At 26.8% G+C, this 57,671-nt stretch carries 58 protein-coding genes, 1 pseudogene and 1 riboswitch (2 of these 60 cut by a window edge); of the genes and pseudogenes, 55 read left to right on the plus strand and 4 right to left on the minus strand.

Annotated elements, in window-relative coordinates:
• The 8 genes from BGI42_RS03940 to BGI42_RS03975 form a co-directional block, all read left to right on the plus strand.
• Positions 1–149: the 3' end of a GNAT family N-acetyltransferase gene (locus BGI42_RS03940; RefSeq protein WP_069679072.1), read on the plus strand. It extends 304 nt beyond the left edge of the window; only the last 149 of its 453 coding nucleotides appear in the window; the start codon falls outside the window, past its left edge; it ends in the stop codon at positions 147–149.
• 33 nt (positions 150–182) lie between these two features.
• The gene (pseI, locus tag BGI42_RS03945) at positions 183–1,232 is read left to right on the plus strand and encodes a pseudaminic acid synthase (protein ID WP_069681023.1); all 1,050 of its coding nucleotides are present in this window, start codon (positions 183–185) and stop codon (positions 1,230–1,232) included.
• A gap of 1 nt (position 1,233) precedes the next feature.
• Positions 1,234–1,914: a formyl transferase gene (locus BGI42_RS03950; protein WP_069679073.1), complete on the plus strand. Its 681-nt coding sequence runs from the start codon at positions 1,234–1,236 to the stop codon at positions 1,912–1,914.
• Between the two features lie 2 nt (positions 1,915–1,916).
• Positions 1,917–2,597, plus strand: a complete 681-nt coding sequence (locus BGI42_RS03955; protein ID WP_069679074.1) for a PIG-L deacetylase family protein — start codon at positions 1,917–1,919, stop codon at positions 2,595–2,597.
• Between the two features lie 9 nt (positions 2,598–2,606).
• Positions 2,607–3,620 carry a UDP-2,4-diacetamido-2,4,6-trideoxy-beta-L-altropyranose hydrolase gene (gene pseG / locus BGI42_RS03960; protein WP_069679075.1) on the plus strand — a complete coding sequence of 338 codons (1,014 nt, stop codon included), beginning with the start codon at positions 2,607–2,609 and terminating at the stop codon, positions 3,618–3,620.
• 13 nt (positions 3,621–3,633) lie between these two features.
• A complete protein-coding gene (locus tag BGI42_RS03965) occupies positions 3,634–3,981 on the plus strand; it encodes a DUF8042 domain-containing protein (RefSeq protein ID WP_069679076.1) in 348 nt (115 codons plus the stop codon).
• 14 nt (positions 3,982–3,995) lie between these two features.
• Positions 3,996–5,045, plus strand: coding sequence for a glycosyltransferase (locus BGI42_RS03970; protein WP_069679077.1), 1,050 nt, complete (start codon positions 3,996–3,998; stop codon positions 5,043–5,045).
• Between the two features lie 77 nt (positions 5,046–5,122).
• Positions 5,123–5,977 carry a flagellin gene (locus BGI42_RS03975; protein ID WP_069679078.1) on the plus strand — a complete coding sequence of 285 codons (855 nt, stop codon included), beginning with the start codon at positions 5,123–5,125 and terminating at the stop codon, positions 5,975–5,977.
• Positions 5,978–6,069: 92 nt separating this feature from the next.
• Here BGI42_RS03975 and BGI42_RS03980 read toward each other — a convergent pair whose 3' ends face one another.
• Positions 6,070–7,272, minus strand: a complete 1,203-nt coding sequence (locus tag BGI42_RS03980; RefSeq protein WP_069678787.1) for an IS701 family transposase — start codon at positions 7,270–7,272, stop codon at positions 6,070–6,072.
• A 503-nt stretch (positions 7,273–7,775) separates the two neighbouring features.
• A riboswitch (cyclic di-GMP riboswitch) is annotated at positions 7,776–7,858 on the plus strand.
• Between the two features lie 533 nt (positions 7,859–8,391).
• Here BGI42_RS03980 and flgB point away from each other — a divergent pair.
• The 30 genes and pseudogenes from flgB (at position 8,392) to BGI42_RS04125 (ending at position 33,784) form a co-directional block, all read left to right on the plus strand.
• Positions 8,392–8,792: pseudogene (gene flgB / locus BGI42_RS03985) on the plus strand (flagellar basal body rod protein FlgB).
• 14 nt (positions 8,793–8,806) lie between these two features.
• A complete protein-coding gene (gene flgC, locus BGI42_RS03990; protein WP_069679080.1) occupies positions 8,807–9,214 on the plus strand; it encodes a flagellar basal body rod protein FlgC in 408 nt (135 codons plus the stop codon).
• Between the two features lie 13 nt (positions 9,215–9,227).
• On the plus strand, positions 9,228–9,551 hold the full coding sequence (gene fliE / locus BGI42_RS03995) for a flagellar hook-basal body complex protein FliE (protein ID WP_069679081.1): 324 nt from the start codon (positions 9,228–9,230) through the stop codon (positions 9,549–9,551).
• 24 nt (positions 9,552–9,575) lie between these two features.
• The gene (gene fliF / locus BGI42_RS04000) at positions 9,576–11,141 is read left to right on the plus strand and encodes a flagellar basal-body MS-ring/collar protein FliF (protein WP_069679082.1); all 1,566 of its coding nucleotides are present in this window, start codon (positions 9,576–9,578) and stop codon (positions 11,139–11,141) included.
• Positions 11,142–11,146: 5 nt separating this feature from the next.
• Positions 11,147–12,163, plus strand: a complete 1,017-nt coding sequence (gene fliG / locus BGI42_RS04005) for a flagellar motor switch protein FliG (RefSeq protein WP_069679083.1) — start codon at positions 11,147–11,149, stop codon at positions 12,161–12,163.
• The gene (locus BGI42_RS04010) at positions 12,147–12,935 is read left to right on the plus strand and encodes a FliH/SctL family protein (protein WP_069679084.1); all 789 of its coding nucleotides are present in this window, start codon (positions 12,147–12,149) and stop codon (positions 12,933–12,935) included. Before fliG ends, BGI42_RS04010 begins: the two co-directional genes overlap by 17 nt.
• A gap of 11 nt (positions 12,936–12,946) precedes the next feature.
• A complete protein-coding gene (gene fliI, locus BGI42_RS04015; RefSeq protein ID WP_069679085.1) occupies positions 12,947–14,254 on the plus strand; it encodes a flagellar protein export ATPase FliI in 1,308 nt (435 codons plus the stop codon).
• 34 nt (positions 14,255–14,288) lie between these two features.
• The gene (gene fliJ / locus BGI42_RS04020; RefSeq protein ID WP_069679086.1) at positions 14,289–14,732 is read left to right on the plus strand and encodes a flagellar export protein FliJ; all 444 of its coding nucleotides are present in this window, start codon (positions 14,289–14,291) and stop codon (positions 14,730–14,732) included.
• Positions 14,733–14,738: 6 nt separating this feature from the next.
• Positions 14,739–16,037 carry a flagellar hook-length control protein FliK gene (locus BGI42_RS04025; RefSeq protein WP_069679087.1) on the plus strand — a complete coding sequence of 433 codons (1,299 nt, stop codon included), beginning with the start codon at positions 14,739–14,741 and terminating at the stop codon, positions 16,035–16,037.
• Positions 16,038–16,048: 11 nt separating this feature from the next.
• Positions 16,049–16,996, plus strand: coding sequence for a flagellar hook assembly protein FlgD (locus BGI42_RS04030; RefSeq protein WP_069679088.1), 948 nt, complete (start codon positions 16,049–16,051; stop codon positions 16,994–16,996).
• Positions 16,997–16,999: 3 nt separating this feature from the next.
• Positions 17,000–17,389, plus strand: coding sequence for a TIGR02530 family flagellar biosynthesis protein (locus BGI42_RS04035; protein ID WP_069679089.1), 390 nt, complete (start codon positions 17,000–17,002; stop codon positions 17,387–17,389).
• Between the two features lie 148 nt (positions 17,390–17,537).
• Entirely contained in the window at positions 17,538–18,635 is a 1,098-nt protein-coding gene (locus BGI42_RS04040; protein WP_069679090.1) for a flagellar hook-basal body complex protein, read from the plus strand.
• A gap of 193 nt (positions 18,636–18,828) precedes the next feature.
• On the plus strand, positions 18,829–19,947 hold the full coding sequence (locus BGI42_RS04045) for a flagellar hook-basal body complex protein (RefSeq protein ID WP_069679091.1): 1,119 nt from the start codon (positions 18,829–18,831) through the stop codon (positions 19,945–19,947).
• Positions 19,948–20,034: 87 nt separating this feature from the next.
• Positions 20,035–20,226: a flagellar FlbD family protein gene (locus tag BGI42_RS04050; RefSeq protein WP_069679092.1), complete on the plus strand. Its 192-nt coding sequence runs from the start codon at positions 20,035–20,037 to the stop codon at positions 20,224–20,226.
• Between the two features lie 15 nt (positions 20,227–20,241).
• Entirely contained in the window at positions 20,242–21,045 is an 804-nt protein-coding gene (locus BGI42_RS04055) for a motility protein A (protein WP_069679093.1), read from the plus strand.
• Between the two features lie 2 nt (positions 21,046–21,047).
• Positions 21,048–21,791, plus strand: coding sequence for an OmpA family protein (locus BGI42_RS04060; RefSeq protein WP_069679094.1), 744 nt, complete (start codon positions 21,048–21,050; stop codon positions 21,789–21,791).
• 5 nt (positions 21,792–21,796) lie between these two features.
• Complete coding sequence (locus BGI42_RS04065) at positions 21,797–22,270, plus strand: flagellar basal body-associated FliL family protein (RefSeq protein ID WP_069679095.1); 474 nt, start codon at positions 21,797–21,799, stop codon at positions 22,268–22,270.
• 15 nt (positions 22,271–22,285) lie between these two features.
• Complete coding sequence (locus tag BGI42_RS04070; RefSeq protein ID WP_069679096.1) at positions 22,286–22,687, plus strand: flagellar biosynthetic protein FliO; 402 nt, start codon at positions 22,286–22,288, stop codon at positions 22,685–22,687.
• Positions 22,674–23,459 carry a flagellar type III secretion system pore protein FliP gene (fliP, locus tag BGI42_RS04075; RefSeq protein ID WP_069679097.1) on the plus strand — a complete coding sequence of 262 codons (786 nt, stop codon included), beginning with the start codon at positions 22,674–22,676 and terminating at the stop codon, positions 23,457–23,459. The genes BGI42_RS04070 and fliP overlap by 14 nt, the downstream gene beginning before the upstream one ends.
• An 11-nt stretch (positions 23,460–23,470) precedes the next feature.
• Positions 23,471–23,740 carry a flagellar biosynthesis protein FliQ gene (gene fliQ / locus BGI42_RS04080; protein ID WP_069679098.1) on the plus strand — a complete coding sequence of 90 codons (270 nt, stop codon included), beginning with the start codon at positions 23,471–23,473 and terminating at the stop codon, positions 23,738–23,740.
• 16 nt (positions 23,741–23,756) lie between these two features.
• The gene (locus tag BGI42_RS04085) at positions 23,757–25,598 is read left to right on the plus strand and encodes a fused FliR family export protein/FlhB family type III secretion system protein (RefSeq protein WP_069679099.1); all 1,842 of its coding nucleotides are present in this window, start codon (positions 23,757–23,759) and stop codon (positions 25,596–25,598) included.
• Positions 25,599–25,627: 29 nt separating this feature from the next.
• Positions 25,628–27,694, plus strand: a complete 2,067-nt coding sequence (gene flhA / locus BGI42_RS04090; RefSeq protein WP_069679100.1) for a flagellar biosynthesis protein FlhA — start codon at positions 25,628–25,630, stop codon at positions 27,692–27,694.
• Positions 27,694–28,995, plus strand: a complete 1,302-nt coding sequence (gene flhF / locus BGI42_RS04095; protein WP_069679101.1) for a flagellar biosynthesis GTPase FlhF — start codon at positions 27,694–27,696, stop codon at positions 28,993–28,995. The genes flhA and flhF overlap by 1 nt, the downstream gene beginning before the upstream one ends.
• On the plus strand, positions 28,989–29,849 hold the full coding sequence (locus tag BGI42_RS04100) for a MinD/ParA family protein (RefSeq protein ID WP_069679102.1): 861 nt from the start codon (positions 28,989–28,991) through the stop codon (positions 29,847–29,849). The genes flhF and BGI42_RS04100 overlap by 7 nt, the downstream gene beginning before the upstream one ends.
• Before the next feature lie 9 nt (positions 29,850–29,858).
• On the plus strand, positions 29,859–30,494 hold the full coding sequence (locus tag BGI42_RS04105; RefSeq protein WP_069679103.1) for a flagellar brake protein: 636 nt from the start codon (positions 29,859–29,861) through the stop codon (positions 30,492–30,494).
• Positions 30,495–30,598: 104 nt separating this feature from the next.
• Complete coding sequence (locus BGI42_RS04110) at positions 30,599–31,327, plus strand: FliA/WhiG family RNA polymerase sigma factor (RefSeq protein ID WP_069679104.1); 729 nt, start codon at positions 30,599–30,601, stop codon at positions 31,325–31,327.
• Between the two features lie 12 nt (positions 31,328–31,339).
• Positions 31,340–32,026: a DUF6115 domain-containing protein gene (locus BGI42_RS04115; RefSeq protein WP_069679105.1), complete on the plus strand. Its 687-nt coding sequence runs from the start codon at positions 31,340–31,342 to the stop codon at positions 32,024–32,026.
• A gap of 77 nt (positions 32,027–32,103) precedes the next feature.
• Positions 32,104–32,226, plus strand: a complete 123-nt coding sequence (locus BGI42_RS16515) for a hypothetical protein (RefSeq protein WP_275542704.1) — start codon at positions 32,104–32,106, stop codon at positions 32,224–32,226.
• On the plus strand, positions 32,226–32,999 hold the full coding sequence (locus BGI42_RS04120) for a flagellar hook-basal body complex protein (protein WP_069679106.1): 774 nt from the start codon (positions 32,226–32,228) through the stop codon (positions 32,997–32,999). The genes BGI42_RS16515 and BGI42_RS04120 overlap by 1 nt, the downstream gene beginning before the upstream one ends.
• A 14-nt stretch (positions 33,000–33,013) precedes the next feature.
• On the plus strand, positions 33,014–33,784 hold the full coding sequence (locus tag BGI42_RS04125) for a flagellar basal-body rod protein FlgG (RefSeq protein ID WP_069679107.1): 771 nt from the start codon (positions 33,014–33,016) through the stop codon (positions 33,782–33,784).
• Between the two features lie 92 nt (positions 33,785–33,876).
• On the opposite strand, the gene BGI42_RS04130 is transcribed toward BGI42_RS04125, so the two are convergent.
• Positions 33,877–35,517: a putative manganese-dependent inorganic diphosphatase gene (locus tag BGI42_RS04130; RefSeq protein ID WP_069679108.1), complete on the minus strand. Its 1,641-nt coding sequence runs from the start codon at positions 35,515–35,517 to the stop codon at positions 33,877–33,879.
• Positions 35,518–35,661: 144 nt separating this feature from the next.
• On the opposite strand from BGI42_RS04130, the gene BGI42_RS04135 reads away from it, so the two are divergent.
• Complete coding sequence (locus BGI42_RS04135; protein WP_069679109.1) at positions 35,662–38,202, plus strand: calcium-translocating P-type ATPase, PMCA-type; 2,541 nt, start codon at positions 35,662–35,664, stop codon at positions 38,200–38,202.
• Positions 38,203–38,372: 170 nt separating this feature from the next.
• Here the strand turns inward: BGI42_RS04135 and BGI42_RS04140 are convergent, their stop codons facing one another.
• Both BGI42_RS04140 and BGI42_RS04145 read right to left on the minus strand, forming a co-directional pair.
• Positions 38,373–39,599 carry an IS256 family transposase gene (locus BGI42_RS04140; RefSeq protein ID WP_069678411.1) on the minus strand — a complete coding sequence of 409 codons (1,227 nt, stop codon included), beginning with the start codon at positions 39,597–39,599 and terminating at the stop codon, positions 38,373–38,375.
• Between the two features lie 181 nt (positions 39,600–39,780).
• A complete protein-coding gene (locus BGI42_RS04145; RefSeq protein ID WP_069679110.1) occupies positions 39,781–40,212 on the minus strand; it encodes a hypothetical protein in 432 nt (143 codons plus the stop codon).
• Between the two features lie 350 nt (positions 40,213–40,562).
• Between BGI42_RS04145 and BGI42_RS04150 the strand changes: the two genes are divergently transcribed.
• From BGI42_RS04150 to holA, 16 genes are all read left to right on the plus strand, one after another.
• On the plus strand, positions 40,563–41,222 hold the full coding sequence (locus BGI42_RS04150; RefSeq protein WP_105165896.1) for a phospholipase A2 family protein: 660 nt from the start codon (positions 40,563–40,565) through the stop codon (positions 41,220–41,222).
• Between the two features lie 66 nt (positions 41,223–41,288).
• The gene (locus BGI42_RS04155) at positions 41,289–42,443 is read left to right on the plus strand and encodes a cysteine desulfurase family protein (RefSeq protein WP_069679111.1); all 1,155 of its coding nucleotides are present in this window, start codon (positions 41,289–41,291) and stop codon (positions 42,441–42,443) included.
• The gene (locus BGI42_RS04160; protein ID WP_069679112.1) at positions 42,427–43,329 is read left to right on the plus strand and encodes a S8 family peptidase; all 903 of its coding nucleotides are present in this window, start codon (positions 42,427–42,429) and stop codon (positions 43,327–43,329) included. Before BGI42_RS04155 ends, BGI42_RS04160 begins: the two co-directional genes overlap by 17 nt.
• Before the next feature lie 296 nt (positions 43,330–43,625).
• Positions 43,626–44,171 (plus strand): RNA polymerase sigma factor, encoded by a 546-nt coding sequence (locus tag BGI42_RS04165; RefSeq protein ID WP_069679113.1) that lies wholly within the window; start codon positions 43,626–43,628, stop codon positions 44,169–44,171.
• Positions 44,164–44,385 carry a BhlA/UviB family holin-like peptide gene (locus BGI42_RS04170; RefSeq protein ID WP_069679114.1) on the plus strand — a complete coding sequence of 74 codons (222 nt, stop codon included), beginning with the start codon at positions 44,164–44,166 and terminating at the stop codon, positions 44,383–44,385. Before BGI42_RS04165 ends, BGI42_RS04170 begins: the two co-directional genes overlap by 8 nt.
• Before the next feature lie 331 nt (positions 44,386–44,716).
• Complete coding sequence (locus BGI42_RS04175) at positions 44,717–45,628, plus strand: DUF4003 family protein (protein ID WP_275542706.1); 912 nt, start codon at positions 44,717–44,719, stop codon at positions 45,626–45,628.
• Positions 45,629–45,956: 328 nt separating this feature from the next.
• Positions 45,957–48,266: an AAA family ATPase gene (locus BGI42_RS04180; RefSeq protein ID WP_069679116.1), complete on the plus strand. Its 2,310-nt coding sequence runs from the start codon at positions 45,957–45,959 to the stop codon at positions 48,264–48,266.
• Positions 48,267–48,434: 168 nt separating this feature from the next.
• The gene (spoIIAA, locus tag BGI42_RS04185) at positions 48,435–48,770 is read left to right on the plus strand and encodes an anti-sigma F factor antagonist (RefSeq protein WP_069679117.1); all 336 of its coding nucleotides are present in this window, start codon (positions 48,435–48,437) and stop codon (positions 48,768–48,770) included.
• A gap of 16 nt (positions 48,771–48,786) precedes the next feature.
• Positions 48,787–49,218, plus strand: a complete 432-nt coding sequence (gene spoIIAB, locus BGI42_RS04190) for an anti-sigma F factor (RefSeq protein ID WP_069679118.1) — start codon at positions 48,787–48,789, stop codon at positions 49,216–49,218.
• A gap of 9 nt (positions 49,219–49,227) precedes the next feature.
• Positions 49,228–49,986, plus strand: coding sequence for an RNA polymerase sporulation sigma factor SigF (sigF, locus tag BGI42_RS04195; protein WP_069679119.1), 759 nt, complete (start codon positions 49,228–49,230; stop codon positions 49,984–49,986).
• A 432-nt stretch (positions 49,987–50,418) separates the two neighbouring features.
• Entirely contained in the window at positions 50,419–50,877 is a 459-nt protein-coding gene (spoVAC, locus tag BGI42_RS04200) for a stage V sporulation protein AC (protein WP_084023837.1), read from the plus strand.
• A gap of 118 nt (positions 50,878–50,995) precedes the next feature.
• Positions 50,996–52,015 (plus strand): stage V sporulation protein AD, encoded by a 1,020-nt coding sequence (spoVAD, locus tag BGI42_RS04205; RefSeq protein ID WP_069679120.1) that lies wholly within the window; start codon positions 50,996–50,998, stop codon positions 52,013–52,015.
• 25 nt (positions 52,016–52,040) lie between these two features.
• A complete protein-coding gene (gene spoVAE / locus BGI42_RS04210) occupies positions 52,041–52,397 on the plus strand; it encodes a stage V sporulation protein AE (protein WP_069679121.1) in 357 nt (118 codons plus the stop codon).
• A 112-nt stretch (positions 52,398–52,509) separates the two neighbouring features.
• The gene (locus BGI42_RS04215; RefSeq protein WP_069679122.1) at positions 52,510–55,023 is read left to right on the plus strand and encodes a P-type ATPase actuator domain-containing protein; all 2,514 of its coding nucleotides are present in this window, start codon (positions 52,510–52,512) and stop codon (positions 55,021–55,023) included.
• A 5-nt stretch (positions 55,024–55,028) separates the two neighbouring features.
• Positions 55,029–56,723, plus strand: coding sequence for a ComEC/Rec2 family competence protein (locus BGI42_RS04220; protein WP_105165897.1), 1,695 nt, complete (start codon positions 55,029–55,031; stop codon positions 56,721–56,723).
• 29 nt (positions 56,724–56,752) lie between these two features.
• A protein-coding gene (gene holA, locus BGI42_RS04225; RefSeq protein WP_069679124.1) for a DNA polymerase III subunit delta crosses the window boundary here: on the plus strand, positions 56,753–57,671 show its 5' portion. The gene runs 116 nt beyond the window's last position; 919 of the gene's 1,035 nt are visible here — the first part of the coding sequence; the start codon lies at positions 56,753–56,755; its stop codon lies beyond the right edge, outside the window.

The raw sequence follows: 57,671 nt of genomic DNA on the forward strand, positions 1-57,671 counted from the left end.
AAGAAATTAAAAAAAAATTGCCACAAATAAGCACATTAGAAGCAATTGTCAAATTAAACAATATCATATCTCAAAGATGTTTTGAAAAAAATAATTACAATAAGTATCTTGAGAATAAATATGTTCTATATAAAAAAGAAATAAGTTAAGTATTTATTAAATGCAAATGGAGGGTTTAGATGATGAATAATCAAATTAATATTAATGATAAGATTATTGGAGAGAATCATCCTTGTTATATAATTGCTGAAATGTCAGCCAATCATGCAGGAAGTTATGAAAGAGCAATAGAAATAATAGAAGCAGCAAAAAGTGCTGGTGCAGATTGTATAAAAATACAAACATATACAGCAGATACTATGACTATTGATTGTGATAATAATTATTTTAGTATAAAAGACGGTACTTGGAAAGGAGAAAATTTATATAAACTTTATGAAAAAGCGTATACGCCATGGGAATGGCAAGAAGGTTTAAAAAATAAAGCAGAAGAGTTGGGAATTGATTTTTTATCAACACCATTTGATAAGACTTCTGTAGATTTCTTAGAAAGTATAAATGTGGATTTTTATAAAATAGCCTCATTTGAATTGATAGATATTCCCCTTATTAAATATATTGCATCTAAAAATAAACCTATAATAATGTCTACTGGCATGGGAACTTTAGGTGAAATAGAAGAGGCTGTAAATGCAATTAAATCTATGGGAAACGAAAAAATATGCTTATTAAAATGTTCTAGTGCATATCCAGCTATACCAGATGATATGAATTTAATAACTATGAAAAATCTAAAAGACATTTTTCAAGTTAATGTAGGTTTATCAGATCATTCATTAGGTTCAATTGCGTCAGTTACTGCTGTTGCAATGGGTGCTAAAATAATAGAAAAACATTTTTGTTTAAATAGAGAGATCCAAAATCCGGATGCTTCTTTTTCTATGGAACCACAAGAATTCAAAAATATGGTAGATAATATTAGATTAGCTGAAAGAGCTATGGGACGAATAAGTTATGAACTTTCAGATAATGAAAAGCAAAGTAGAAAGTTTAGAAGATCAATTTTTGTGATAAAAGATATTAAGGAAGGTGAACAATTTACAGAAGAAAATATAAGAATAATAAGGCCGGGAAATGGTTTGAAGCCTAAGTATTACGAGGACGTTTTAGGGAAAATAGCAATTTGTGATATAAAAAGAGGCACTCCGCTTTCATGGAATCAGGTTAAATAATATGAAAATTATAATAGCTACTATAAAATCATGGAATATAAAAAAAGCATATAATTTTAAGAATAATAATGCTAATGATATTTATATATTTACAGACAAAAATGAGCTGACTTACGAGAAAGTAAATCATATAAATCCACAATATATTTTCTTTCCTCATTGGTCATGGATTATTTCAAAAGAAATATATGAAAAATTTAATTGTGTAGTTTTTCATATAACAGATTTACCTTTCGGCAGAGGTGGAAGTCCGTTGCAGAATTTGATAGATATAGGAATAGAAAATACCAAAATATCTGCATTAAAAGTATGCAATGGAATTGACTCAGGTGATATTTATTTAAAGGAAAATTTAAATTTAAATGGGAGTGCAGATGAAATTTTTATGAGAGCTTCTGAAATCATTTTTAAAGATATGATACCTAAGATAATTAATGAAAATATTGTACCGACTAAGCAAAAGGGAGAAATTGTAGAATTTAAAAGAAGGAATTTTTCTCAAAGTGAAATATTATTAGATTTTAATTTAAAAAAAATATATGATTATATAAGAATGCTTGATGGAGAAGGATATCCTAAGGCTTTTATTAGATTTGGTAAATACAAACTTGAATTTTCAAGAGCAAGTTTAAAAAACAACAAAATAATTGCAGATGTTGAAATTATAGATGAGGATGATTAAATATGAAAAAAGTATTAGTAATAGCTGCACATCCAGATGATGAAATTTTAGGTGTAGGTGGAACAATTTTAAAACATAATAGAAATAATGATGTTTGTTTTGGACTTATATTAGGTGAAGGAATGACTTCCAGATATGAAAAAAGAGAGTTTGCAGATAATATAAGTTTAGAAAAACTTCATAAAGATACTTATGAAGCGGCAAAAATAATAGGATATAAAGACGTGTATATGGAAAATTTACCTGATAATAGATTTGATTCAATATCTTTATTAGATATAATAAAGATTATAGAAAAATATGTAAATAAAATAAAACCAGATATAATATATACTCATTTTGGAGGAGATTTAAATATAGATCACAAAATAACTTTTGAAGCTGTATTAACAGCTACAAGACCAATTGGAAAAGAATGTGTAAAAGAAATATATTCTTTTGAAACTGTTTCTTCAACAGAATGGAATTTTAATAATACTAATAATTTTAAACCTAATTACTTTATTGATGTAACGGAAACATTAAATGAAAAAGTGGAAGCTATGAAATGTTATAAAAGTGAGCTAAAAGAGTTTCCGCATCCGAGATCGATTAAAAATTTAAAATCTTCTGCTTTAAAATGGGGGAGTGTAATAAGTAAAGAATATGCAGAGGCATTTGAAGTTGTAAGAATAATAAGATAAGGTGATTGTATGAAAATAGCAATAAGAGCTGATGGCGGTTTACAAATTGGAATGGGTCATATAATGAGAAGTTTAGTATTAGCAAAAGAATTAAAAAAAAATAATAATGATGTATTCTATGTATGTAAACAAAGTAGTTTATTACCTGAGAAATATGAAGCTGGTATAAATAAAGTTAAAGAGCAAGGGTTTGATGTAATTATTATAAATGAAGGCGATATATTTGCAGAGTTATCTAAAATACAAGCTGATTGTTTAATTACAGATAGTTATGATGTTAATGAAGAATATTTTAATATAATTAAAAAGTATTTTAAATTTACTGGATACATAGATGATATGAATTTATATTATTTTAATGTAGATTTTATAATTAATCAAAATATTGGTGCAGAAGAATGGAAATATAAAGTTAATAAAGGTACAAAGCTGTTGTTAGGAACTGATTATACTATGTTAAGAGAAGAATTTAGAAGAGTTAAAGATAAATTTATTGATGAAAGAATTCATAATATAATGATAACAGTAGGTGCATCGGATTTTAATGGAATAACTAATAAAATATGTGATTATTTAAAAGAACTACATTTTAAATTTCATGTAATAGTAGGCCCTTGTTTTACAAAAGAAAATATATATGAATTAATGAAATTATCTGAAAAGAATAAAAATATAGAACTTCATTTTCATGCTGATATGATTAAAATAATGAATGAATGTGATATATGTATATCTGCATGTGGAAGCACATTATATGAGCTTGCTTCTTGTGGAATACCAACAATAGGTTTAATAGTAGCAGATAATCAGAAGAAAATAGGTGAAAAATTAAATCAACTTAAAGTGATAAAAAATTTAGGTTTTTACCAAAAAATTAGTAAGAAAAAGTTATGTGAAACTATTAAGGACTTAGATAGAAATATAGAAAAAAGGCAAGAAATGAGCAAGAAGTCCATGGAAATAGTAGATGGAAAAGGTGTAAATAGAATAGTTTCATATTTAGAATATATAAATAATAACTAACAGGAGAAAAATAATGGAAAGTAAAATAGAAGTTTTAAAAACAACAAGTGAATATATATTGCAATTGGAAAAAGACATAATAAAAGTTTCTAAAGTTTTACAAGGAACTGAATATAAAGAAGGATTAAAATTGATAAATCCAATTACAGAAGGTATTAGTTGGGTTGCTATAGCAGTAGAAAATACAAGAGAGATTCATAAAGAAAAAATTTTGTTAGATGAATTAAATAAAAAATTAAAAGAAATTATTCAAGCTTTAGAGAATGATGATAATATATTAGTTGCTGATTTATTTGAGTATGAAATATTACCAATAATAAAGCATATTAAAGAAATAATAGATTTATCTGTATTAAATTAAAGGAAGATAAAAATATGTTAACTTTATGTATGATAGTTAAAAATGAAAAATTTACACTAGAAAAATGTCTAAAAAAAGCATCTAAATTTGTGGATGAAATAATAATAGTTGATACAGGCTCGTCTGATAATACTAAAGAAATAGCATTAAGGTATACGGATAAAGTATATGATTTTAAATGGTGCGATGATTTTTCAAAAGCAAGAAATTTTTCCATAGAAAAGGCATCTAATGATTGGATATTGGTTTTAGATGCTGATGAAATTATAGAGAGTTTTAATATAGAAGAGATTAAAGAATTCTGTATAAATTCTTATAATAAAGTAGGTCGTATTAAATGTATAAATGAATATGAAGATATATATGGAACAAAAAAATATATAGAAAGAGTTAATAGATTATTTAATAAGTGTTATTTTGAATACGAAGGAATTATACATGAACAAATAGTAATGAAAAATAAATCTACATATAAAACTAATGAAATAGATGTATGTGTAAAACACATTGGATATTCTAAAGAAGTGGTAGAGAGAACAAATAAAATTCAACGTAATATAGAATTATTGCAAAAATCTATTAAAGTAAATAATAAGGATTCATATTTATATTATCAATTAGGAAAATCATATTTTATGAAAAAGGAATATAAAAATGCTATAATACAATTTGAAAAAGCAATACAATTTATAGATGATTTTTATTATGAGTATGCAGAAGATTTGATTGAAAGTTATGGATATAGTTTAATCAATTTAAATTCATTTAATAAATCTCTATGTTTATATGATTATGAAAAATATTATAGTAATAGTGCTGATTTTATGTTTCTTTTAGGAATTATAGAAATGAATAATGGTAATTTTCAAAAATCTGCGGAAACATTTCTAAAATGTACTGAATTTAAAGAGGGAAAAATAGAGGGAGTTACTACATTTTTACCTTTGTATAATATTGGAGTAATATTTGAATGTTTAGGAATGGTTGAACAAGCAATACAATATTATAGTCAATGTGGAGATTATTCTTTAGCTGTAAATAGAATAAATAATATTAATAGTTAAAAACGATAAAGTTTTTATTATTAAAAACGATAAATAAATTATTGCTTTAATATAAAATGGAAAATGGTGGTGATAAAATGAGATTAACTCATAATATGTTTTCAGCAAACATATTTAATAATTATAAGAAACATTTAGTTAAAAATTCTTCTGCTATTAATAATATAAGTTCAGGTTTAAAACTTAGTTCAGCTAAAGATAATCCTAATAAGATAACTCAAAGTCAAATGCTTAAAATACAAGTTTTGAGTAATTCAGCTGCAAGAAGAAATATTGAAGATACTAATTCTATGATTCAAACATTTGATGGAGCTATGCAAGAAATGAATGATAGCTTATGTAGAATTAAAGAATTAACTGTTCAAGCTGGTGGTGGAACTTTAACTGATGACGATAGACACGTAATTCAAAATGAAATTGATCAATTAACAAAACATTTAGATTATATGGCTAACAATACAGATTTTAATGGTGTTAAGCTTATAAATGAGAATAAAAATACTGTGGAAGATGGAGCTGTAACATCTATGATAGGTGGTTTACAGGGTGAATTAACAGTACTTCCTAAATTTGATCTTACTTCCGAAGGATTAAAATTTAAAGATAATTTGGGGAATAATATTTTAGATGTAACTACTCAAGAAAATGCTGATAAATCACTAGATATTGTAAATGAAGCCATATTATCTGTATCTAGTGCTAGAAGTAAATATGGTGCGATACAATTAAGGCTTGAAGGAACGGAAGATATTGTATCTGAGAATAATTTAGCATTAGAAAGATCTCAAAGCAATATTGCTGATGCTGATATAGCATTTGAAATGCTTAAATTTTCAGAAAGTCAGATATTAGTACAATCTTCTATTTCTTTAATTGCTCAAAGTAATAATTTCCCTCAAGATGCATTGAATGTTTTGAAAAATATTAGATAATTAGATATCTAAAATAAGTAAAAATTTAAATTTATGCTATGATAGTGCATTTTTACTTGAATAATTTTACAGTTGAATAACCAAATAGATTTCTAAGCTATTTTTAATGTTTTAAAAATTTCGTCTAACGGCTTTCCGTTAGCGGCAGCCTTATAGATATATATAATTTTAGATTTTTCTAAATCTTTCTTAGCACAGTTATATCCAGTATTAAAGTGGTATGAGCTATTAGAATACAATTTACAATAGGTATAATTTATTATCATTATTGTAAGATATCTGTTGATGCTCTTTTCACTTCTTACTTGATATCCATTAAGACCTAAATAAGATTTACAATCTCTAAAAAATGGCTCAATCGCCCATCGGTCAGTATATTGAGTTAAGATATCTAAAGGATTTAGTGATGTATCTAAAGAAATAAATGTTTTTAATGCTCCTTCTTTTTGAAATGAATCTTTAGGGTAGCTAAGAACAATTGAAACATTTTTTCTATCTTTTAAATCACCAACATAGTTGTAAATATAGTATTGTTTATCTTTAACGGTGACAAGGTTAAAATCATCTATATTTAAAGTTGTTGCAAATTTGTGAAGTTTGATTCCTAATCTTTTATGTCCTTCGGGATAAATAACTCTATTAGTTTTTAAAGCTCCTATATAGCTGTAACCAGCTTTTATGGAACTATTAAAAATAGCTTTACAACTATACCAGCTATCGCACAAAACATAACCTTTATTTTCAGGTTTAGGTAGTGATTCAACTAAATTTTGAGTTAATTCTATTTTACTCATAGAATCTTTATCATAGATATCTATTGAGTAAGGAAGTACTAACCCATCACAAGAAAGCAATGAAACTAAAATTTGATGACCATATACTGTTTTACCTTTTAAATGAGAATTATGAAATGAACACTTTTCAATAATATTTTTAGCCTTTGACGAGGGCTTAGTTTTCTCTGAAATAGTGTCATCAATAATAAAATATATAGGTTTTTTAGTTTCTTTTGATTTATTCCATATTAGTTGTAAAACTAGGGACTTCAATGATTTGCTTAAAAGTGTTTCATTCCAAGTACTCTTTGATAAAAATCTTGTGATACTTGTTCGATGCGTATGCGAAGCAAGCTCCGCTATATCAGACACTTTACCATTGTAACCTCTTGAAATCATTGCATTCATGATACTTTCTAGATGATTTAATTGTGGCTTAGTTAGATATAAATCAAAATTTAGTTGTTTAAAAAAATTGTGTATTGATAGTTCATCTGATATAATTGTGTTCTGAAACATTTATGTATAGCTCCTTGCTGTCGTTGTTGTGTGGGAACTCAATTATAACAAGGATTTATCATAAATGTTTTTTTATTTTATTCAGTTGTAAAATTATTCAAGCATTTTTGCACTATTATAGATTTATGCTTTACTTAATAATAAAGTTGATTATGTATTAATTTAGTGTTGAGTAAAGCGTTTTTTTATTATTTAGGAAATTGTATCGTTTGAACATCTAAGGATAACTCATAAAACATTGTATTTTAAAGATATTATGAGTATCCAATAAATAATAAAAAATAATTATATGTCGCACCATTATTCCTGCACTACGTTTGGAAAGGGTGCATGGCTAAAAAAATCAACATTCAAAAGTTATTTAGTGATTTTTTTATATAATTCACAATTAAAAATTAAAAAGAAAAATGTATTAAAAAAATTGTCAAAAATTTTTTTGAAAAAAATTTGTTTTATTTTGAAAAAACATGAAAAATAGGTTATAATGTAGTTATAATATGTAACAATTGAATAGGCAAAACTAATTAAAGTTAGTGACGCAAAGCTATAGGGGCTAAGGAGAAATCTATGCCAGCCAGTTGCCGAAGAGTATAATATGCTTTTTGTTTTAATTAATTATTCAAAAAATAAGTTGATTAAATTAATATGTTTTTTAACATATCTTTTTTGAGTGCAATTAATTTGATTATATAACTACTCTTTAGGGGGTAGTTTTTTTATTTTTAAATAATTGTTGAAATATAAAAAATAAATATATAAATCATGTTAACTTGAAATATATACCACTAATACGACAAAATAACTGTTAAAATTTATATTTTAATCAAAAAAATATAATATAATCAAAAAAATAATATAAAAATTTTTCAAAAAGATTAATTGTTTTTAAAAAAGTAATCAAAAATAACAAAAAATATAGTATAATAAAACATAGAATTTGTTTTATAGAGAATATATTTAGTATTTAGTGTAATATATTAAAATAAATGTAAAAAAATGGTTTAAAAGTTAAAAAAGATGTAGCGCAAATATAGTTATTATTTTATAATTATATTTATGAATAAATTAAAGAAAATATTTATTATTTAATAAAAATCATTAATTATGGGAGGAAATCATATGCCTATAAATTCAATTCAATCATACAATACATATAATTTGATTAAGGATGGATTAAAAGCATCAAATGCAAGAGCTAAAGCCATAGCTAACAATATGGCAAATATTAATACAAAAGGGTATAAAAAATTCAATGTAATTTTTGAAGAAAATTTAAAAAAACATCAGATATAAAGGATTTATCGCTAAGAGTTACTGATTCTAGACATTTAAGATCTAATAATGATTTAAATGGAAACATAGAAGTTTTAAGAGAACGAAATACTAGTATGAGAACAGATGATAATAATGTAGATTTAGAGCTTGAAAAAGTTAATCAAGCCGCTAATACATTAAAATATAATGCTTTAATCACTAAATTAAATGTGAAATTTAATGATTTAAAAACTGTTATAAAGTAGAGGAGGGATAATTTATGAATGCATTTACATCTATGCAAATAAGTGCTACAGGTATTTCAGCAGAAAGATTAAGGATGGATACAATAACATCTAACATGACTAATGCAAATACAACAAGAAAAGCTGATGGAAGTGGTCCTTATGTTAGAAAAATAGCAGTTTTTCAAGAGGCACTTGATAAAAATAGAAGAATGGCAGGAATTAAGCCAGTAAAAATTGTAGAAGATAAATCACCTCTTAGAAAGGTTTATAATCCAAATCATCCAGATGCAGATGAAACAGGATATGTGACAATGCCTAATGTTAATGTATTAAATGAAATGGCTGATATGATGGTTTCAACAAGATCATATGAAGCTAATGTAGAAACATTAAATGCATTAAAGGGGATGTTTTCAAAAGCTTTAGAAATTGGTAAATAAGGAGTAAATAAAAATGAAGATTATTAATGGGTTTGATCAAAAACAAGTATTATTTAATAATAAATTTGATATGTTAAATAATAAAGTTGGACAAGATACTTCATCTGTCAAAGAGAATAAAAGCTTTGGCGAAACACTAAAGAATTGTATAAATGATGTAAATGAAAAGCAAATAGATGCTGATGCTTCTACAAATGCTTTTGTTAAAGGTGATGATGTAAATATTGATGAAGTTATGATAAAAGGCGAAGAAGCAAGTTTAGCATTACAATTCTTAGTTAAAACTAGAGACAATTTAGTGGAATCATATAAAGAATTAATAAAAATGCAGTTGTAACTGAAGTGAGGAGTGCTATTATAAATGAACAAACTTTTAGAAAAGGTGAAAGGGCTGTGGGAAAAGTTTAAAACTCAAAGCAAAAAAATAAAAATTGCTATTTTTGTATGTTGTGTTGCAGTATTAATTGCAATTATAAGTACAATGATTTATGCCTCATCTAATAAATACCAAGTTTTGTTTTCAAATCTTGATCCAAAAGATGCACAAACTATACTTGCTAAGTTAAATGAACAAAAAGTTACAACTAAAATACAAGGAGATACTATTTTAGTACCGAATGACCAGGTAGATCAATTAAGATTAGAATTAGCTCCTGAATTAAAATCAGGAAGCAGTGGTTATGAATTAATGGATAGTGGAAGTTCCTTTGGAATGACCGATGAGGAGTTTAAAGTTAAAAAATTAAGAATGCAAGAAGGAGAACTTGAAAAAACAATAAAGAGTTTTTCACAAGTAGAAAGTGCAAGGGTTCATATTACACCATCTACTGATTCAGTTTTTGTTAAAGAGAGTAGTCCAGGGAAGGCAGCGGTTTATTTAAAGCTTAAAACAGGAAGTGAAATTACAAAAGATCAAGTCAAATCAATAGTTGCCCTAGTGTCTGGAAGTACAGAAAATGTTCCTAAAGAAAATATTGAAGTCATAGATGATAAAATGAATTTACTTACTGCTAACTTAAGTGATGATGAAAATCAATTGATGAGTTCAGAAACATTAAACAAGCAGTATGCTTTAGAAAAAAATTATGAAAGTAAATTACAAAAAGAAATAATAAATTTATTAGAACCTGTTATAGGAAAAGATAAGATTAGAGCTAATGTAAATGTAGACTTGGATTTTGATTCTAAACAACAAACGCAAACAGTACTTGATCCTAATAAAGTAGTTGTAAGTCAACAAACTATTAAGGAAATTAATAATACTGGAGCTGATGGTAATATTAGTGAAAGTCCAGTTGATAATAATATAAGCAATACTATAGATGATACACAAAATACAAAGTCTAATTCTTCAAGAGAAGAACAAAAAAATAATTATGAAATTGGAAAAACTGAGACTAAGGTTATTAGTGCGCCAGGTGAAGTTAAGAGAATGACAGCTTCAGTGGTAGTAGATGGTAACTTAGATGCAGCAACTCAGCAAGCTATTGAAAATGCAGTATCTAATGCAATTGGATTCAATTCTGTTAGAGGAGATCAAATTTCAGTATTAGGTATGAACTTTGATCCAAGCTTAAAAGAAGATACTCAAAATCAGGTTGATACATTTAATGCTGAAGCTAAGCAAAAAGAAATGGAAAAATATATAATTGCTGGAGCAGCAGGATTGCTAGTTTTAATTATATTAATAATTATTTTAATTATAAAGAAGAGAAGAAAGAAATCTAAAAATGAGTATGATGATGAAGCTCAATTATTAGATGCAGTAATTGGTGATGAAAAAGAACCAGAAATATTTGAACCAATAGAATTTGAAACTAATAATGAAAAGATTCATATGGAAAATGAAATTAAGAAATATGCCACAGAAAAGCCAGAGCAAGTAGTTGAAATTATCAAAGCTTGGCTTTCAGAAGATGAGAGGTGATAGCTGTGGGTAAGGAACCTAAAAAATTAACAGGAGTTCAAAAAGCAGCAATACTTTTTATAACACTTGGACCAGAAGCTTCATCAGGAATATTAAAGAAGCTTCCGGAACAAGAAATTCAAAAAATATCATATGAAATTGCGAATATAACTTCTGTAACATCAGAACAAAGAGAAGAGATTTTAAATGAATTTTTAGAAATAAATAAAGCAAGGGATTACATTGTTGAAGGTGGAATGGATTATGCTAAAGTTTTATTATCAAAAGCTTTAGGAGCACAAAGAGCAAGTGAAATTTTAGAAAAAGTTTCAGAAGCTACAGCACAATATAGACCATTTGCTATTGCTAGAAAAGCTGATGCTCATCAGCTTCTAAATGCAATAACTTATGAACATCCTCAAACAATAGCTTTAATTTTATGTTATTTACAAGCAGATAAAGCAGCACAAGTTATGGCAGAACTTCCAGAAGAAACACAGTCAGAAGTTTCATATAGAATAGCAACCATGAGTACTACATCTCCAATGGTTATAAAAGAAATAGAAGCAGTTCTTGAAAGCAAGTTATCTTCAGTAGTTAAGACAGAAATGACAAGCTTAGGTGGAGTTCAAACATTAGTTGATATTTTAAATCAGGTTGATAGAACAACTGAAAAGAATATTACTGAAAGTCTTGAGAGAGAAGATGCAGAACTTGCTGATAAGATTAAGAGTTCTATGTTTGTATTTGAAGATATTATTACTCTTGATGATGTATCTATCCAAAGAATTCTTAGAGAAGTTGAAGTTAGTGATTTATCACTTGCACTTAAAGGATGTTCAGAAGATGTTGCAAATGCAATTTATAGAAATCAATCCAAGAGAGCTGCTGCTTCTTTAAAGGAAGATATGGAATTCTTAGGACCAGTAAGACTTATGGATGTTGAAAAAGCACAACAAAAGATTGTTTCTATTATCAGAAGATTGGATGAATCAAATGAAATAATAATTTCAAGAGGTGGAGAAGATGCAATCATCGTATAGTATTATAAAAAAGAACTGTGCTTTGGATGCAGAAAAAAAGAGAATTTCTACTGAATATGTATATAGAAAAAATAAAACAGAACTTGATAGTGAAGATGATGAACTAATTGAAGAAGAGGTTTATTCAAAAGAAGAAGTTGAAGCTTTAATTGAAAAGTATGAGGAAATAGGAAAAAGAATAATACAAGATGCTAATAATGAAAAACAAGCTATTATTTTAAAAGGAACCATGGAAGCTGAAAAGTTAGAAAAAGAAGGTTATGAAAAAGGATATGCAGAAGGACTTCAAAATGGCTATGATGATGGATATAAAAAAGTTTATGATGAAAATATAGATTTAGCAAAAGCTAAGGCACAAGAGATTGTTGATAAAGCAGAAAATATTTTAAAATCCGCTAATGAGAATTACGGAAAATATATGGAAGAAAAGAAAAGTGACATTATAAAGTTATCCTTAGAGATTGCTAAAAATATTTTGAAAAAAGAATTAAGTTATGAAGAGTCAATGAACTCCTTAGTTGAAGAGGCCATAGAATTATCTAAAGGTGAAGAAAACTTAATAATAAAATGTAATTCAATTCATATTGAAGAACTTAAATCACAAGTTAATAGATGGAAAATATCTTATTCAATACAAGATGAGATTTTTGTGCTAAATGATGATTTTATGGAACCAGGGAATGCTGTTATAGAAAAGCCTAATGGAAAAGTCGTTGTAGGGCTTGAAATAGGAATGGAAGCAATAAGAAAAGAAATATTAGGAGAAGATTAGGAGTATTAAATATGGTAAATATTGATTTTAATAACTTAATCAAAAAAGTTGATAATACTAATTCTATTTATACTGAAGGGGTAGTTAATAAAGTAATTGGTCTTACAGTTGAAGTAAAAGGTATAAAAGGATTTGTTGGAGAGTTATGTATTATATACAATGAAAAAAATGAACCTATTAATTGTGAAGTAGTTGGTTTTAAAGATGATTTTGTAGTTTTAATGCCTTTAGATGAATTAATAGGTATCTCTCCTGGATGTAGAGTTGTACCAATGCGAAAGCCTTTAAGTGTTAAATGTTCTGATGAATTATTAGGTGAAATTCTTGATGGGTTAGGTAATCCATTAAAAGGTAAACTACTTACTGATGGAGAAGAGTATCCATTAGAAAATAATCCACCAGATCCTCTAAAAAGAATTAGAATTAAAGATATAATGCCAACTGGTATTAGAGCTATAGATGGTTTTTTAACTTGTGGAGATGGTCAAAGAATAGGTATTTTTGCAGGTAGTGGTGTTGGTAAGAGTACTACTCTTGGAATGATAGCAAGAGAAGCAAAAGCAGATGTTAATGTGATTGCTTTGATTGGAGAAAGAGGTAGGGAGGTCTTAGAATTTATAGAAAAAGATTTAGGACCAGAAGGTATGAAAAAATCAGTTGTAGTTTGTGCTACATCTGATAAACCAGCCCTAATAAGATTAAAAGGTGCTCTTACGGCTACTGCTATAGCAGAATACTTTAGAGATGAAGGAAAAAAAGTAATTTTAATGATGGATTCAGTTACTAGATTTGCAATGGCTCAAAGAGAGGTAGGTCTTGCCATTGGAGAACCACCTGCAACAAAGGGGTATACACCATCAGTATTTGCAAAGTTGCCTAAACTTATGGAGAGATCAGGAACATCAGAAAATGGTTCAATTACTGCTTTTTATACTGTTTTAGTTGATGGTGATGATTTTAATGAACCTATAGCAGATGCTGTAAGAGGTATTTTAGATGGACATATTGTATTATCTAGATCTCTTGCTCATAAGAATCATTATCCTGCAATTGATATATTAAATAGTGTAAGTAGACTTATGAATTCAATAGCTCCACCTGAACATATAAAAGCAGCTTCTATTGCTAGAGATCTTTTAGCAACATATAAAGAATCGGAAGATCTAATTAATATAGGAGCATATGTAAAGGGAAGTAATAAAAAAATAGATTTAGCAATTTCTTATCATGATAAATTAGAAGAGTTTCTACGTCAAACTGTTCATGAAAAATCAAATTTTGAAGAAAGTATAAGTAGTTTAGTTTCAATGTTTGAATAATTAATATCACACATATTATAGTGGAGGTATATAAGTGGCAGAAGGGTTTAAATTTAGTTTAGGAAAGCTTCTTGAAATAAGAGAAGATAAAGAAGAAGAGAGCAAAAGAATTTTTACTGAAACACAAAGGAAGAAACAGCTTACAGAGCAAAAATTAAGTCAATTAAAAGCTAGCTATGATAAATATAATGGTATTGTTCCAGGAGAAGATGTTGTATACCAAAAGTTAAAAAGGTATTATTTACAAGGTCTTGAAAGTGGGATAAAAGAAACAGAAAAAGATTTAATTGTAAAAGATCAAAAAGTTAATGAAGCTAGAAATGATTTAGTGTCTAAGCAAGTTGATAGAAAAACTGTTGAAATATTAAAAGAAAAGAAACTTTTAGAATATATAAAAGAGGAAAAAAGAGTAGAACAAGTTAACCTTGATGAAATAGCTCTTTATTCTTATATTAGGAATATCAATGAAGGGAGGTGAGAATAAATGAAAATGAAAATAAGTTCTAATTTAAATTTAACATCTTTGAATTCAGAACCTAAAAATATAAAGTCTAAATTTAATAGCCAATCATTTGATGATAAAAAAGATTATTCTACAACAAGTAAAAAAGATACAAGCTTTAAAAGTGCATTAAATGAAAAATCTAATAAAAAAGTTGATGATAGTTCAAAGTCTTATGATAAAGATTTAGACAAAAAGATTCAAGAAAAAGATAAAGATGTTGATATTAAAAAGAAAATTAACGAGATAAAAGAAAAAAGCGATAATTTATCTAAAGATGAACTTGTTGAACTGTTAAATTCAATTTTTAATATGTTATCTTCTGCTAAGGATCAAAATATTGATTTAAAAGAATTGAATTCAGATTTATTAAATTCAATAATTGATAAGTTGGGAAAAGAAGGAAGTGATTTATCTAAATTACTTGATAATTTATTGAATGCTTCAAAAAATTCTTTGACTGAATTATTAAGTTCTGACACTAAAGAATTATTAAAAAATTTATTAACAAAATTAGAACAAAAACTTGATAAAGATACAGACTTGTCAAATAAGGTTAAAGATTTAATGAGTCAAATATCAAATAATTTAGAAAGTAAAGAAAATAAAACTTCTGATTTCAACACTTCATTTAAGAATTTTCAACAAAATGCTAATTCTAGCATGAGTGAAAAGAATACTGGTGAAGAAAAAGTTGGTAAAAATAATGCTTCAGATGAAGATGCTTTCTTAAATAAACTTTTAAATAATGATAAAGAAGATAATACATTAAATAAGATTAATTTAGTTGCTACAAGAAATGAAATTAATGCAAATAATGTTGAAACTACAAGTGAAACAATGACAATTAATAAAGCAACTATGGGAGAAGATTTAATAAGAAGTGTTAAATTTATGATGACAAATGCAATGAAAGAATTAACAGTAAAAATAGCTCCTAAACATTTAGGTGAACTTACTATTAGTTTAATTCAGGAAAATGGCATTATGAAAGCTAATATAAAAGCACATAGTAAAGAAACACTAGAACTTCTTTCTCAAAATTTAGTTGAAATGAAAAAAGCTATAACTGATCAGAATATAAAGGTTGCTGATGTAAATGTAGAATTATATCAAGAAGATACTACATTCTTTAAAGATGAAGGTTTTGGAAGTGGATTAGCTAAAGATAATGAAAAACAAAATAGTAGTAATAATAAACGAACATCTCATATTGATGCTATTGATATTGAAGATGATGCTACAGAAATTTTAAATAGTAATTTAGACTTTTTGGCTTAGGAGGTGAAAAGATGACTTATTCAATGGTTGATGTAAATAAAGCATTGGGTAAAACTGATGCTAGTAATGCAGTAAATAGCAAGAAAAATTCTACTCAAGGTAAGGTGACTACAGATAGAGGAACTAAGATAACTGAATCAGGTCAAGAGTTTGATAAAAATTCATTTTTAAAACTTTTATCAGCCCAATTATCTAATTTAGACCCAACATCTGATCAAGATTCAACAGCATATGTTACTCAAATGGCACAATTTGCAGCAATGGAACAAATGTATAACTTAAATGATACAATGACTACATTTTCTCATCAACAATTAGTTGGTAAAGGTGCAACTATGAATGTTGTAAATACTGATGGAGAATATTATACAGGTGTTATAAGAGGAGTATCTAAAGATAAATATGGTACCCATGTTTCAATGGAAGTTAATGAGAATGGTAAAAATAAATTCAAAGTATTTGATGTAAAAGATATACAAACAATATTAAACATACCAGATCAAGATGGTAATATGTCTGTTAATTCAGATTTTCTAGCAGCATCTGCCTTGAAAGATCAGAAAGTAGTTCTTTCTACTTATGATAAAGATGGTAAAAATATTATAACAAAAGGTACTGTAAAAAGTTCTTTTATAGATATGGGTGTTGTTAAAATAAGAGTTGAAACTGATAAATTAGATGAAAGTGGAAAGCCAATTATAGAAGATTTTCAGTATTCAAATATAATCAAGGCAGGAGATTTAACAGAAGAAGATATGGATGTTAAACCAGAAGAAAAACCTGAGGAAAAGTCTGAAGAAGCTTCTAAAGTAGAAGACACAGATAAAATTAATTCACAAAATTTATCAGAAGAAGAAAAAACAAGTCAAGTTTTAGGAATGGTAGATAATAAGGAAAAGGTAGGATATACAGAAGATTATACAAATGAACTTGAGAAATTAAAATCAATATTAGGTTAATAATTGAGTTATAGAATAATTAATGGTCAAGTGTATCCAGTTGGTACCTTTGAACCTATTAAAAATACCAATCCAAAATTTATAACAAATACAGAAGAAAAAAATAGTTTTAAAGATGTATTAAATAATGTTATCAATAAGAATGAAGGTTTTATTGTATCCAAACATGCAGCTGAAAGACTATCTGAAATTAATTTTACAGATAAAGATATGCAACAAATAGAAAAAGGATTCCAAATCGCAAAAGAAAAAAACTCAAAAAAATCTGTTATTTTATATAAAGATACTGCATTAATTGCAAGTATAGAAAATAGAACATTAATAACAGCAGTTGAGAAGGAAAGAGCAAAAGATAATATATTTACCAATATAGATAGTGTGGTAATTTTATAGGCTGGACCTAAGGCAATTAACAATTAATTAATAAATAATTTTATAATGATAAATTATTTATTGTAAATTGAACATTGTCAGCATGGAAGCCTAAGCTTGTTGAATGATAGAGGCAAGTTAGCAAATTATGATTTGGAGGCAATAAAATATGTTAAGATCAATGTATTCTGGAATAAGTGGAATGAAAACTAATCAAGTTAAGTTAGATGTTACAGGTAATAATATAGCTAACGTAAGTACAACAGGATTTAAATCATCAAGTGCAAGATTTTCTGATATGATTTATCAAAATATGTCATCGGCAACAGCACCAACTGGGCAAAAAGGTGGTACAAATGCCAAACAAGTAGGACTTGGAGCACAACTTGCAAGTATAAATAAGGTTATGGGACAAGGTAATGCATTATCAACAGGAAGAAGCTTAGATGTATGCGTTGATGGTGATGGATATATTATGGTAAGTAAAGGACCAGAGGTTTATAAAGGTGGAACAAGTGAAGGTACTGGGATTATTGGAGTAGAGACTTCTGGAAAACTATCAGGTGGTAGTGAAAATGAAGTTTTATATACAAGAGATGGTAATTTTACTCTTGATTATGAAGGAAATCTTTTAACAGCAGATGGATATAGAGTAATGGGATACTTACTTCAAAATGGTACAGATGGGGATGTTAAATCTAGTATAGAATGGGAAGAAAAAGACGGTAAAAAATCAGCAATAGCAAATTATGTAGATGCTGATTCTAAGAGTTTACAAGCAGTAGGTGAAGGAAAAGAACTTCATACTTTAAAGATACCAGATAAAGTTTTAGCACCTAAAAGAGATGAAAATGGAGATCCAACGACTGAGTTTGTTGAAGTACCAGTAAAAAGTTTTTCAATAGGAAAAGATGGAGTTATTACAGCAGTTCTTGGAGATGGATCTAGAACAGCACTTGGTCAAATAGCTATGGCTACATTTAAAAATCCGGAAGGTTTAACAGCAATAGGAGCAAACAAATTACAGACATCTCCTAATTCAGGACCTGAAATAATAAAGACACCTGTAGGAAATTTAGCAGATGATTATACTGACAATAGCAAAGGGTTTGGAGATTTTATTCAAGGTACACTTGAATCATCAAATGTAGATTTAACAGAACAATTTACAGATATGATAACAGCAACAAGAGCATTTCAAGCTTCATCAAAGATGATAACTACAGGGGATGAAATACTTCAAACAATTACAAGTTTAATGAGATAGTATTAATATAAAAACTTATATTCAGAATTTTACACTCTGAAAAATATTAGCTTTAATGTTAAAAGGATAATCAAGGTTATATGCTAAATATTAAATAATTAAATTGATTATTAACAGTTTGCGATAAAATAAAATTTTAATGATTATTGATAACAAAAGATAAAATTTGAGAATAAACGGAGGAGAATTAAATATGTTAAGATCGATGTACTCAGGAATAAGTGGTATGAAAGCTAACCAGGTAAAATTAGATGTTATAGGTAATAACATAGCCAACGTAAGTACAACAGGATTTAAATCATCAAGTGCAAGATTTTCTGATATGCTTTATCAAAATATGTCATCGGCAACAGCCCCAACATCAACAAAGGGTGGTACAAATGCTAAACAAGTAGGACTTGGAGCACAACTTGCAAGCATAAATAAGGTTATGGGACAAGGTAATGCATTATCAACAGGAAGAAGCTTAGATGTATGTGTTGATGGTGACGGATATATTATGGTAAGTAAAGGTCCAGAGGTTTATAAAGGTGGAACAAGTGATGGTACTGGAACTATTGGAATAGAGAACTCTGGAAAATTATCAGGTGGTAGTGAAAATGAAGTTTTATATACAAGAGATGGTAATTTTACTCTTGATTATGAAGGGAATCTTTTAACAGCAGATGGATATAGAGTAATGGGATATTTACTTCAAGATGGTACAGAGGGGGATGCTAAATCTAGTATAGAATGGACTACACCAGATGGAAGTACAAATCAAGTTGCAACAGCAAACTATGTAGATGCTGATTCTAAGAATTTACAAGCAGTAGGTGAAGGAAAAGAACTTCATACTTTAAAAATACCAGATAAAGTTTTAGCACCTAAAAGAGATGAAAATGGAGATCCAATAGATGAGTTTGTTGAAGTACCAGTAAAAAGTTTTTCAATAGGAAAAGATGGGGTTATTACAGCAGTCCTTGGAGATGGATCTAGAACAGCACTTGGTCAAATAGCTATGGCTACTTTTAAAAACCCAGAAGGTTTAACTGCAATAGGAGCAAATAAAGTACAGACATCTCCTAATTCAGGACCTGAAATAATAAAAACACCTTTAGGCGGAATGAAAAATGATGGTGGAGATCCAGAAAAAATAGATAATAGTAAGGGATTTGGAGATTTTATTCAAGGCACACTTGAATCATCAAATGTAGATTTAACAGAACAATTTACAGATATGATAACAGCAACAAGAGCATTCCAAGCTTCATCAAAAATGATATCAACAGGAGATGAAATACTTCAAACAATTACAGGTCTTATGAGATAGTATAATTTAATAATTAGGGAGTAATTTTTGCTCTCTAGTTATTTAATAATATAAGTATTTAGATTTATATTTTATGGGAGGGAATCAATGATTGAATTAACAGGAATGAATAATAAACCATTTATATTAAATGATGATCATATTGAAAAAATGGAAGAAGTTCCAGAAACTTTAATAACGTTAAGTAATGGAAAAAAATATATAGTCATTGAGAGTATAGATGAAGTTAGGTTCAAAATTAAAAAGTATAAAAGAGAAATTTTTACTCACGGAAGATAGAGGGGGCATTTAGTAATGAAAAAAACTGATATAATGACAGCGGTAGGATTACTTCTGGGGTCAGGTTTATTATTTTATGGTATAGTTAGTGGAGGACCATTATCAATATTTGTTGATTTACCATCATTCGCTATAACATTTGGAGGATCAATTGCCACAGTATTAATAGTGTATCCAATGGATGGAATAAAAAAAGCAGGTAAATTATTCATGGAGTCATTTAAAGAGCCAAAATCTTCTATAATGGAAACAATAGCTCAATTTACAGAACTATCAAGAAAAGCAAGAAGAGATGGATTGTTATCTTTAGAAGATACAATATCTCAATTAGAAGATCAATTCTTAAAAAAAGGCTTACAAATGGTTGTTGATGGAATAGAACCAGAATCTATAAAGGAAATATTAGAACTTGATATATCGGAAATGGAAATGAGGCATAAATCTGGATCAGGTATTTTTTCAACTTGGGGAGCTTTTGCACCAGGATTTGGTATGCTTGGAACTCTTATTGGATTAATTCAAATGCTTCAAAATCTTTCAGATGTAAGTACAATAGCAACCGGTATGGGTAAAGCACTTATAACTACATTTTATGGTTCACTTATAGCTAATTTATTAGCTTCACCAATAGCTCAAAATTTAATGGCCAAAAGTCAAAAAGAAGTTGCAATGAAAGAAATGATGCTTGAGGGTATACTTTCAATTCAATCAGGAGTAAATCCTAGAATTGTTGAAGATAAATTAGTAGCTTATTTATCACCACAAGAAAGAATCGTTTATGCTCAAAATAATTCAGAAAATAATGAAGGAGTTGCATAAAAATGGCTAGAAGAAAGAAGTCAGATGATGGAGGCGGATTAAGAGGTGATGAATGGCTTGGTACTTATTCAGATTGTGTTACCTTACTTTTAACATTTTTTATTTTGCTATATTCTATGTCAAGTGTTGATGTTCAAAAGTTAAAATCTATATCAGACGCTTTTGTATCAGTTATGACAGGTGAATCAGCTGATTCTTTTGTAGAATATAATATGTATAATGGCAAAGTTCCTGTAATTGGAGGAGAATCTGATGTTGAAGGGGTAGTTGATGCAGAATCTTTAGGTAAGGAAAGTATGTATCAAGATATAAAAAATTATGTTGAAAAAAATAATTTATCTGGTGCTATGGACATCATTCAAGATGAACGTGGAATTATATTAGAATTAAAAGACTCTGTTTTATTTAAATCAGGACAAGCAGATTTGATTCCTGAAAGTAAAGAAGTTTTAGACAAAGTAAATACTTTAATTTCAGCATTGCCTAATTCAGTAATAGTAGAAGGTCATACAGATAATGTACCTATACATAATTATAAGTATGCAAGTAACTGGGAACTATCTACCCAAAGAGCTGTAAATGTAGTAAAGTATTTTGTTGAAACAAAAAATAACGATCCAATGAAGTTTAGTGCAGCAGGTTATGGTGAATATAGACCTATAGTCTATAATAATTCAGAAGAAAATAGGGCTAAGAATAGAAGAGTTAATATATTAATAGTTAATGAGAAAGAAAATGAGGAGTGATAATAATGGCTGATAAGGGAAAAGATAAAGATATAAAAGGTAAATCAGGCAAGATGAAGACTATAATAATATTTGTAATAGCTTTACTACTTGTTGGGGGCGGAGTATTTGCTGGAACTTATATGTTTATGCAAAAAAACAATGTTAAAGTTGTAAAAGAACAAGCTATTGATATGGCTTATATTGATATAGGAGAAATTACTGCAAATTTAGCTGATGAAGGTGGAAAAAGATATTTTAAAGGCAAAATATCAATAGGATATGACAAAACAGATAAAGATGCTGAAGTTGAATTAGAAGAAAAGAAAGTTGTAGTAAGAGATTCAGTAATATTTTATTTAAAGTCTTTAAAATTAGATTATATTAATGATACTAATAATGAAAAAGCAATAAAAGATGAAATCATGGATAAAATAAATAAGCAGTTAAGAAAGAGTAAAATAGTTGATGTTAGATTCGATAGCATAATAACACAATAGAAAGAAGAAAAATAAATGGAATTTAGTTTTTTAAAAATGATTCTAAATTTGATAATGTCATTATTAGTTGTTTTTGGACTTATGTTCTTAACATTTAAGATATTAGGAAGCAAAGTAAAGGCAGTTAATGATAATAAATATGTGAAAGTTATAGATAGAACTCAAATAACAAAGGAAAACTCTATAGTAGTAATAAAAGTAGGGAAAAAAGGTTATTTGCTTACAAATACACAAACAAGTATGGAAAAGTTACAAGATTTATCTGAAGAAGAAATTAATAAAATCGAAGAAGATAAAAGAAACAATATGTATCGTATTAATGAGTCATATATTAAAAAATCCGAAAATATAAAAGAAAAATTTCTAAGTATATTTAAGAATTACATATCAAAGGAAGATAAAGATGAGAAAAAATAAAGAGAAGATTATGTTTGTGTTAATTTTAGCTTTTGCTATTATAACATTTTGTGGGATTAAAGCTTATGCAGCTCCTGAAAGCATAGATTTACCAAAAGTAAATTTAGCTATTGGTGATGGAGAAGGTACTCCTAGTGATTATGTTAGCAATATAAAAATATTAATATTTTTTACTGTTCTTGCAGTATTGCCATCTATAGTTATAATGTTAACTTCTTTTACAAGAATAGTAGTTGTATTTTCTTTTGTTAAAAGTGCAATGGGAGTGCAACAAGCAATACCTAATCAGATTTTAACAGGATTGGCATTATTTCTTACTATATTTATTATGTCACCAGTGTATAGTGAAATTAATACAAAGGCATTTCAGCCTTATATGGAGCAAAGTATAACACAAGAAGAAGCTATTGAAATAGGTTCAAAACCGTTAAAAGATTTTATGTTGAAGCAAACTAGGCAAAAAGATCTAGCTTTATTTGTTGAAATAAATAATATTGATACTAACAAAGAAGAATTAAGTAGAGAAAATATCCCATTTACAACTTTGATTCCTGCTTTTGCAATAAGTGAATTAAAGACAGCATTTGAGATAGGGTTTTTAATATATTTACCATTTATAGTAATTGATATGGTAGTAGCTAGTTTACTTATGTCCATGGGTATGATGATGTTACCACCAGTTATGGTATCATTGCCGTTTAAGTTATTATTATTTGTAATGGTAGATGGATGGTATTTACTCGTAAAATCGTTAATTATGAGTTTTTCGTGAGGTGGAAATTTATGAGTCAAACTTTATTAAATGGAGTTGTTAAAGATACTATTATAGTGGCAGCAAAATTATCAGCTCCTATATTACTGGTAGTGTTAATTGTTGGATTACTTATAAGTATTTTACAAGCAACAACACAAATTCAAGAACAAACCTTAACTTTTGTTCCAAAATTAATTGCTGGAGCTATTGTTGGGATATTTTTAGGAAGCTGGATGCTTCAAACGTTGATGTCATTTACAACAAGAATATTTGAATTAATTACAAAAATTACAGCATAAAAGGAGGTAGTGCATTGTGATTGAAACGGCCTACTTTCTTGGATTATTTTATATATTTTTAAGATTAACAACTTATTTTGTTATAGTTAACGTATTTTTCCCCAAAGGTACTCCACATATATTAAAAGGAGTTTTAAGTTTACTGGTTTCTATTGCAGTATTAGCTGGAGTAGATTATTCAACAATTAATGAAATAAATAATACATATTATTTGGTAATTTATGGATTAAATGAAATTATGACTGGTTTAGTCCTAGGCTTCATAACTAATATGATTTTTGAAGTAGTAAAATTTGCAGGAGGTTGGATGGATGTTCATGCAGGTTTTTCTATGGTATCAATATTAGATCCAACTTCACAATCTCAAACTACTTTAATTGGTAATTTTGCTTATATGATATCTATGGTGATTTTTTTCATTGTAGATGGGCATCATATAATAATAAAATTATTAATTGAAAGCTTTAAAATAGTTCCTATTGGTGAAACATTAGTTTATCAAGAAACTATGATGGCTGTAATATCTACGATTATTGAATATTTTGTAATAGGAGTGAAAATAGCAGTACCAATTGTACTTATAATTGTCATAACTGATTTATGTTTGGGATTAATATCAAGAACTGTACCTACAATTCCAATAATGATATTTGGTTTGCCAATTAAGAATATATTAGGTCTTGTTACATTTACAATTTTATTACCACTTATTTTTAAAGTAGTGAGTAGTGCAGTTTATAATTTATCAAGTGTCTTTGAAAATATTTTTAAAGCAATTCCTGCATTGCCTTTGGTTTTAATATTTGCAGATGAAAAAACAGAAGAAGCAACTCCTAAGAAAAAGTCAGATGCCAAGAAAAAAGGACAAGTAGCTAGAAGTAAAGATGTTGGTGTTGCAATTACTATGTTGGCATGTACATTAGCAGTTTCTATGCTTTGGGGAAGCTTGGTAAAAACATTTAAAGGGGTATTAATTTATTTTTTATCACTTCCAAATTTAAAAGATTTTAATGAATTAACAGCTACAAATTTTATTGTATTTAGTTTTTTGAAATCAGCAATGATATTTTTACCATTTGCATTAGCCGTAATGGTAGCTGGAATAGCAGCAAGTATAATTCAAACAGGTTTTCTTATTACAGGAGAACCGCTTAAACCTTCACTTGGAAAATTAAATCCAATAAAAGGTTTAAAAAATATGTTTTCTAAAAGAAGTTTAGCTGGATTAATTAAAAATTTAGTAGTAGTAACAATAATATCTATCTTAGCTTATAAATATGTTAAGAATAATTATAATGATATAATAAATATTTCGAGCTTATATCTTCCTTCTTTAGGGGATGAGATAAAAAATTTAGTCGTAGGAATATTTATGCAAATAACATTGGCTCTAATTATTATTGGTGCAACAGATTATTTTGTACAATTTAGATTACATAATAAAGAGCTAAAAATGAGTAAACAAGAAATTAAAGATGAATATAAACAAGCAGAAGGAGATCCACAATTAAAAGCGAAAATAAAGCAAAAGCAAAGGGAAGTAGGTATGAGAAGAATGATGCAATCTGTTTCTGATGCTACAGTTGTAATTACAAATCCTACTCACTTAGCTATTGCGTTAAAATATGAAGACGGTGGAAACATGGAAGCACCAAAAGTTGTTGCAAAAGGTGCAGATCATGTTGCCTTAAAATTAAAAACAATTGCTAAAGACAATGATGTTCCTATTGTGGAAAATAAACCGTTAGCAAGACTTATGTATGACAGAGTAGAAATAGACCAAGAAATACCTCAAGATTTGTACCAAGGGGTAGCAGAAATACTAGCAGTAGTATTAAAGATAAAAAAGAACTCTTAGTTTTAGATTGAATAAAGGATGGGATAAGGTTGGGACTTGAAAATAAAAGACTCGATATAAAAAATAACTTAGATGTATTTGTAGCAGCTGCTGTTATATGTATAGTACTTATGATGATAATACCATTACCAAAAGCATTATTAGATGTAATGTTAGCATTTAATATAACATTATCTGTTGTTATTATAATCATAACAATGTTTACTACAAATGTATTACAACTTTCTATATTTCCAACATTATTATTAATTACTACATTATTTAGATTAGGTCTTAATATATCGTCAACTAGACTTATATTAAGTGAAGGTGATGCAGGAAAGATAATTCAAGCATTTGGTAACTTTGTTATTGGGGGAAATTATGTAGTTGGTATAATTATATTCTTAATTATAATTATTATACAATTTATGGTTATTACAGCTGGTGCAGGTAGAGTTTCAGAAGTATCAGCTAGATTTACACTTGATGCAATGCCAGGAAAACAAATGAGTATAGATGCTGATTTGAATTCAGGTCTTATAGATGAAACAATGGCTAAACAAAGAAGACAAGATTTACAATCTGAAGCAGATTTTTATGGTTCTATGGATGGTGCTTCTAAATTCGTAAAAGGTGATGCTATAGCAGGTATAATAATTACTGTAATAAATATAATAGCAGGTATAATAATTGGAGTTATGCAAAAAGATTTAACTGTTGGAGAAGCAGCACTTAAATATGTTCAACTTACCGTAGGTGATGGTCTTGTAAGTCAGGTACCAGCATTATTAATATCAACTGCATCAGGTATTTTGGTTACGCGTTCAGGAAATAATGAAAACTTTGGTAAGTCATTATCAAAGCAATTAACAGGATTTCCTATTGCAACATCTATTGCAAGTGCAGCAATGTTATTTTTAGCAGTAGTTCCTAATATGCCTAAAGTTCCATTCTTAATTGCATCAGTTTCAATGGCAGTACTTTCTTATATGCTTTACAAAGAAGAAAGTAAGCAATTACAACAAGAAATTGTTTCAGAAGAAGAAGAGATTATTGAAGCAGAACGTAAAGAACCTGAAAATGTAATGAATTTAATTTCAGTAGAACCTATGGAAGTTGAAATTGGTTATGGATTAATTCCACTTGCAGATGAAAGTACAGGGGGAGATTTGCTTCAAAGAATTGCTTCTGTTAGAAGACAATGTGCAATTGAAATGGGAATCGTGGTACAGCCTATAAGAATTAGAGATAATCTACAATTAAAAACAAATGAATATGTAATAAAAATAAGAGGAACAACAATTGCCTCATCTGAGCTTATGCCGAGTATGTTACTTTGCATGGATCCAACAGGAGATGGATTAGAAATACCAGGTATAAAGACTTTAGAACCAACTTTTAAGTTACCAGCTGTATGGATTAATAAAGATCAAAGAGAAGAAGCTGAAATAAAGGGATTTACAGTAGTAGATCCAACTACTGTTATGGTAACTCATTTAACAGAGACTATAAAATCTCATTCTTATGAATTACTTGGACGACAAGAGGTTAAACTTATTATTGATAACTTAAGAGATAAATATAGTGCTGTTATAGAAGAACTTATACCAGATTTATTAACAATAGGTGAACTTCAAAAAGTATTACAAAATCTTCTAAGAGAAAAAGTTCCTATAAAAGATATGGTAACCATAATGGAATCTTTAGCTGATAATTCAAGAAACACAAGAGATATTGAAGTACTTACTGAATATGTTAGATTTGCTTTATCAAGAACAATTTGTAATCAGATAATAAATGAAGATAGAGCAATTACAGTAGTAACATTAGATCCTAGTGTAGAAGGAACAGTTGGATCAAGCATTCAAAAAACAATGCAAGGATCTTTCCCAACGGTAGATCCAGATACAACAACTAGATTACTTGGAAGTATAAAAAATATACTAGAAACAACTTATTTTAATAATAATCAACCAGTTATATTAGTATCTCCTAATATAAGAGCAGTGTTTAGAAAATTAATAGAAATGGTATTTCCACATGTTATGGTAATTTCATTAAATGAAGTACCAAATGATATAGAAATTAATAGTGGAGGAGTTGTAACTATTTAATGATTATAAAAAGATATCTTGTGAGCAATATGAATGAAGCATTAACTAGAATTAGATATGAATTAGGAAAAGATGCTATCATAATAAGCCAAAGAAAAGTAAGAAAACCAGGTTTTAAGGGTTTTTTTTCAGGAAAATTAATAGAAGTTACAGCTGCTGTTGAAAATTCAAACAATAGTAATAAAGGAAATGACAAAAAAAATGAAAAAAATGAAAAAATAGAAGATTCATTAGGTAATATAAAAAAATTATTAGAGTCTTCTGATAAAAATAACATAATAGAAAAAGATATAAACAAAGCTTTTACTTCTTCTAAGTTGGAAAATGATTTAAATTTAGAACGTGATTTAAAAAAAGATAAAAGCAAAGATTTAACGTCAAAATCAAATGAAGATTCTGTCTATAAAGAAGTTACTGAAATGAAGGAACTTTTAAATAGAGTTGTAGAAAATACTTCAAAAGAAGAAGATTGGCAAATTAGTGCTATAAAGAAAAAACTTACTGAAATAGATGTAGATGAAGAGTTTCATGAAGAAATACTTAATAAAGTAAATAGTATTGATGAGGAAAATGAATCAAATCATGAACAACTTTTAAGAAACTTTTTTGAAGGAAAAGGAGAAGTAGAAAGTGATAGTGATTCATATAAATATGAACTTTTAAGAAATATTTTTGAGGGAACATTTTTAGAGTGCAGTAAAGATATTTCTGGAAAGGTAGCATTAGTTGGTCCAACAGGCGTAGGGAAAACAACTACAATAGCAAAACTTGCAGGAAAACTTTCTCTTATAGATAAAAAAAATGTTGGCTTAATAACTGTTGATACATATAGAATAGGTGCAATAGAACAATTAAAAACTTATGCAGAAATAATGAATATACCCTTTGAAGTTGTAATAACTATAAAAGAAATGGAAGAGGCTATAGAATCCATGAAAGACTGTGATGTTATTCTTATTGATACTACAGGTAGAAGTAGCAAAAATACAATGCAGATATCAGAGCTTAGAGCATTTATTGAAAAAGCTAATCCAGATTATATAAGTATGGTTATTAGTGCAACAACGAAAAACAAAGATATAGTAAGTATATTAAATGGTTATTCGGAGCTTAATTATGATAATGTAATAATTACTAAATTAGATGAAACAACAGTATATGGATCATTATATAATATAATTAAGAGATCTAATAAACCTATTAAATATATAACCACAGGACAAAATGTACCTAATGATATAATAGCGCCAACTAAAAAAGAAATGGCTAGATTTATATTAGGGGAGGAAACCTTATGCTAGATCAAGCAGAAGCTTTAAGAAAACTTGCTGATGAAAGCGAAAATATTACTAGTAAATCAAGTACAAAAATAATTACAGTTACATCAGGAAAAGGTGGAGTAGGTAAAAGTAATTTTGTAGTTAATTTAGGAATTGCCTTACAGAATAAAGGTAAAAAAGTTTTGATTTTTGATGCTGATTTAGGTATGGGAAATGATGATGTCCTAATGGGAATTTATCCTAAGTATAATATATTTGATATTATATTTACTGAAAAAAAGATAGAGGATATAATTGTATTAGGACCAAATGGAGTAAGTTTATTACCAGGAGGATCTGGATTAAACAAAGTAGATGAATTACAAGAAAGTGAAAGAAATTTATTTTTAGAAAAATTAGAATCACTTAATGATTTTGATTATATACTTATGGATACTGGTGCTGGAATAAATAGAAGTATTTTATCTTTTATGGCAGTGTCAGAAGATTTAATAATACTTACCACACCAGAACCAACAGCTCTTACAGATGCATATAGCTTAATAAAAGCAGCAGATCATTTTAAGATAAAGAATAATGCAATGATTGTGGTAAATAGAGTTTTTGATTTATCAGAAGGATTACAAGTATATAATAAGCTTGAAAGGGCTGTAAGTAAATTTTTAAAATTAAATTTAGAATATTTAGGCTGTATTACAGATGATAGAAAAGTTCTTCAAAGTGTTAGAATGCAAAAGCCTTTTGTAATATTATATCCTACAAGTGAAGCATCTCAATCCATAAACAATATAGCATTAAAAATTTTAGGACAAGATGTGAAGACTTCAAGTGGACCTAGGGAATTATTTAAAAAATTATTTAGAATGTTTTCATAGGAGGCAATAATGTCAAAGTTTATATTAAAAGTCAATGATAGAGTAGAGATTTTAGTAGAGAATAAAGCTTTTAAAAGTTTAGTTCAAGATATTGAAGAAGATTTTATTAAGATAAACATTCCTGTATGTGATGGGGAATATTTATCTTTAAAAATAAATCAAAAGGTAGAGTTAAATTCTTATCTAAATGGTGGAAAATGCTTCAATTTTTATTGTGATGTTATAGAACGTGGAAAAGAAGATAATATAATTTATTATAAATTGAGTGAACCTTATAATGTAAAAGAAATACAAAGAAGAGATTTTGTAAGAGTAGATTTTATGAACATAATTAAGTTCAAAAAAATACTTGAATCAGAGTCTGAAGAAGAAATTAGTTTTAAAGATGGATTAATGATTGATTTAAGCGGTGGGGGAATGCGATTTAAAACTAAAGAAAAATTAGAAAAGTATGATAATCTACTATTAGAATTTACAATAAATGATAAGCTAAATTATTTAAAGGCACAGATAATACGCTTGGAAATAACAGAGTTAAATGAGTATATTTATGGAGTAAAATTTATTGGAATTAGTGAAAAACAAAGGGATAAAGTTATAGGTGAAATTTTTAATATAATGAGAAAACAAAGAGAACGATTATAAAAATTGTTTTATTAACAAAAGATAAAATTTTCTCCTAGATTATAAAAAACGAAGAAAATACAATACTAAGAGTGTAAGAGTAAAAAGAGGAGGGATTGAGAGGAATGTGCAATTTACAAGATAACAATGTAAAAGAACAAATAGTAAAAGATTATATCCCTTTAGTTAAATATATAGCTTCTAGGATCATGATAGGTAAGAATAAATATATGGAGTATGAAGACTTGGTTAGTTATGGGATAATAGGGCTTATGGATGCTATTAGTAAATATGATCCTAGTAAGGGAATGAAATTTTCATCATATGCTTCTATTAGAATAAAAGGAGCTATAATAGATCAAATACGAAAAAATAGACCAATAACTAAAGGCGCTATGGATAAATTAAATAGATATAATAATGCCATTGAATCATTACAAAATAAATTATTAAGAGAACCTAATATTTTAGAAATAGCAGAATATTTAGAGTTATCTTTAGAAGAGGTTTCACAAATAGAAAATTATATAAATCATATATCTATAGTATCTTTAGAAAATATAATTTTTTCTGATGATGAAGAAGTTAATCTTTTAGGAATAATAGAAGATAAGAATAGTCCTAGTCCAGAATTGGAATTGCAAGAAAAAGAGAAGTTGGAAGTATTATCAGATGCTATAAAACTTTTAAAAGAGAAAGAACAATTAATACTTAATCTATATTATTACGAAAGATTAACACTTAAACAAATAGGAGCTATATTATCAGTATCTGAATCAAGAGTATGTCAATTACATGCAAGATCTATTAGTAATTTAAGAGAAGCTATGAAAAAATTACATTACATTGATTAAAGAGGAGATTCTATGATACCATTAATATTAATTGCAATTGGGATTTTTTTAATTGTACATAATTATAAAAAGATTAATAAAACAACATCGTCGTTTGAGTTTACTTTAAATGAAAAAAAGGCAGATTTAGATGATTATAAATTAGAACTTGGACTTTTAAGAAAAGATATAGGTGAAAGTCTTACAGAACTTCAACAAGAGATTACAAATATAAAAATAAATATGAATATGGTTAATGATACTGAAAAAGAGTACGATAATATATTGGATAGTGATATTAGTAATATAAAATTTGATGTAGAGGAAAAGATTGCTACTAAAAAAGAAATAGATATTAAAAATGATATTGATGTTGAAGAACATATTGGAGAAGATATTGATAAAAAACAAAAGAAGAATAAAGAAGTAGATAGTGGAGTTATCTCAGAAATAAATTTTAAAAACACAGAGGTATTTGATAAATCAATAAATAATGAACAAACAATACTTAATGAAAGTGATAATTCTCAAGAATTTCATAATGAAGATGAAAGAGAATTTATTTCTAAATCTAATGGTAAAAAGGTATCAGGTGAATCTAATAAGCAACATACAATATCTAATTTAATAAAGCAAGGCTTAACAGATGAAGAGATATGCAAAGCGTTAAGCGTTAGTAAGGGGGAAGTATTATTAGTAAGAAATTTATTCAAAAACTAAAAGATATAATATTTTTCTTAAATGACAGTAGGATATTATTTGGTATTGGAATAGGATTAGTTTTAGGAGTAACCCTTATGTTTGCATATAAGAGTAGTTTTAATCTTTCTGATAGTCAAATAGAAGAACGAGCTAGAGGTTTAGGCATGCATTATAGTGATGAATGCAAAGCTATTATTAAAGAGGGAGCTGATAATTAGTGATAAGAGGTTTTTATACTGCTGTATCAGGATTGATAACATTAGAAAATGAACAACAAACTGTTACTAATAATATTGTTAATGTTAATAATAATGGTTATAAAAAAAATACATTAACAAAGCAAAGTTTTGAAGATGTTATGTTAACAAATAGACAAAATAAAGTTGGTGACAGACATGTTCCTAATAAACTTGGAACTTTAAATTTAGGAGTTAAAGTTAATGATGTAAGTACTATATATACTCAAGGAGGTTTTAAAGCTACTGACAGTTATACTGACTTTGGTATTGATGGAAGAGGCTTTTTTACTGTACAAAGAGGAAATGAACGTTTATTTACAAGAAGTGGTGATTTTAAAATAGATCAGCAAGGCTATTTAATAACTGGAAATGGAGATCATGTATTAGGAAAAAATAATAGAACGGGTGCAGAAGAGCCTATACATGTAGGAACAGATATATTTTCGCTAGATGGTAATAATAATATTCAAAATGCCACAGGAGATTCAACATATACTCTATTAACTGCAGATTTTGAAGATTATAAATCTTTAGAGAAAGTTGGAGATAATTATTATAAATCTAATAATCCTACATATAATTCAGTAGTTAATATAAGACAAAATGTTCTTGAAACTTCAAATGTTAATCCAACAGAAGAGTTAGTAAAACTTATGGAAATAAAACGTCAGTTTGAAACTAACCAAAAATTTGTTAGTATGCAAGATGAAACTGTTAGAAAAGCTGCAAATGAAATTGGTTCAATAAGATAGGGGAGGATTAAATTATGTTTAATATATTTTCAACTGCAAAAAGTGGTATGAATGCATATCAAGAAAAATTAGATTATCTTTCAAATGATTTAGTAAATGTATCAACAACTGGATATAAAGCTACAGATGTTCAATTTAGTGACCTTTTAACTGAATCATTAGATAGAAAAGGAACTCCTCTTGTAAATAAAGACGCTATTAATGGTACTGGTGTTAAATTGGGAATGGATTATAGAAAAGATACTCAAGGAAATCTTATAACTACAGGAGTTAAAACTGATATGGCAATAGATGGAAAAGGATACATTGCATCAGTTCAAAATAATGGTACTATAGGTTACACTAGAGATGGAAATCTAAAAATTGATAGTGATGGTGTATTAGTTGATGCTAGGGGTAATAAAATATATATACAATATGAAGGTGGTATGTCAGAAGGTAATCCTAAATTATCTAGTGAAGATATTTCAATAGATAAAGAGGGTGGAATATCAACAAAAGTTGATGGTGAATATGTTAAAGTAGGACAAATACCAGTATTTACTGCTGTTGGAGACAAGGCATTTATCCCTATAGGAAACAACTATTTTGTAGCAGCAGATGATGCACAAATAGCTTTGAGTAATGATTATAGTATTGAACAAGGTATGTTAGAGGGATCAAATGTAGATACTTCTGAAATATTTACAGATATAATAAGTACTCAAAGAGCATTCCAATTAAGTTCTAAGGGTATAACAGCTGCTGATGAAGTTTGGGGAATGATAAATAACATGAGAAAATAATTTTTTTACAATATTAATTTTAAAAAATATATATAAAATTATATATAAAAAATAGTATCTCAAAAATTTGAGATACTATTTTTAATTTAATATTATTTTGCTAATAATGTTGAAGTTAGAGGTGGTACTACTTGTTTCTTTCTTGATAATACTCCAGGTAAAAATTCCATAGAATCTTTTAATTCTATTTTGAATGCTCTTTCAACTATTTGTGGATTTGGTCCAGCAACTAAAATTTGAGAGCCTTCATTTAAGATATCAGTTAAAAGTAACATAACTACATCAAAATTCTTTTCTTCAGTTTGTCTAGTCATATAAGATAACATTTCATCTTTTAATGGCATAAATCCATCTATATCCATTGTATTAACTTGAGCGATACCTATTTTAGAATCTCCTATATTGAAAGGTTTGAAATCTTGATTAAATATTTCAGAAACAGATTTTCCTTTTAAAGAAGTCCCTGCTTTAAACATTTCTTTAGCAAAATCATCAACATTTATTCCAGCTATTTCAGCTAATCTAAGACAAATAACTTTGTCTTGTTCAGTACAAGTTGGACTTCTAAATAATAAAGTATCTGAAATAATCGCTCCACATAAAAGTCCAGCAACTTCTCTAGAAGGTTCAATATTATTTTCAAAATAACACTTAGCAACTATACTTGAAGTACTACCTATTGGCTCATTTCTAAAGTATATAGGATTGCTTGTTTGAATGTCAGCAACTCTATGATGATCTATTATTTCTATTATTTCAGCATCTTCTAAACCGTTAACTGATTGACCTTTTTCATTGTGGTCAACTTGAATAACTTTTTTCTTATGATCTGAAATAAGATGGTATCTTGAAATTGTACCAATTACTTTACCTTCAGCATTAGTAACAGGGTATGAATGGAATCTAGTTTCAGCCATAGTTCCTTTGATATCATCTACTAAATCATCAATAGAGAATGATACTAAATTTTCTTTAGCCATTACATATTCAACAGGAATACTTTGGACTATTAATCTTGAAGCAGTAAATGAATCATGAGGTGTACTTATAACAGTAACTCCATTTTCTCTAGCTTTAAATATTAATTCTGATGGTAAATTATTAGAACCAGTGATGATCATTAAAGATATTCCTATATTTAATAGTTCTTCTTGAACATCATGTCTATCTCCAACTATTGCAATATCACCTTTGGCTATTATTTCTCTTAAACTTTCAGGTTGCATTGCAGTTACAGTTATTTTTCCAGGAAATGTTCTAACATATTCATCTATGTATATTGCCTTAGCATCAAGAGCTTCTATTATATTTTCTATAGAAGTATTACTTTTAGCTAATATGTTATTATCCCAAATATCCATATAAGCTGATGTTAAGTTAGAAATAGATAGAAGTCCTAATAATCTACCGTTTTCATCACCTACAGGTAAAGCTTTAAGATGATTATCTCTCATTATATTCCAAGCACCTCTTAATGGAAATGTTGGTGAAATTGGTTCAAGATTATCTATTTTTAAATCTTCTACTTTAAGTTTTACTGTTTCTAAATATTTAGGTGCTTCAACTTTAAAATAATCTAGTATAAATTGAGTTTCTTGATTTACATTACCTAATCTAACAGGTATAGCTTCAAAATTACCAACTTTATTTTTTAAAGCTGCATATCCATAAGCAGCACAAATTGAATCTGAATCAGGATTTTTATGTCCAGTTACATAAACTATATTTTTCAAAATAGTTCCTCCTTATTGTCTAAAATTATAGTATATATTTTACTTGTAATTTTAGAGAATGTAAAGTTTATTAAAAAATCATCATAACTTTTATAAAGGAAAATATATATATTTATATGAGGAGAAAAAAAGGGAGGAAAAATTGTGGTACAGGAAAAAGAACTTATAAGAGGACTTAGTACAAAGGAAGCCCAAAAACGAATTGATAAATTTGGGCTTAATGAACTCCAACATAGAAAAAAGACATCAGCCTTAAAGATATTTCTTTCGCAATTTAACGATTTTATTGTATGGGTACTTATAGCAGCAACAATAATTTCTGGAATCATAGGTGATAAAGCTGATGCAATTACTATACTAATAATTGTATTTGTAAATGCTATATTAGGATTTATTCAAGAATTTAGAACGGAAAAATCATTAGAAGCTTTAAAAGACTTAGCAGCACCAACTTGTAAGGTTTTAAGAGATGGAAGTATAGAAATTATCAACTCTATGCATTTAACTATAGGTGATGTAGTGATTTTAGAATCTGGAGATAGAGTGCCAGCAGACGGAACATTTATTGAAGGATTAGGTATAGTTGTAGATGAATCATTACTTACAGGAGAATCTGTAGGAGTAGATAAAGATATTAATGGAAAAAATAATAGATGTTATATGGGAACGACTATAGTAAAAGGAAAAGCATTATTTAAAGTAGACACTATAGGTATGAATACAGAAATGGGAAAAATAGCAGATTTAATTCAAAACATAGATGAAGAAAAATCTCCTTTAAATAAGAAATTGGATTCACTTGGAAAAGTATTAGTAATAATTTGTTTAATTGTTTGTGTAATGGTTACTGTTATGGGAGTTATAAGAGGTAATGATATAACAGAAATGTTTTTACTTGGAGTAAGTTTAGCAGTAGCAGCTATTCCAGAAGGACTTGCTGCAATTGTTACAGTTGCTTTAGCTCTTGGTGTATCTAGAATGCTTAAGAGAAATGCTTTAATTAGAAAACTACCAGCAGTTGAAACTTTGGGTTGTACTTCTGTTATATGTTCTGATAAAACAGGTACATTGACTCAAAATAAGATGACAGCTAAAGAAGCATATTTAAATGGAAAAATATATGAATTAGAAAAAGAAGAATTAAAAGATTATAATAAAATGATGAAAGCTTTAGTTTATTGTAATGATTGCAATTATGATTTCACCAAGAAATCAATACATGAAGCACTTCATGGAGAGCCAACAGAAACAGCATTAATAGAAATGTTTTTTAAAAAGGTTGAGCCTTTAAAAGATTATGTATCAGGCATAAATAGGATATATGATATACCTTTTGATTCAACAAGAAAGATGATGTCTGTAGTAGTTAATGAAAGTGGAAGAGAAGTTTGTTACACTAAAGGAGCACCAGAAAGACTTATAGAAAAATGTTCATATATATTAGAAAATAATAAAGTTAAACCTTTGACATATCAAAAGAAACAACAAGTTGCAAAATTTATTGAAGCAATGTCATCTAGAGCTTTAAGGTGTATAGCCTGTGCATATAAAGAAGATGGAATAACTAAAAACAATAATTTAGAAGAAAATCTTATATTTATAGGTGTGGTTGGAAGTATTGATCCACCAAGAAAAGAAGCTAGAGATGCTGTTTTAAAGTGTAAACTTGCAGGAATAAAGCCTATTATGATAACAGGAGATCATAAAAATACTGCACTTGCAATAGCTAAATCTTTAAATATATGTAATACTGAAGAACAAGTTTTAACTGGAGAAGAAATAGAAAAAATTAGTGATGATGAATTATATAAGAAGATTAATAAAGTTAGAGTATTTGCTAGAGTTTCACCAAATCATAAATTAAGAATTGTAAAAGCATTTAAGAGAAAAGGGAATATAGTTGCTATGACAGGTGATGGGGTAAATGATGCACCTGCAATAAAAGAGGCAGATATAGGTATTTCAATGGGGATTTCAGGAACTGATGTTACTAAAGAAGCATCGTCTATGATATTGATGGATGATAATTTTTCTACTATAGTAGCAGCAGTAGAAGAAGGAAGGATAATTTATGACAATATAAGAAAATTTATAAGATATCTATTATCCTGTAATTTGGGAGAAGTATTAACAATGTTTTTAGCAACCATATTTTATCTTCCAAATCCATTGAGTCCAATACAAATATTACTTGTAAATCTAGCTACGGATGGATTACCAGCTATTGCACTTGGAGTTGATCCTGCTGATAGTGATATTATGAGACAAACTCCTAGAGAAAAAAATGAAAGTATTTTTGCTAGAGGGTTGGTGGAAAAAATATTAGTAAGAGGTTCGCTTATAGGAATTTGTACTTTATTATCATTTATGATAGGAAGATATTATGGTATGAATTTAGAAACTTGCAGAACTTTAGCTTTATGTACTCTTGTAATGTCTCAATTAATACATGTTTTTGAATGTAGATCAGAAAGACATTCAATATTTGAAATAAAACTATTTACTAATCCATACTTAGTAGGTGCAGTTTTAATTTCAATATTAATGATAACATCAGTATTGTATGTTCCATTCTTTAGAGGAATATTTCACACTGTTGCATTATCATTTAGTCAATGGTTAATAGTAATATTCTTCTCAGGAATAATAGCATTAATAAATAGTGTATATTTACTAATGAAATGAGAATGTAGAATAATTTGTGTAAATTAAATATTTTAATATATTGTATAACTGGAAATTATGTTTCCAGTTATATTTTTAATATTTTTACAAATACTAAAACTACGTGGTTTCATAATTTTAGTATGCACTAAAATAAGTATTATATACTGTAATTTTCTAATAAGTACAAGCTATATTGCTAACGCTTCCTCGATTCTATCTTTGAACATTATTTCTAATTTTAAAAGAGTTATTCCCCAATTAGCTATTGGTGAAGTCCATTTTTTCATAACTTGATCTGTTGCTAAATATAATGATTTTCGCAAAGAATCATCTGTTGGAAATACTGTTCTAATTTTAGTGAATTTTCTTAATTGCCTATTAAATCCTTCTAGTGCATTAGTAGTGTAAATCATTTTTCTAATTTCTTTAGTATATGAAAAATATGTAGACAATCTATCCCAATTTTCATACCATGAATCTATTACAGTACTATAAACATCATCCCATTTATTCTTTAGCCTATCGAGCTGCGTTAGCGCTATCTCCTCTGTATCTGCTTTATACACCAGTTTTAAGTCTTTCATAAATTCTTTTCTATTTTTATATGATACATATTTCATTGAATTTCTTATTTGATGTATTATGCAATTTTGAATACATACTTTTGGAAAAACAGCTTTAATAGCATCTGGTAATCCTCTTAAACCGTCCATACATGCAATTAATATGTCTTTAACACCACGATTATTTAAATCATTACAAACGCTAAGCCAAAATTTTGCTCCTTCGGCTTCGCCAATCCATATTCCTAATATATCTTTATAGCCTTCCATATCAACACCCATGCAAATATAAGCAGCCTTTGTAACTATTCTATGTTCGTCTCTCACTTTAAAATGAATAGCATCCATATAAACTATAGGATACACAGGATCTAACATTCTATTTTGCCATTCAGCAGCTGCAATCATTACTTTATCTGTTATTTTAGATATCATTGATGGAGATACATCTATTCCATATAATTCTTCCAGTTCGGATTGAATGTCTCTTGTAGACATTCCACGAGCATATAAACCAATTATTTTTTTATCTAATTCATTACAATCAGTTTCATATTTTCTTATAGTTCTTGGTTCAAACTCTGATTTTCTATCTCTAGGAATATCTATAGGTATCTCCCCGTAGCTGCTTCTAACATCTTTTTTTGAATACCCATTTCTATAATTCTTGTCACTATCGTTATCGGTTCTCTCATATTTTTCTCTACCTAAATGTTCTTCCATTTCAGCTTCAAGTAGTTGTTGCATAACATCTTTTAATAATCTTTGCATTAACCCATTCTTACCCACAACATCGTCCATACTTTTGCATTTCTTTATTTCTTCTTGATAATTTATATCTGGTACTCTCATTTGTAATCCTCCTCTAATATTCATAAGTATATTATTCCAAATCTACCATAAAACCATTCAAAAAAAGATGTAGTAGATTTGCTTTTACACAAATCTCACTACATCCCCAATGAAATCAAAATAAAATAAATAAAAGTACCAATTGAAAATATCAATTGGTACTTTTATTTTAATCTGTAAATTATCTTCTCATCATTCTATTTGCTTGTTGACGTGATTTTCTTAATTCACTATGATCAACAGGTATTAAGTCTTTTTTTGTTGTAAGATTTAATATATTCATTATTTGAACAGCTTCTGTAGTATCTTTTTTCTTTATTTTTTCACCTTTAACACCCATTATTATTACTTTATGCCCTTGAGAAACAGTAATAAATTCAGGCTTTTTAAACCATTTATTTTGCTTATAAAAACATTTCACAACAGCTCTACCTACTTCAGGTTTAACTACCATTTCAACTAATATTTTATGAAATATAAAATAACTTTTTTCAAAAACCTTTACTGATAAAACAGTTCCAGATGTACTTGTAATTCTATCTCCATATTTTTCAAGGTATGCATCTTGAAAATATTTATTAAATTTTCCAGAAAATTTTTCTTTTAAACCCATTTATGACTCTCCTTTTTTTAATAAGAATGTTTCATATAATTAAAATAAAAAACCTATTATATCTAGATTATTATATCATAATAATTTATTAAGTACCATATATATTGAAGGCGTTTTACTGTATTTTAAACCATATGTAAAATATAGTTTAAAGTATATTATTGAAAAATTAATTAAGAGGATATAGGGAAATATGTTTAAATAATATATTCTTAATCTAAAATAATTTTATTTTAAATATTAAGTTTACAAAATTACTTATTCATATGTTTTAGTTTATGTAAATAATTTAACAGCGCTGATTATTTTAATTACTAAATTAAATAAATGAAAATTAGGAGGAAAAGTAAATGTCAAATGGATTTACTAAAATTGAAAATAATGAATTAATTAATTTTGTAGGAAAGGTTAAAGAAACACCAGAATTTAAATTAATAGTATTTGAATTGATTAAAAATAAAAAAATAGCTGAAGATAATTTTGAAGTTATGGAGGCATCTAGACTAGAAAACAGTGAGTTTAAAATATCTATTTTAACTTTAGTTCAAGAAAATATAAAGGTTGTATTTATTGATTCAGGGGAAGAGTATAAGGTTACATTAAGAATGATTGAAAAAACTGATGGAATAGAAATGGATTATTTATATGAAATATTTGATAGAGATTTAATTTTAATTAAGAAGGTTAGATATGATTATGTATTAGAACAACTTAAGGAATTAGAAGATAAACCTATTGTTGAAAATTTTAATAAAGAAGAGGTAAAAGCTAATTTACCTTGTATTCATGGAAATTGGTGTGGAGCAGGATGTAGTGGTCCTAAAGATCCAATTGATGTAGTAGATAGATGTTGTCAAACTCATGATAATTGCTATGGTGAGAAGGGATATTCTACATGTTCATGTGATAGAGCATTAAGACAATGTTTAAAACCATATGTTGCAGAAGGAAATAAATGGGCTATAGCTGTAAGTACATTCTTTAAGTATTGGCCTTGTATAGAAAGATAGTTTTTATTAGGACTGTATATTATATACAGTCCACTAATTATTTAAAATTTAAGGAGGTATTTATTTATGGAAGTATACTTAGATCATGCTGCAACTACTCCTATTAATAAAGCAGTTTTAGAAAAAATGTTAAATTATTTATCAAGAGAGTTTGGTAATCCATCTAGTATTTATAAGAGTGGAAGAAATGCTAAATTAGCAATAGAAGATGCACGTAATAAAATAGCTGCTGCATTAAAATGTAAATGTGATGAAATATTTTTTACATCATGTGCTACAGAATCAAATAATTGGGCTATAAAAGGATGTGCTTTTAATAATAAAGATAAAGGAAATCATATTATAACAACCAGCATTGAACATGAGTCTGTATTAAAGACTTGTAGTTATTTAGAAAAAAACGGTTTCGATGTAACTTATTTACCAGTTGATGAGTATGGACTTATATCTATAGAAGATTTAAAAAGTGCTATAACAGATAAAACTATTCTGATATCTATTATGTTTGCAAATAATGAAATAGGAACTATTGAGCCAATAAAAGAAATTGGTGAAATAGCAAGAAAGAATAATATTATTTTTCATACAGATGCTGTACAGGCTATAGGAAAAATTCCAATTGATTTAAAAGAATATAATATTGATTTACTTACATTATCTGCACATAAAATAAATGGTCCAAAAGGTATAGGAGCATTATTTATAAGACAAGGATTAGAAATTGAAACATTTATGCATGGAGGAAGTCAAGAAAAAGGATTGAGAGCTGGTACTGAAAATGTAGCAGCATGTGTAGGTCTTGGAGTTGCAATAGAAATGGCAATGGATGATATTGAGAAAAGGGTAATTAAAGTTGAAAAAATAAGAAATAAAATAATAAATGATATTTATTTAAATATACCATGTTGTAAGTTAAATGGACATTCAATCAAAAGACTGTCTAACAATATAAATTTTTCCTTTACAGATGTTAATGGAAAAATTCTTGTGTATATGTTAGATAAAGTTGGAATAAAAGCATCTAGTGGGTCTGCATGTAGTTGTGGAACTACTAAAACCTCTCATGTATTATTAGCTATAGGATTACCAGAAAAATTAGCAACAGAATCTATAAGATTTACTATAGATGAAAATATTACTGAAGAAGAAATTAATTATTTTATAAAAAATCTTATATTTATAGTGGATAATTTAAGAAATCATAATGATTTTTCAAGATAATAATATGGATATGACAACTTTAAAGATACATTATGGTATTAAATTAATAAATGCTCAATCTCTATGGCGTGAAGGATATATGGGGGATAATATAGTAGTTGCTGTATTTGACACTGGATGTGATAGTTATCATAATGAATTGAAAAATAATATTTTAGATGGTCATAATTTTACCAAAGATTATAGTGATGAGAATATATATTGTGATAACAATGGACATGGAACTCATGTTGCTGGAATAATTGGAGCCGATGGAAATTCAGGTAAAGCAATTGGTGTTGCTCCAAAATCTAAGTTGTTAATTTTGAAAACATTAAATAAATATGGAAAAGGAAATTATAAAGATGTAATTAAAGCAATTTATTATTGTATAAATTGGAGGGGAAAAGATAATAGTAGAGTAAGAATTATATCTATGTCTTTAGGATTACAAGAAGATATAAAAGAATTGCATGATGCAATTAAGAAAGCTATTAAACATAATATTATTATTGTTTCTTCAATAAGGAATATAGGTTTTCATGAGTTAAAAAAGCAATGCCAATATCCAGCCAATTACAATGAAGTCATTTCTGTTGGAGCTATGGATAATAATAAAAAAATACCTTATTTTTCAGATTTAAATAACAAAATTAATGTTATAGCTCCAGGGACAGATATATATTCGACACATTTAAAAAATAGTTATGCTATTTTATCAGGAACTTCTATGGCAGTACCTTTTGTATCAGGTGCAATTGCATTATTGATAAATAAATATGAAATAAAGTTAAAAAGACAGCTTTCATATTTAGAAATTTTAAAAATATTTTATAAACATACAGTTAAATGTAAACAAGAAAATTTCTATTATAATGTAATGGATTTAAATATAAAAAATATTTAGTTTAATATAATTTATTTACAAAAACTATTTTGTTTAAAAAAATATAAATTTAAGAGATTAAAAGCATTGAGTTTTATTTACTCAATGCTTTTAATTTTTGCTTTTTTATGTCTAAATTACAATTTTTATAAAAATATTCATCGAAAATTTATATAATATATTTATTTATGTAGAAAAATGTTTGAATTAAAATACAAAAATTCAAAAAAATAGGTTTACATATTTTTTGGATTTTTACTTTTAGTAGGTATATAAAACTCTGATTGCAGAGTTATTACAACTTAAGGAGTGGTCATATGCCTACAGATTTATTAAAAAAAATAAAATTATTTCAAGAAGATTCTAATAATTTCATGGATATATTATCTTATTTTAATTCTAAAATTAGTTATCTAAGTTATAAGTTGAAATATCCTGAAGCATCTACAGATTTAATTATATATTTATATGAGCTTACTTTAAAATTAGAAGTTGATAGATTTAAAGATGATGAAGAAGTTCTAAGATATATAAGACGATGTCTTAATAATAAGTCAATAAATTTATATTATAAAATAAATTCTTATACATCTCTTATAACTTATAATTCTGATGAGGAACTTTTAAATATATTAGATAAGAATAATAATAGTAATGAATATTCCAATGTAATATTTAAAGATTTAATTTCATTATTAAAACCTAAACAAAAGAAGATAATATTTTTAAAATTTTATTTACAATTGTCAGATGTAGAAATTGCTGAAAGACTTAAAATATCAAGACAAGCTGTAAATAAGTCTAAAAGACAAGCTTTGAAATTTTTAAAAAGAATATTATGTAAGGAGGGAATTTATGTTTGATCAATTAATAAAATTAGCTACAACTCAAGGAATTTGGACGATTTTAAGTTGTGTGCTTATAATATACATATTAAAAGCACAAGAGAATAGAGATTTAAAACAAGAAGAAAGAGAAAAAAATTATCAAGATATAATAAAACAACTTACTGAAAGATTAAATACATTAGATTCTATAAGCTCAACTGTAAATGAAATAAGAAAAAAAATTAACTAAACTTGTATTATTAATTATAATGGTATAGTGTGATATTACCTAGAAACATTGGATTACTAAAAATTTTTGAAAGTTGAAAGACTGATAAAATCTAGGTTTAATTAACTAAAAAGGGTAGCGTAGCCATTTTATTTTTATATATTTTTTAAGAATAAATACAGTATTTATTAATAATTAAATAATAAATTTAGACACAAATATGTCATAAAGGTATTATATAATTAAGCAAAGAAGAAAGCTATTTTATTAATTATAGATTAATAGAAACTAGGGGGAGATTATAATAGACACTAATACCAAAATAGTTTGTGATACTACAGTAGAAAACTATATTAATGTTAAAGAAGCATTAAGATATGATGGAGATTATATTAATCATTTTTCAGCTTTACTTAATGGTTATTATAATAAAAATATTAAGTTTGATGAAATTAAATATATAAGAAAAATTATAAAAGATAAGACTTCTAGAATGTCACCATTTAGAGGAGATATGTTATATATATTATCATTTTTAATATCAATAATGAATGATAATATAGATAAAATAAAGTTAACTGATGAAATAATTCAGGTGTTTGATTTATTATTAGAAGAAAATTTTAATGAGTGTGGATATTTGGTTTTATCAGCATATTCAATTGTAAAATATGTAGATAAGGAAAACAGGAAAGATATAATTCATAAAACTAAGGAAATATATAAAATTATAAAATCTAAATATGGAAATGTAACTAAAGAAGACGATTATTTATTTTGTACTTTATTAGCAATAAATTGTACTAAATTTGATTCTATAACTGAATATATGGAAAAAGTTTTTAATTATGTTTTGAATTTAGATTTATTTTCTAATAATAGTGTACAGGGATTGACTAATACAATATTATTAAATGAATATGAGGATGCAATATGTAAGGCAGAAGAACTTTTAAGGTCCTTAGAGGAAAATGATTTTAAAATAAGTAATCAATTTTTAAGTGTATTAGGTGTATTAGTAGAAAAACAGGATATACATGAAATTATTGATAAAATGAAAGACGTTGTAGAATATTTATGCGATGAAGAACTTGAATATGAATTTTATATAGATAAAGGATTTAGAAATATTATTGTTTTAGTAATTACATTCATGAGCCTAAAAAATAAAAATATAAAATATTTGGACGAATTGCTGGCATTTAGTACATATTCGTTCTTAATAAGTAAAAATCAAGGGGTCTTTAATGAAGTATTAGCTTAAGGCACATTCAAATAAATAACTAGTCAGTATGCTAATTTATTTTATGAACTACTTTTTCCTTGGAACCTATTAATAGAACAACTATTAGCAGGACTTAGGTCATTGTATTTCACAAAATATTTGTCGCATCTTTGACTTGTTATTTATTTTTATATGCTTAATTATAAAAATTTAGTAGTAAAATACGAATAAAAACTAAAAAACTATATCTATTTTTTCAATTGAAGAATATTAATATTAATATACTACTAAATTAAGGAGGAAACTACTTTTGAAGATTTAATCACAGTTTAAGTTACAGAAAAAAACTTCAAAGTGGATATGGTTTATGAAAAATGAATTAACTCCAAGTGAAGTTATATTTAAATGTTCTTTTAAAGAATTATCTGATAAAGAGAGACTTGCAGAATTACCAGAAGTTACTTCAAGATTAAAGGATATAAAAAGAGCTTTAAAAATTAAGAAAAATGGATACAACTTATATTATATTGACTCATTTGCTATGGATAAATTAAGTAGTTTAATGGATTATGTTTCAGAAATATATCAAGAAGAAGGAGCTCCTAAAGATATATGTTATGTTACTACAGACGATTTGTTAAATCCTAAAGTTTTATTTTTACCAAGTGGAAAAGGAACCTTATTAAAAGAGAGAATAGACGATATAAAAAATCAATATTTTGATTGTGTAATAGAATTTTATAATGGTTCATCTAATGAAGAAAAAGAAGAATTAATTGAACAAACTAAGGAGAAAAGAAATAAATATATTTCTGATTTAATGAAGAGAGCTAAAGAAAATAATTTTGATGTAAAAGCAACAAATGGTGGCTTTGTATTTATTCCATTAAAATCAGAAGGTAATGAAATGACTGAAGATGAATATGATGAATTAGAGAATGATGAACAAGGTGTGATAAATGAACAAGTATCAGAACTAAAAAAAGAAGCACAATTAGTTTTGAATAAGTTAACAGCTCTTGAAATTAAATCAATAAATGATTTAAGAGTTATGTATGGAGAATATCTAAAAAAAGAAATGAAAGAAGCTAAAGAAGATTTATTGTTTGAATTTGTAACTGATAAACTTGCTTGTATGCATCTTTCTCAAATGTTTGATTGGATTGAGGATCAACTTGTTGAATGTTACACAGTAAGTCTAGAAGAGGATCAGTCATATATAGATGAAATTTTTATAAAGTTTCAAATTAATGTACTTGTTGATAATAAAGATGTACCACATCCAAGGGTTATTTTTGAAGAAAATCCTACAATAAATAATTTAATTGGAAATATAGAGTATAAAAATAGTAATGGAGGTTATTTACCAGATATAGGGTTAATACATCCAGGAAGTTTGTTAAGAGCTAATGAAGGATGCTTAATTTTGAATTTAAATTCTTTATTGGCTGGTGGTTATAGTTATTATTATTTAAAAAAAGTACTGATGTTTGGAAAAGTAGATTATAGCTATACTAAAAATTATTTGGAAGTTCTATCTTTAGAAGGGTTAAAGCCAGAATCAATACCAGTTAATGTTAAAGTTATTTTAATAGGTGATTATGAGGCTTTTAGCATACTTTATGAAAAAGATGAGGAATTTAAAAGAATATTTCCATTAAAGGTTGAAATGGAAAGTGAATTAAAGTGTAATGATGCTTCTAGAAGTTTAATAGCCAATTATATTAAAAACAAAGCAAAGAATGAAGGCTTATTGGATTTAGAACAAGGAGCTATAGAAGAAATATTTAAATATTTATCTAGAATTATAGGAAATAGAAATAAGATTTCTATTGATAACTATTATATTGATAAGATACTATATCTAGCTAATGATAAAGCAAATAATGATGGCAGATTTTCTATAATTAGAGATGATATTATAAGTAGCTATCATTGTGATGATAAAGATATTAATGAACAAATGTTAGAAAGTTATAAGAATAATAAAATATTATTATCAATAAATGGTGAAAAAGTAGGTTCTACTAATGGACTAGCTGTAATTGGAACAAGTTTATTTAGTTTGGGAAGACCAATGAGAATAACTTGTTTAGCTTTTCAAGGCACAGGTAAAATAATTGATGTTCATAAAGAAAGTAAATTAAGTGGTAATATTCATGAAAAATCTATTGGGATTTTAACCGGATTAATAAATAATTTATTGAGTCCTTATGAAAGCTTGCCTGTTGATTTTCAATTAAGTTTTGAACAAACCTATTCATTAGTTGAAGGAGACAGTGCTTCTGTTGCCGAGATAATATGTATACTATCAGCACTTAGTAAAAAACCAATAAAACAAAATATTGCAGTAACTGGATCTATAAATCAATTTGGAGAAGTACAACCAATAGGAATGGTAAATGAAAAAATTGAAGGATTTTATACTGTATGTAGTGCTATGGACACAGTTAGTGGTAAAGGCGTATTAATTCCTAATATGAATAAAGATGAATTGATTTTAGATAAAGATGTAGAAGAAAGTATAAGTAAGGGTGATTTTCACATTTATACCATGTCTACAATTGAGGATGCTATAGAAATTCTTATACTAAATGATGGTGAAACAATTAAAGGATTTTTTAAGATTATAGAAGAAGAAATAGCAAAATATAAGCCAAGCAAAAGGAAAAAGTAAAAAAATATAATAGAATAGGTACTGAGTAAAAGAATTGACTTAGTATCTATTCTTTTTTTTAGAAAAAAATGTAATAAAACAAATTGACGGTGCATAAAAATATATGTTAAAATATGGTAAAGAAACTAAGGAGGTGAATTACTCTAAGAAAATTTTAGAGTATTTTATATGGATTTAAAATTTGAGAAGTATGATGAAATTTTAATAGTAAATATGATGGGTGAATTAGATCATCATAGTGCAGAAGAAGTTAGGGTTAGGATAGACGATAGAATTGATAGAGATAATATACAAAAATTAATTTTAAATTTTTCTGGAGTGAGTTTTATGGACAGTTCTGGAATCGGAGTTGTTGTTGCAAGAAATAAAAAACTTGCTGGAAAAGGTGGCGCTCTTTGTATTTGTAATATAAGAGATAGTGTAAATAAAGTTTTTGAACTGACAGGATTATATAAAATAATTAAACATTATAAAACTGTAGATGAGGCAGTAAGATGCATTTAAGATGGAGGGATTTATTGTGTATGATAATAAAATGAGTTTGGAGTTTATAAGTAAATCTCAAAATGAAGCTTTTGCAAGGGTAGCTGTAGCAGCATTTATAGCTCAATTAGATCCAACTATAGATGAAATAAGTGATGTAAAAACAGCTGTCTCAGAAGCAGTAACTAATTCAATAATACATGGATATGAGAATAGAGAAGATGGGATTATAAAAATTGAAGTTGAAATTTTCAATGGAGAGGTTACTATTGAGATTGTAGATAATGGAAAGGGGATTGAAGATATACCTAAAGTAATGGAGCCATTATATACTTCACGTCCTGACTTAGAAAGGTCAGGAATGGGTTTTACGGTTATGGAAACATTTATGGATGGGTTGTTAGTTGAAAGTGAAAGGGAAAAAGGTACAAGGATTAGAATGAAGAAAAAGTTTAACATATTAAGTTAGGGGTAAAATATGGGTATAGGGAATTTTAATAGAGAGGAATTTAATTACAATGATAATTCACAATTATTGCCTTTAGCTAAAAATGGAGATTCAGAGGCTATGAATAGATTAATAGAAATGAATTTACCTTTAGTTGCTTCTATAAGTAAAAAATTTTTAAATAGAGGTTATGATTATGAAGATATATTTCAAATAGGTTCTATTGGACTCGTAAAGGCTATAAATAATTTTGATTTAAATTATAATGTTAAATTTTCAACTTATGCAGTACCTATGATAATTGGTGAGATAAAGCGGTTTTTAAGAGATGATGGAATGATAAAGGTTAGTCGTAATGTTAAGAGTTTGGCAAAACGTCTACATTTTATAAAAGAAGAATTAACTAAAAAATTAAATAGAAGTCCTACTATAGAAGAACTTTCTGAATATTCAGGCGTAGATAAAGAAGAAATAGTTTTTGCAGTAGAATCAGCCAATAGTTTACAATATCTTTATGATACAATTCATCAAGATGATGGAGCACCAGTATTACTTATAGATAAATTAAGTGAAAAAAGCGAAGATGATATTGGAATGATAAATAAGATAGCATTAAAAGAGGCCTTAAGGAGTTTAGATGAAAAAGCACGCCAAATTATTGTTTTAAGATATTTTAAGGATAAGACTCAGGTTCAAGTGGCTAAATTGCTTGGAATAAGTCAAGTTCAGGTATCAAGAATAGAGAAAAAGGTTCTTTTAAAAATGAGAGAAAAATTAGAAGAACAATAATTTAATATAATATAAAAAGCAGATGAGAAATCATCTGTTTTTTTGTTCATGTCTAGGAAAGCATAAAGTTTTAAAGACTGATAAGATCTAGGTTTAATCAAATATTAGTTGAGTGGGAGAGTTGAGCGCTATAAGAAAAAATGTTATAGAATTTTAAAATATATATTTTTATAAAGTCTTAAGACTTTCAACCAAAACTCTCAATTATCAACAATCAGCTAAAAAGCATGGCATAGCCACTTTTTTAAGAAAATTATAAAATTAAAAATTCAAGTGTATTATAATTATTTTTTATAAAGGAATAAATTAACATAATTAAATTTTCTAAATTTACAAATAATAATTATATATTTATATACAAAGTAAAAAAGAAAGGAGAATGTTACAAGCCTATAAATATTTTATAGGTATAGGGTAGCAACGTGGTATATATTGAAGAAAAAAAATGAAAAAATTATAATACAAAAATATGAAAAAATGGCTAAACAAGTTGAACCAAAGCCTAAAATATTTCAGGATTGTGCTAAAGCATTTTTCGTTGGAGGAATTATTTGTTGTGTAGGTCAATTTATTAATAATTATGTATCAACTTTGGGATTACCAGAAGATCAAGTTAAAACAATTGTTTCTATAGCAATGATTTTTTTAGGAGCATTGTTAACTGGAGTTGGTATATATGATAAAATAGCTCAATTTGGTGGTGCTGGAACAGTAGTACCTATAACAGGTTTTTCAAATGCCATAGTATCACCAGCTATAGAATTTAAAAAAGAAGGTTTTGTTTTTGGGGTAGCTGCAAAAATGTTTACAATTGCAGGACCAGTTCTTGTATATGGAATAGGAACATCTGTAATTATAGGAATTGTGTATTATGTAATGTCTATTTTTTAAATTAGGCATATGAAAATAAACGAGCATACTGACTATTTATTTGAATGTGCCTTAAAATGTTATTAATTAGATATTAAGATTAATTGCTGTAGTTTTTTTAGTTAAGGTAGGTGTAAATATGAAAACAAATAATAAGAAAATAGGTTCTCAAACAGTTAAGTTAACAAATCCACCTAAAATAATTTCTTCTTATTCTGTAGTAGGTCCCAAAGAAGGAGAAGGACCATTAAAGGAATATTTTGATCAAATATTAAATGATGATACTTGTGGTAAAGATAGTTTTGAAAAAGCTGAAAGTGAAATGATGTATACGGCTATAACACAGGCTTTATCAAGAGCTAATTTACAAGAATGTGATATAGATTATCTTTTTGCAGGAGATTTATTAAATCAAATAATATCTTCTAGTTTTACAGCAAGAAAATTTGAAATACCTTTTTTTGGATTATATGGAGCGTGTTCTACAATGACAGAATCTTTAAGTTTAGCTTCTATAATAATGGATGCTGGATGTGCAGAATACGTAATTGCTGCAACATCTTCTCATTTTAGCTCGGCAGAAAGGCAATTTAGATTTCCTTTAGAATATGGATGTCAAAGATCAGCTACTTGTCAATGGACAGTAACTGGTTCTGGAGCTTTAGTATTGGGGCATGAAGGGAAGTTTCCAGAAGTTACTTATGTAACTACTGGAAAAGTAAAGGATTATGGTCAAAAAGATCCTAATAATATGGGAGCTGCTATGGCTCCGGCTGCTGTAGACACATTAGTAAGTCATTTTAAAGATACTGGAAGAAAACCACAATATTATGATGTTATAGCAACTGGCGATTTAGGTAGTGTGGGAAAAGAATTAGCAGATAAGTTGATTGCAGAATATGGTTTTGATATAAGAGCAAATCACATGGATTGCGGAGAAGCAATTTTTAATAATGAATTACAAAAAACTGCAGCAGGAGGAAGTGGATGTGGATGTTCAGCAGTAGTATTTGCAGGAGAATTATATAAAAAATTAATGAGAAAAGAAATAAAAAATGTATTGTTAGTATCAACAGGAGCTTTAATGAGTCCAACTTCATCTCTTCAAGGTGAAAGTATACCAGGTATAGCACATGCAGTTTCAATAGAAATGAAATAAGTTTTGAAAGGAGTGTAGTACATAGATGGAATACTTAAATGCTTTTATAATTGGTGGTATTATATGTATAATAGCACAGATATTAATGGATACAACAAATTTAACACCAGGTAGAATACTCGTTTTATTTGTTACAATAGGAGCTATTTTAGGTGCTTTTGGAATATACGATAAAATAGTTGAAATAGGAGGAGCTGGAGCTACTGTTCCTTTACCGGGATTTGGGAATTTATTAGCAAAAGCTGCAATAAAAGAAGTAAAAGAGATAGGGTTACTTGGAGCTTTTGTAGGGGGGATTAAAGGTGCAGCAGGAGGAATAACTGCAGCTATTTTTTTTGGTTATTTAATGGCTTTAATATTCAACCCTAAAACGAAAGACTAGATTTTTAACTTTATTTTTATCTCACTAACATTTATACTATAATTAATAAATAATAATCCAGTTGTATAACTGGTTTATTATTTATTTAATTATTAGTTAGGTGGGGGATTTTTTGGACAAATATTGTAATAATACATGGATTCAAGTAGTTGAAATGTTAGAAAGCAATGCACAAAGGGGACTTAGCAGTAGTGAGTGTGAAGCTAGAAAAAATAAATATGGAACCAATAAAATAGGATTACCAAATGGTAATAGATTATCTAAAAATATATTAGGTGTATTTAAGCAAATACATATATTAATATATTTCATAATAACTATTTTATTATTTATAATAAATTTCAATAATTTTAAATTTGTTGTTTTAGGATTTTTAATAATAAATATTGTTGCACTTATGTACTATAATATTAGAAAAGATAAAGAAATTGGATTTTTAGAAAAATTAAATTTTGCTACTGCTACTGTAATAAGAGATGGTGTACAGCAAATAATAAAGGTAGAAGATATATTGATAGGTGATATAGTAGTTTTTAAAAAGGATTCATTAATTCCTGCTGATATAAGAATAATAAAAGCTAATAATATAAAAGTAGATGAAAAAAATATTACTGGAGAAGGTTTTTTAAAGGAAAAATTTGAAAGTAAAATAAGTGGAGGAATAAATTCTCTTAGTGAAATGAATAATATACTTTTTAAAGGTTCTGTGATAAAAGAAGGATCTGGTGAGGGAATAGTAATTTCAATAGGAAATTCTACTCAACTTGGAAGACTTTTAGCAATGCTTACATATGCAAGTAATAGAAAAAATACACTATTAAATAAAGTGCAAAAACAATGGGGAAAGTATCTTTTATATAGTTTTTTTATGTTGATATTTGGAATAATAGCTGTTGATTTAGTGAAGAAAGATATAGGTTATTTATATAATGGCTTTATTATAATTGGTTGTTTACCTATTATTTTAATAATAACATTAGCTGTTAAATACATTTTGCAATTATTTTTAAAACAAGATATTAACATTATAAATTTTTCAACATTTGATCTAATAAATGATATAAATATAATGTGTTTAGATAAAATTGGTGGTATAACTCAAGAAAAGATGATAGTAAAAAAGATATTCACTAGTAATGAAATATTTTTTGCAGAAGATATTAAATACACAAAAGACATAAATACTACTAGAATATTAGATATATCATTATTATGCAATAATGGAATATATAATGATGAAGAAGAAAATAAAGGTGAATTAGAAGAAATAGCATATTTAGAATATGCTGCCAAAAAGAAAGTTTATAAATCAGATTTAGATAAACAAAATTTTAGAATTATTGAAATCCCTATGGACTTTGACAAGAGAATGATAACCGTTGTAAATAAGATAAAAAGATGGTATAGGGCTAATTCCCGTGGAAACTTAGATTCAATATTAGATAGATGTACTCATATTATGATAGATGGAGTAGAAAAAGAATTTACTGCTGAAGAAAAAGCCAAAGTAAAAAATATTGATATAAAGTTTTCAGCGCAAGGTTTAATAACTCAGGCCTTTGCTTATAGGAACTTTAGTTATCAGCCATCAACTGATGAAAATATAGAGAGTAACATGGTTTTTGTAGGGATTATAGCGTTAGAGAATCCACTTAAAGATGATATTGAAGATAGGGTTAATAAAATAAAAAATAGTGGTATAATACCAATTTTATTTACAGAAGAGAATAAAATCAGTGCGATTACAACAGCTAAAAAAGCAAGATTTATATACAAAAATGAGCAAGTTGTATCAGGAATAGAATTAGATACTTTAAATTCCCAAGAGTTAAAAGATTTATTACATAAAGTAAGAGTGTTTTCAAGAATTAATCCAGAAATAAAATCACAAATAATAGCATTATTTAATAAGGATGGATATAAGATATCAGCAACCGGTGAAACTTTAGGTGATTTACCAAGTTTAAATTTATCAAATGTTGGTATTGCAAAAGGTCAACCATCGTTATTAGTTAAGAAAATATCAGATGTTTATATAAAAGAAAATTATTTAGATGGATTTTTTAAGATAAAGGATTATGCTACTAAATTAAGTCATAATATTAATAGGGCATTTAAAGGGATATATACTTTGGTTTTAACTCAAATAATCACATTATTTTTATCTTTAATGAGTGAAATAAATCAACCATTAGATATTTCTAATATTTTATATACTAATATAATATTAAGTATACCAATATCATTAATTTTACTATTGAAGAATGGAAAAAATATAAGTGGAAAAGAAGTTGTGTTAAGATCAATATTATTAAGTTCAATAATATTCATATCAACCTATATATTAAAAGATAGCAGTAGATATTTTATTTCTTTTTTAACAATATCTTTAGGTGGAATTATATTTGCTTCATTCAATAGCGGAATAAGTTTGAGAGTTTCATCAATAGAAAGAAAATTAATGGTTATTTCTATAATTTTATCTATAATGTTTTTAGGATTAATTTTTATGCTAAAGCAGATAATTATAACAAATAATTTAATGATTATTTCAGCTATAATAATAGTATCTTTAATTATTTTTGAAATTTTATTTAAAAAATGGCAAAACTCATTAATGAGGTGAGCTATTTGACTTTAAAAAAGATAGAAGAAGTAGTAAATCCAATAGTTTATATTTTTATAACTTTAATTTTAAGTTCTATTTTTTATGGATTATTTGATAGTTTTAAGAAGCTTACAATTTTTATTGTTTGCTTCTTTTTTATATGCATTTTATATTATTGTGGAATCAAATTTACTTTTATAATTAGTTTTTTCTTTATTATGGGAATAGTTATTAATTATTCATACTATAATACTTCATATGCATCACAACATAATATAAGAATAATAAAAAATAATTCATATGAGACTGTTGGTTCTTATAATGGAAAAAAAGTGATTTTGAAAAATTTTAAAAAAGAAATAAATGTAGGAGATAAATTTAATGTAAATGGAAAATTTAAAGATAATTCTATAAAAGAAAAAGGAATAGTGGGTACTTTATTTATAACTAAAGTAAATAAACAAAACAATGATATTATAAGTAATTTATATTATTTAAAAAATAAAGTTTATAAGATGCTAGAAGAGAATGTTGGTAAAAGAAAAGCAGGATTAATATCATCAATTGCTTTTGGATATTCTGATTATTTAGATTATGACGATAAAGATAATATGAAAAATTTTGGAATAATACATGCAATTAGTGTTTCAGGATTACATGTTGCCATAGTATATAGTGTTTTAAAAAGATTTTTAGGAGTAAAATTAGGGTTATTATTTAGTATAGTATATGTTTTATTTACTGGTGGAAATTATTCTAGTATTAGAGCCTTTTTAATGTTAAGTACATTGGAATTAAGTCATTTAGTAAAAAGAAACAATAACTCTCTTTCGGCATTAAGTGTATCAGGAATAATACTTTTATTAATTAGACCTTATGCTGTTTTTGAAGTTTCATTTCAATTATCGTATTTGGCAACACTAGGTATAATTTTATATAATAAAAAGTTTAATTATAGATTTTATAAATTACCTAGTATATTAAGGAATACTTTAAGTATAAGCTTATCAGCTCAAATATTTACTTTTCCATATTTAGTTTTAGTTTTTAAAGATGTATCTATTAACTTTGTATTAGGAAATTTATTTTTACTACCATTAATTAATCTAATGGTAATATGTGGGAATACTTTACCTATCACATGTTTTATTCCTAGTTTATTTGATTTTTGTAGTTATATTAATTTAATTATATTAAGATGGTTTGATTGGACTATAGATAAAATTGAATATTATTCATTACCTATAATTAATTGTAATGAATATATAGCTATATTTTATATGAGTATTTTAATTAGTTTGTATTTTATAAAAAATAATCAAAAGAAATTTATTTACTTTCCGATTTTATTTATATTAGTTATAGGTATTAAATTATATAGTCCTATGCCTGAAATACAATATTATAATGAAGGAGCTTTTTTAATTACTTATAAAGGTGATAGGGTACTTTTAGTAGAGAAAAATAATATAGATATAAAAAGATTAAAGAATATTACTCTTACAAATAAAGTATATCGTGATAATTGTATTATAAATATAGGGAATAAAGCTAAAATAAGAAAATATAAAAATAGTTATGTATTAAAAGTTAATAATAAAAATTATATGCTTAAAACTAATAATAAAAAAGTTAATTTTAAAGATTATGTTATAATAAATTTTAGTGACAATAATATAAATAAAGTTATATTATTTAAAGATAAAGTGTTATTTTAGATGTGTAATAAAGGAAGAGGGATTTTGTTTTGATTAATTATGAAGTTTTTGAAAGAGAAATTGAAAAAGGAACTATAAGAAATTCATATATATTTTGTGGATTAGATGAAGAAATAATAAAAGACTCTATAAATTCAATACTTAATAAAACAATAAGTAATGATAAAGATAATCTTAATTTGATAAAAATAGATGGTATGAAAACAAATTTTGATGATATTATGAATGCATGTGAAACTTTTCCTTTAATGAGTGAGAAGAAAGTTGTAATTGTATATAGAGCTAACTTTTTAAAAGATAAGAGTGATGAAGCTTCTAATAAACTTTATAAAAAAATATTAGAATATGCCTCTGATATGCCACCATATACTATTTTAATAATGTACTATTTATTTAATGATAAAAGAGAAAAACCAAATAAAAATAAAAAATTGAATTCATTAGATAAATTAATTAATGTAGTATATTGTGATAAGTTAAGAAGGGATACTTATATAAAAAAAATAAATGATATATTTAAATTGAAAAAAAAGAATATAGGAAGAATAGAACTTATGTATTTTGCAGAAAAGGTGCAAAATAACTTTGACATAATAAAAAGAGAAGTTGACAAATTAATTTCTTATACGAGTGGAAGAGAAATAACTAAAAAAGATATTGATATGTTAATATCTTCAAATGGTGAAGAAGATGTATTTGATTTAGTAGAACTTATAGCACAAAGAAAAATTGAAAGAGCCATGGATGTAATGAAAGATATTTTATATAAATCTGATCAACATATGCTTATAATAAGTAATATTCAAAGACATTTTGTTAAACTGTATGATATTAAAAGTGGTTTAAGACAAGGTAAACGAGTAAGTGATTTTATAAAAGAATTAAGATTACCACAGTTTGTTTGTGAAAAATTAATAGGGCAAAGTAATAAATTTACAGAAAAGCAAT

Source organism: Clostridium taeniosporum, assembly GCF_001735765.2.
GTDB lineage: Bacteria > Bacillota > Clostridia > Clostridiales > Clostridiaceae > Clostridium > Clostridium taeniosporum.

What these genes read in the sequence shown, in the direction of transcription:
- sigF (WP_069679119.1), top strand. Translation starts at nt 49,228, where the DNA reads ATGGGTATAGGGAATTTTAATAGAGAGGAATTTAATTACAATGATAAT.
- BGI42_RS03950 (WP_069679073.1), top strand. Translation starts at nt 1,234, where the DNA reads ATGAAAATTATAATAGCTACTATAAAATCATGGAATATAAAAAAAGCA.
- spoVAE (WP_069679121.1), top strand. Translation starts at nt 52,041, where the DNA reads ATGGAATACTTAAATGCTTTTATAATTGGTGGTATTATATGTATAATA.
- fliQ (WP_069679098.1), top strand. Translation starts at nt 23,471, where the DNA reads ATGAGTCAAACTTTATTAAATGGAGTTGTTAAAGATACTATTATAGTG.
- BGI42_RS04055 (WP_069679093.1), top strand. Translation starts at nt 20,242, where the DNA reads ATGAAAAAAACTGATATAATGACAGCGGTAGGATTACTTCTGGGGTCA.
- BGI42_RS04180 (WP_069679116.1), top strand. Translation starts at nt 45,957, where the DNA reads ATGAAAAATGAATTAACTCCAAGTGAAGTTATATTTAAATGTTCTTTT.
- BGI42_RS03975 (WP_069679078.1), top strand. Translation starts at nt 5,123, where the DNA reads ATGAGATTAACTCATAATATGTTTTCAGCAAACATATTTAATAATTAT.
- BGI42_RS04070 (WP_069679096.1), top strand. Translation starts at nt 22,286, where the DNA reads ATGGAATTTAGTTTTTTAAAAATGATTCTAAATTTGATAATGTCATTA.
- BGI42_RS04140 (WP_069678411.1), bottom strand. Translation starts at nt 39,599, where the DNA reads ATGAGAGTACCAGATATAAATTATCAAGAAGAAATAAAGAAATGCAAA.
- BGI42_RS04125 (WP_069679107.1), top strand. Translation starts at nt 33,014, where the DNA reads ATGTTTAATATATTTTCAACTGCAAAAAGTGGTATGAATGCATATCAA.
- BGI42_RS04105 (WP_069679103.1), top strand. Translation starts at nt 29,859, where the DNA reads ATGTCAAAGTTTATATTAAAAGTCAATGATAGAGTAGAGATTTTAGTA.
- BGI42_RS04060 (WP_069679094.1), top strand. Translation starts at nt 21,048, where the DNA reads ATGGCTAGAAGAAAGAAGTCAGATGATGGAGGCGGATTAAGAGGTGAT.
- BGI42_RS03980 (WP_069678787.1), bottom strand. Translation starts at nt 7,272, where the DNA reads ATGTTTCAGAACACAATTATATCAGATGAACTATCAATACACAATTTT.
- BGI42_RS04040 (WP_069679090.1), top strand. Translation starts at nt 17,538, where the DNA reads ATGTTAAGATCAATGTATTCTGGAATAAGTGGAATGAAAACTAATCAA.
- BGI42_RS04010 (WP_069679084.1), top strand. Translation starts at nt 12,147, where the DNA reads ATGCAATCATCGTATAGTATTATAAAAAAGAACTGTGCTTTGGATGCA.
- BGI42_RS04165 (WP_069679113.1), top strand. Translation starts at nt 43,626, where the DNA reads ATGCCTACAGATTTATTAAAAAAAATAAAATTATTTCAAGAAGATTCT.
- BGI42_RS04155 (WP_069679111.1), top strand. Translation starts at nt 41,289, where the DNA reads ATGGAAGTATACTTAGATCATGCTGCAACTACTCCTATTAATAAAGCA.
- BGI42_RS04030 (WP_069679088.1), top strand. Translation starts at nt 16,049, where the DNA reads ATGACTTATTCAATGGTTGATGTAAATAAAGCATTGGGTAAAACTGAT.
- BGI42_RS04050 (WP_069679092.1), top strand. Translation starts at nt 20,035, where the DNA reads ATGATTGAATTAACAGGAATGAATAATAAACCATTTATATTAAATGAT.
- pseI (WP_069681023.1), top strand. Translation starts at nt 183, where the DNA reads ATGAATAATCAAATTAATATTAATGATAAGATTATTGGAGAGAATCAT.
- BGI42_RS03955 (WP_069679074.1), top strand. Translation starts at nt 1,917, where the DNA reads ATGAAAAAAGTATTAGTAATAGCTGCACATCCAGATGATGAAATTTTA.
- BGI42_RS04110 (WP_069679104.1), top strand. Translation starts at nt 30,599, where the DNA reads ATGTGCAATTTACAAGATAACAATGTAAAAGAACAAATAGTAAAAGAT.
- spoIIAA (WP_069679117.1), top strand. Translation starts at nt 48,435, where the DNA reads ATGGATTTAAAATTTGAGAAGTATGATGAAATTTTAATAGTAAATATG.
- BGI42_RS04160 (WP_069679112.1), top strand. Translation starts at nt 42,427, where the DNA reads ATGATTTTTCAAGATAATAATATGGATATGACAACTTTAAAGATACAT.
- BGI42_RS04100 (WP_069679102.1), top strand. Translation starts at nt 28,989, where the DNA reads ATGCTAGATCAAGCAGAAGCTTTAAGAAAACTTGCTGATGAAAGCGAA.
- BGI42_RS04045 (WP_069679091.1), top strand. Translation starts at nt 18,829, where the DNA reads ATGTTAAGATCGATGTACTCAGGAATAAGTGGTATGAAAGCTAACCAG.
- spoVAD (WP_069679120.1), top strand. Translation starts at nt 50,996, where the DNA reads ATGAAAACAAATAATAAGAAAATAGGTTCTCAAACAGTTAAGTTAACA.
- BGI42_RS16515 (WP_275542704.1), top strand. Translation starts at nt 32,104, where the DNA reads ATGTTTGCATATAAGAGTAGTTTTAATCTTTCTGATAGTCAAATAGAA.
- BGI42_RS04150 (WP_105165896.1), top strand. Translation starts at nt 40,563, where the DNA reads ATGTCAAATGGATTTACTAAAATTGAAAATAATGAATTAATTAATTTT.
- BGI42_RS04170 (WP_069679114.1), top strand. Translation starts at nt 44,164, where the DNA reads ATGTTTGATCAATTAATAAAATTAGCTACAACTCAAGGAATTTGGACG.
- BGI42_RS03970 (WP_069679077.1), top strand. Translation starts at nt 3,996, where the DNA reads ATGTTAACTTTATGTATGATAGTTAAAAATGAAAAATTTACACTAGAA.
- flhF (WP_069679101.1), top strand. Translation starts at nt 27,694, where the DNA reads ATGATTATAAAAAGATATCTTGTGAGCAATATGAATGAAGCATTAACT.
- BGI42_RS04065 (WP_069679095.1), top strand. Translation starts at nt 21,797, where the DNA reads ATGGCTGATAAGGGAAAAGATAAAGATATAAAAGGTAAATCAGGCAAG.
- fliP (WP_069679097.1), top strand. Translation starts at nt 22,674, where the DNA reads ATGAGAAAAAATAAAGAGAAGATTATGTTTGTGTTAATTTTAGCTTTT.
- BGI42_RS03965 (WP_069679076.1), top strand. Translation starts at nt 3,634, where the DNA reads ATGGAAAGTAAAATAGAAGTTTTAAAAACAACAAGTGAATATATATTG.
- BGI42_RS04115 (WP_069679105.1), top strand. Translation starts at nt 31,340, where the DNA reads ATGATACCATTAATATTAATTGCAATTGGGATTTTTTTAATTGTACAT.
- BGI42_RS04145 (WP_069679110.1), bottom strand. Translation starts at nt 40,212, where the DNA reads ATGGGTTTAAAAGAAAAATTTTCTGGAAAATTTAATAAATATTTTCAA.
- BGI42_RS04025 (WP_069679087.1), top strand. Translation starts at nt 14,739, where the DNA reads ATGAAAATGAAAATAAGTTCTAATTTAAATTTAACATCTTTGAATTCA.
- fliE (WP_069679081.1), top strand. Translation starts at nt 9,228, where the DNA reads ATGAAGATTATTAATGGGTTTGATCAAAAACAAGTATTATTTAATAAT.
- pseG (WP_069679075.1), top strand. Translation starts at nt 2,607, where the DNA reads ATGAAAATAGCAATAAGAGCTGATGGCGGTTTACAAATTGGAATGGGT.
- flgC (WP_069679080.1), top strand. Translation starts at nt 8,807, where the DNA reads ATGAATGCATTTACATCTATGCAAATAAGTGCTACAGGTATTTCAGCA.
- fliI (WP_069679085.1), top strand. Translation starts at nt 12,947, where the DNA reads ATGGTAAATATTGATTTTAATAACTTAATCAAAAAAGTTGATAATACT.
- fliF (WP_069679082.1), top strand. Translation starts at nt 9,576, where the DNA reads ATGAACAAACTTTTAGAAAAGGTGAAAGGGCTGTGGGAAAAGTTTAAA.